This is a genomic window from Centipeda infelix ATCC 43532, from assembly GCF_000234095.1.
GTDB lineage: Bacteria > Bacillota > Negativicutes > Selenomonadales > Selenomonadaceae > Centipeda > Centipeda infelix.
The window spans coordinates 591,193-648,863 of record NZ_JH376797.1; the positions used below are offsets into that span (position 1 = coordinate 591,193).

At 56.1% G+C, this 57,671-nt stretch carries 58 protein-coding genes and 1 tRNA gene (2 of these 59 only partly in view); 1 reads left to right on the forward strand and 58 read right to left on the reverse strand.

What is annotated here, in order from left to right:
• The 44 genes from argB to ychF form a co-directional block, all read right to left on the reverse strand.
• Positions 1–852: the 5' portion of an acetylglutamate kinase gene (gene argB, locus HMPREF9334_RS02960; protein WP_006692015.1), read on the reverse strand. Its footprint begins 33 nt before the window's first position; the window shows 852 of its 885 coding nt (coding positions 1–852); it begins with the start codon at positions 850–852; the stop codon falls past the left edge of the window.
• A gap of 12 nt (positions 853–864) precedes the next feature.
• Positions 865–2,076: a bifunctional glutamate N-acetyltransferase/amino-acid acetyltransferase ArgJ gene (gene argJ / locus HMPREF9334_RS02965; RefSeq protein ID WP_006692016.1), complete on the reverse strand. Its 1,212-nt coding sequence runs from the start codon at positions 2,074–2,076 to the stop codon at positions 865–867.
• 31 nt (positions 2,077–2,107) lie between these two features.
• Positions 2,108–3,142, reverse strand: a complete 1,035-nt coding sequence (argC, locus tag HMPREF9334_RS02970; RefSeq protein ID WP_006692017.1) for an N-acetyl-gamma-glutamyl-phosphate reductase — start codon at positions 3,140–3,142, stop codon at positions 2,108–2,110.
• A 133-nt stretch (positions 3,143–3,275) separates the two neighbouring features.
• On the reverse strand, positions 3,276–4,226 hold the full coding sequence (gene thrB, locus HMPREF9334_RS02975) for a homoserine kinase (protein ID WP_006692018.1): 951 nt from the start codon (positions 4,224–4,226) through the stop codon (positions 3,276–3,278).
• Positions 4,223–5,524: a homoserine dehydrogenase gene (locus HMPREF9334_RS02980; RefSeq protein WP_006692019.1), complete on the reverse strand. Its 1,302-nt coding sequence runs from the start codon at positions 5,522–5,524 to the stop codon at positions 4,223–4,225. Before HMPREF9334_RS02980 ends, thrB begins: the two co-directional genes overlap by 4 nt.
• 18 nt (positions 5,525–5,542) lie before the next feature.
• On the reverse strand, positions 5,543–5,989 hold the full coding sequence (locus HMPREF9334_RS02985) for an ACT domain-containing protein (protein WP_006692020.1): 447 nt from the start codon (positions 5,987–5,989) through the stop codon (positions 5,543–5,545).
• 85 nt (positions 5,990–6,074) lie between these two features.
• On the reverse strand, positions 6,075–6,656 hold the full coding sequence (gene plsY, locus HMPREF9334_RS02990; protein ID WP_006692021.1) for a glycerol-3-phosphate 1-O-acyltransferase PlsY: 582 nt from the start codon (positions 6,654–6,656) through the stop codon (positions 6,075–6,077).
• A complete protein-coding gene (gene der / locus HMPREF9334_RS02995) occupies positions 6,656–7,981 on the reverse strand; it encodes a ribosome biogenesis GTPase Der (RefSeq protein WP_006692022.1) in 1,326 nt (441 codons plus the stop codon). Before der ends, plsY begins: the two co-directional genes overlap by 1 nt.
• Positions 7,982–8,007: 26 nt before the next feature.
• Positions 8,008–9,402 (reverse strand): DUF512 domain-containing protein, encoded by a 1,395-nt coding sequence (locus HMPREF9334_RS03000; protein ID WP_039957177.1) that lies wholly within the window; start codon positions 9,400–9,402, stop codon positions 8,008–8,010.
• 75 nt (positions 9,403–9,477) lie between these two features.
• Positions 9,478–10,632 carry a 30S ribosomal protein S1 gene (rpsA, locus tag HMPREF9334_RS03005; RefSeq protein WP_006692024.1) on the reverse strand — a complete coding sequence of 385 codons (1,155 nt, stop codon included), beginning with the start codon at positions 10,630–10,632 and terminating at the stop codon, positions 9,478–9,480.
• Positions 10,629–11,459: a 4-hydroxy-3-methylbut-2-enyl diphosphate reductase gene (ispH, locus tag HMPREF9334_RS03010; RefSeq protein WP_006692025.1), complete on the reverse strand. Its 831-nt coding sequence runs from the start codon at positions 11,457–11,459 to the stop codon at positions 10,629–10,631. Before ispH ends, rpsA begins: the two co-directional genes overlap by 4 nt.
• Before the next feature lie 130 nt (positions 11,460–11,589).
• Positions 11,590–11,955 carry a fluoride efflux transporter CrcB gene (gene crcB / locus HMPREF9334_RS03015; RefSeq protein WP_006692026.1) on the reverse strand — a complete coding sequence of 122 codons (366 nt, stop codon included), beginning with the start codon at positions 11,953–11,955 and terminating at the stop codon, positions 11,590–11,592.
• Entirely contained in the window at positions 11,952–12,572 is a 621-nt protein-coding gene (locus HMPREF9334_RS03020) for a histidine phosphatase family protein (protein ID WP_006692027.1), read from the reverse strand. The genes crcB and HMPREF9334_RS03020 overlap by 4 nt, the downstream gene beginning before the upstream one ends.
• 21 nt (positions 12,573–12,593) lie before the next feature.
• Positions 12,594–13,472: a GHMP family kinase ATP-binding protein gene (locus HMPREF9334_RS03025; RefSeq protein ID WP_006692028.1), complete on the reverse strand. Its 879-nt coding sequence runs from the start codon at positions 13,470–13,472 to the stop codon at positions 12,594–12,596.
• A complete protein-coding gene (gene cobS, locus HMPREF9334_RS03030) occupies positions 13,463–14,230 on the reverse strand; it encodes an adenosylcobinamide-GDP ribazoletransferase (protein ID WP_006692029.1) in 768 nt (255 codons plus the stop codon). The genes HMPREF9334_RS03025 and cobS overlap by 10 nt, the downstream gene beginning before the upstream one ends.
• Positions 14,227–15,195, reverse strand: coding sequence for an adenosylcobinamide-phosphate synthase CbiB (cbiB, locus tag HMPREF9334_RS03035; RefSeq protein ID WP_006692030.1), 969 nt, complete (start codon positions 15,193–15,195; stop codon positions 14,227–14,229). Before cbiB ends, cobS begins: the two co-directional genes overlap by 4 nt.
• Complete coding sequence (locus tag HMPREF9334_RS03040) at positions 15,192–16,715, reverse strand: cobyric acid synthase (RefSeq protein ID WP_006692031.1); 1,524 nt, start codon at positions 16,713–16,715, stop codon at positions 15,192–15,194. Before HMPREF9334_RS03040 ends, cbiB begins: the two co-directional genes overlap by 4 nt.
• Complete coding sequence (gene cobU / locus HMPREF9334_RS03045) at positions 16,715–17,287, reverse strand: bifunctional adenosylcobinamide kinase/adenosylcobinamide-phosphate guanylyltransferase (protein WP_006692032.1); 573 nt, start codon at positions 17,285–17,287, stop codon at positions 16,715–16,717. Before cobU ends, HMPREF9334_RS03040 begins: the two co-directional genes overlap by 1 nt.
• A complete protein-coding gene (locus HMPREF9334_RS03050; protein WP_006692033.1) occupies positions 17,275–18,642 on the reverse strand; it encodes a cobyrinic acid a,c-diamide synthase CobB in 1,368 nt (455 codons plus the stop codon). The genes cobU and HMPREF9334_RS03050 overlap by 13 nt, the downstream gene beginning before the upstream one ends.
• Positions 18,643–18,653: 11 nt before the next feature.
• A complete protein-coding gene (locus tag HMPREF9334_RS03055) occupies positions 18,654–19,289 on the reverse strand; it encodes a precorrin-8X methylmutase (RefSeq protein ID WP_006692034.1) in 636 nt (211 codons plus the stop codon).
• Between the two features lie 17 nt (positions 19,290–19,306).
• Complete coding sequence (gene cobK / locus HMPREF9334_RS03060) at positions 19,307–20,089, reverse strand: precorrin-6A reductase (protein ID WP_006692035.1); 783 nt, start codon at positions 20,087–20,089, stop codon at positions 19,307–19,309.
• Entirely contained in the window at positions 20,086–20,841 is a 756-nt protein-coding gene (cobJ, locus tag HMPREF9334_RS03065) for a precorrin-3B C(17)-methyltransferase (RefSeq protein WP_006692036.1), read from the reverse strand. Before cobJ ends, cobK begins: the two co-directional genes overlap by 4 nt.
• The gene (locus HMPREF9334_RS03070; RefSeq protein ID WP_006692037.1) at positions 20,829–21,917 is read right to left on the reverse strand and encodes a cobalt-precorrin 5A hydrolase; all 1,089 of its coding nucleotides are present in this window, start codon (positions 21,915–21,917) and stop codon (positions 20,829–20,831) included. The genes cobJ and HMPREF9334_RS03070 overlap by 13 nt, the downstream gene beginning before the upstream one ends.
• Positions 21,914–22,669: a precorrin-4 C(11)-methyltransferase gene (cobM, locus tag HMPREF9334_RS03075; RefSeq protein WP_006692038.1), complete on the reverse strand. Its 756-nt coding sequence runs from the start codon at positions 22,667–22,669 to the stop codon at positions 21,914–21,916. Before cobM ends, HMPREF9334_RS03070 begins: the two co-directional genes overlap by 4 nt.
• Before the next feature lie 9 nt (positions 22,670–22,678).
• Positions 22,679–23,254, reverse strand: coding sequence for a precorrin-6Y C5,15-methyltransferase (decarboxylating) subunit CbiT (gene cbiT, locus HMPREF9334_RS03080; RefSeq protein ID WP_006692039.1), 576 nt, complete (start codon positions 23,252–23,254; stop codon positions 22,679–22,681).
• Entirely contained in the window at positions 23,251–23,892 is a 642-nt protein-coding gene (cbiE, locus tag HMPREF9334_RS03085; RefSeq protein ID WP_156792900.1) for a precorrin-6y C5,15-methyltransferase (decarboxylating) subunit CbiE, read from the reverse strand. Before cbiE ends, cbiT begins: the two co-directional genes overlap by 4 nt.
• The gene (cbiD, locus tag HMPREF9334_RS03090; protein ID WP_006692041.1) at positions 23,889–24,995 is read right to left on the reverse strand and encodes a cobalt-precorrin-5B (C(1))-methyltransferase CbiD; all 1,107 of its coding nucleotides are present in this window, start codon (positions 24,993–24,995) and stop codon (positions 23,889–23,891) included. Before cbiD ends, cbiE begins: the two co-directional genes overlap by 4 nt.
• A 100-nt stretch (positions 24,996–25,095) precedes the next feature.
• Complete coding sequence (gene lexA / locus HMPREF9334_RS03095) at positions 25,096–25,710, reverse strand: transcriptional repressor LexA (RefSeq protein ID WP_006692042.1); 615 nt, start codon at positions 25,708–25,710, stop codon at positions 25,096–25,098.
• A gap of 94 nt (positions 25,711–25,804) precedes the next feature.
• Positions 25,805–26,695, reverse strand: a complete 891-nt coding sequence (locus HMPREF9334_RS03100) for a prephenate dehydrogenase (RefSeq protein WP_006692043.1) — start codon at positions 26,693–26,695, stop codon at positions 25,805–25,807.
• Entirely contained in the window at positions 26,692–27,705 is a 1,014-nt protein-coding gene (aroF, locus tag HMPREF9334_RS03105) for a 3-deoxy-7-phosphoheptulonate synthase (protein ID WP_006692044.1), read from the reverse strand. Before aroF ends, HMPREF9334_RS03100 begins: the two co-directional genes overlap by 4 nt.
• Before the next feature lie 12 nt (positions 27,706–27,717).
• On the reverse strand, positions 27,718–28,167 hold the full coding sequence (locus tag HMPREF9334_RS03110) for an N-acetyltransferase (RefSeq protein ID WP_006692045.1): 450 nt from the start codon (positions 28,165–28,167) through the stop codon (positions 27,718–27,720).
• Between the two features lie 26 nt (positions 28,168–28,193).
• Entirely contained in the window at positions 28,194–28,826 is a 633-nt protein-coding gene (gene nth / locus HMPREF9334_RS03115) for an endonuclease III (protein WP_006692046.1), read from the reverse strand.
• A gap of 1 nt (position 28,827) precedes the next feature.
• The gene (locus HMPREF9334_RS03120; RefSeq protein ID WP_006692047.1) at positions 28,828–30,189 is read right to left on the reverse strand and encodes a PFL family protein; all 1,362 of its coding nucleotides are present in this window, start codon (positions 30,187–30,189) and stop codon (positions 28,828–28,830) included.
• Between the two features lie 15 nt (positions 30,190–30,204).
• A complete protein-coding gene (locus tag HMPREF9334_RS03125; RefSeq protein ID WP_006692048.1) occupies positions 30,205–30,477 on the reverse strand; it encodes an ACT domain-containing protein in 273 nt (90 codons plus the stop codon).
• Between the two features lie 194 nt (positions 30,478–30,671).
• Entirely contained in the window at positions 30,672–31,295 is a 624-nt protein-coding gene (locus HMPREF9334_RS03130) for a 4Fe-4S binding protein (protein ID WP_006692049.1), read from the reverse strand.
• On the reverse strand, positions 31,292–31,495 hold the full coding sequence (locus tag HMPREF9334_RS11535; RefSeq protein ID WP_006692050.1) for a 4Fe-4S binding protein: 204 nt from the start codon (positions 31,493–31,495) through the stop codon (positions 31,292–31,294). Before HMPREF9334_RS11535 ends, HMPREF9334_RS03130 begins: the two co-directional genes overlap by 4 nt.
• Complete coding sequence (locus HMPREF9334_RS03135) at positions 31,461–31,799, reverse strand: ArsR/SmtB family transcription factor (RefSeq protein ID WP_006692051.1); 339 nt, start codon at positions 31,797–31,799, stop codon at positions 31,461–31,463. The genes HMPREF9334_RS11535 and HMPREF9334_RS03135 overlap by 35 nt, the downstream gene beginning before the upstream one ends.
• The gene (locus tag HMPREF9334_RS03140; protein WP_006692052.1) at positions 31,789–33,459 is read right to left on the reverse strand and encodes an FAD-dependent oxidoreductase; all 1,671 of its coding nucleotides are present in this window, start codon (positions 33,457–33,459) and stop codon (positions 31,789–31,791) included. The genes HMPREF9334_RS03135 and HMPREF9334_RS03140 overlap by 11 nt, the downstream gene beginning before the upstream one ends.
• A gap of 141 nt (positions 33,460–33,600) precedes the next feature.
• On the reverse strand, positions 33,601–34,227 hold the full coding sequence (locus HMPREF9334_RS03145; RefSeq protein WP_006692053.1) for a hypothetical protein: 627 nt from the start codon (positions 34,225–34,227) through the stop codon (positions 33,601–33,603).
• 89 nt (positions 34,228–34,316) lie between these two features.
• The gene (locus tag HMPREF9334_RS03150; RefSeq protein WP_006692054.1) at positions 34,317–34,799 is read right to left on the reverse strand and encodes a hypothetical protein; all 483 of its coding nucleotides are present in this window, start codon (positions 34,797–34,799) and stop codon (positions 34,317–34,319) included.
• A gap of 215 nt (positions 34,800–35,014) precedes the next feature.
• The gene (nifJ, locus tag HMPREF9334_RS03155) at positions 35,015–38,542 is read right to left on the reverse strand and encodes a pyruvate:ferredoxin (flavodoxin) oxidoreductase (protein WP_006692055.1); all 3,528 of its coding nucleotides are present in this window, start codon (positions 38,540–38,542) and stop codon (positions 35,015–35,017) included.
• A gap of 276 nt (positions 38,543–38,818) precedes the next feature.
• Positions 38,819–39,043: a hypothetical protein gene (locus HMPREF9334_RS03160; protein ID WP_006692056.1), complete on the reverse strand. Its 225-nt coding sequence runs from the start codon at positions 39,041–39,043 to the stop codon at positions 38,819–38,821.
• Complete coding sequence (locus HMPREF9334_RS03165; protein WP_006692057.1) at positions 39,040–39,993, reverse strand: magnesium transporter CorA family protein; 954 nt, start codon at positions 39,991–39,993, stop codon at positions 39,040–39,042. The genes HMPREF9334_RS03160 and HMPREF9334_RS03165 overlap by 4 nt, the downstream gene beginning before the upstream one ends.
• 361 nt (positions 39,994–40,354) lie before the next feature.
• The gene (ychF, locus tag HMPREF9334_RS03170; RefSeq protein ID WP_006692058.1) at positions 40,355–41,461 is read right to left on the reverse strand and encodes a redox-regulated ATPase YchF; all 1,107 of its coding nucleotides are present in this window, start codon (positions 41,459–41,461) and stop codon (positions 40,355–40,357) included.
• Positions 41,462–41,724: 263 nt separating this feature from the next.
• Between ychF and HMPREF9334_RS03175 the strand changes: the two genes are divergently transcribed.
• Positions 41,725–41,940, forward strand: coding sequence for a DUF1858 domain-containing protein (locus HMPREF9334_RS03175; RefSeq protein WP_006692059.1), 216 nt, complete (start codon positions 41,725–41,727; stop codon positions 41,938–41,940).
• Positions 41,941–42,001: 61 nt separating this feature from the next.
• Here the strand turns inward: HMPREF9334_RS03175 and amrA are convergent, their stop codons facing one another.
• From amrA to sufC, 14 genes are all read right to left on the reverse strand, one after another.
• Complete coding sequence (gene amrA, locus HMPREF9334_RS03180; protein WP_006692060.1) at positions 42,002–43,399, reverse strand: AmmeMemoRadiSam system protein A; 1,398 nt, start codon at positions 43,397–43,399, stop codon at positions 42,002–42,004.
• Positions 43,400–43,683: 284 nt separating this feature from the next.
• Positions 43,684–43,768: transfer RNA gene (locus HMPREF9334_RS03185), tRNA-Leu, on the reverse strand.
• 27 nt (positions 43,769–43,795) lie between these two features.
• A complete protein-coding gene (locus HMPREF9334_RS03190) occupies positions 43,796–46,051 on the reverse strand; it encodes a DEAD/DEAH box helicase (protein WP_006692061.1) in 2,256 nt (751 codons plus the stop codon).
• Positions 46,048–47,379: an ATP-binding protein gene (locus HMPREF9334_RS03195; protein ID WP_006692062.1), complete on the reverse strand. Its 1,332-nt coding sequence runs from the start codon at positions 47,377–47,379 to the stop codon at positions 46,048–46,050. Before HMPREF9334_RS03195 ends, HMPREF9334_RS03190 begins: the two co-directional genes overlap by 4 nt.
• Complete coding sequence (locus HMPREF9334_RS03200; RefSeq protein WP_006692063.1) at positions 47,366–48,883, reverse strand: TerB N-terminal domain-containing protein; 1,518 nt, start codon at positions 48,881–48,883, stop codon at positions 47,366–47,368. Before HMPREF9334_RS03200 ends, HMPREF9334_RS03195 begins: the two co-directional genes overlap by 14 nt.
• Positions 48,884–49,187: 304 nt before the next feature.
• Entirely contained in the window at positions 49,188–49,982 is a 795-nt protein-coding gene (locus tag HMPREF9334_RS03205; protein WP_006692064.1) for an ABC transporter ATP-binding protein, read from the reverse strand.
• A complete protein-coding gene (locus HMPREF9334_RS03210) occupies positions 49,982–50,863 on the reverse strand; it encodes an ABC transporter permease (protein ID WP_006692065.1) in 882 nt (293 codons plus the stop codon). The genes HMPREF9334_RS03205 and HMPREF9334_RS03210 overlap by 1 nt, the downstream gene beginning before the upstream one ends.
• Positions 50,864–50,932: 69 nt before the next feature.
• A complete protein-coding gene (locus tag HMPREF9334_RS03215) occupies positions 50,933–51,925 on the reverse strand; it encodes an ABC transporter substrate-binding protein (RefSeq protein ID WP_006692066.1) in 993 nt (330 codons plus the stop codon).
• A 27-nt stretch (positions 51,926–51,952) separates the two neighbouring features.
• Positions 51,953–52,948: an ABC transporter substrate-binding protein gene (locus tag HMPREF9334_RS03220; protein ID WP_006692067.1), complete on the reverse strand. Its 996-nt coding sequence runs from the start codon at positions 52,946–52,948 to the stop codon at positions 51,953–51,955.
• 143 nt (positions 52,949–53,091) lie between these two features.
• Positions 53,092–53,544 carry a Fe-S cluster assembly sulfur transfer protein SufU gene (gene sufU, locus HMPREF9334_RS03225; RefSeq protein ID WP_006692068.1) on the reverse strand — a complete coding sequence of 151 codons (453 nt, stop codon included), beginning with the start codon at positions 53,542–53,544 and terminating at the stop codon, positions 53,092–53,094.
• Positions 53,534–54,772: a cysteine desulfurase gene (locus tag HMPREF9334_RS03230; RefSeq protein WP_006692069.1), complete on the reverse strand. Its 1,239-nt coding sequence runs from the start codon at positions 54,770–54,772 to the stop codon at positions 53,534–53,536. Before HMPREF9334_RS03230 ends, sufU begins: the two co-directional genes overlap by 11 nt.
• Positions 54,756–55,601 (reverse strand): SufB/SufD family protein, encoded by an 846-nt coding sequence (locus tag HMPREF9334_RS03235; protein ID WP_039957181.1) that lies wholly within the window; start codon positions 55,599–55,601, stop codon positions 54,756–54,758. The genes HMPREF9334_RS03230 and HMPREF9334_RS03235 overlap by 17 nt, the downstream gene beginning before the upstream one ends.
• A complete protein-coding gene (gene sufB / locus HMPREF9334_RS03240; protein ID WP_006692071.1) occupies positions 55,601–57,019 on the reverse strand; it encodes a Fe-S cluster assembly protein SufB in 1,419 nt (472 codons plus the stop codon). Before sufB ends, HMPREF9334_RS03235 begins: the two co-directional genes overlap by 1 nt.
• A 5-nt stretch (positions 57,020–57,024) precedes the next feature.
• Positions 57,025–57,671 carry the 3' portion of a Fe-S cluster assembly ATPase SufC gene (gene sufC / locus HMPREF9334_RS03245; protein ID WP_006692072.1) on the reverse strand. 112 nt of this gene lie beyond the right edge of the window, so only the last 647 of its 759 coding nucleotides appear in the window; its start codon lies off the right edge, out of view; it ends in the stop codon at positions 57,025–57,027.

The following is a 57,671-nucleotide window of genomic DNA, read 5'->3' on the forward strand; positions in this document are numbered from 1 at the left end:
GGTGAAGATCTCCAAGATGATGGAGTGTGCCAAGCGGCCGTCAATGATATGCGCCTTATGTGCCCCCGCCTCAAGCGCACGGAGGCACGCCTCCACCTTCGGGATCATGCCGCCCTCAATGATACCGCTGCGGATGTATTCCCTTGCCTCATCCATACGAAGCTGCGAGAGAAAGCTGCTCTTATCCGCAAAGTTCTTGTAGACCCCCTCCACATCCGTAAGGAGCAGCAGTTTCTCCGCGTGCAGTGCACCCGCAATCTCTGCCGCAACATAGTCTGCATTGATGTTGTAGCTCTCGCCATGCGCGCCCATGCCGATGGGGGCAACGACGGGAACATAGCCTTGATCGAGAAGATCGGTGATGAGTCCCGTGTCAATCTCCGTGACTTCGCCGACATAGCCGATATCGACCTGATGTGCCGTATCGTTTTCATACACTGTGGCGAGCTTCTTCTGCGCCTTGATGAGCCCTGCGTCCTTGCCGCTCAGGCCAACCGCACGCACACCGCGCAGGTTGAGCAGCCCCACAATCTCCGAGTTCAGCTTGCCGTCGAGCACCATCTCGGCGATCTCCACTGTTTCCTCATCCGTTACGCGAAGCCCTGAGACGAACGTGGACTCCTTTCCAACCTTCTTGAGGAACCCTGTGATCTCAGGTCCTCCTCCATGCACGAGAATCGGACGGATGCCGACAAATTTCATCAGGGCCACGTCGCGCATGACATTTTCCTTGAGTGTGTCATTGATCATGGCGTTTCCGCCGTATTTGATAACGACGGTCGTCCCGTAAAATTCCTGGATGTACGGGAGCGCGTCTACGAGAATCTCCGCCTTGTCCTGATCGGAATACATCGAATCCCTCCCTCAGGTGTGATACTCACCGTTGATCTTCACATATTCATAGGAGAAGTCACAGGTCCAGACCTTCGCCTCCTCCGTGCCATCCTTGAGGTCAATCTCGACAACAATATCGTGCGCCGTCATCACCGTTCGTAGCGTATCCGCATCGTATGATACGCCCGTGCCATCCGCATAGACGGGGATCCCGCCAAACGTCACCGTTGTATGATTGGGATTCATCGGCACCCCCGCATAGCCGACCGCGCAGATCACGCGCCCCCAGTTCGGATCTTCGCCGAAAAACGCCGTCTTGACGAGAGGGCTGTTCGCGACACTCATACCGACCGTCTTTGCATCGGCAAACGATTTTGCCCCCTTCACATGAACCGTGATGAACTTGGTCGCTCCCTCACCGTCCGCCGCAATCTTTTCCGAGATGCCCTGGCAGAGTGCGAGCAGAGTCTCCTTGAACGTCTCGTAGTCCGCATTTTTCTCCGTAATCTTCGGATTCCCCGCCGCACCGTTGGCAAGGACGATTGCCATATCGTTTGTACTCATATCGCCATCGATCGAGATCATATTGAGACTGTGCTCAATGACCTCCGACAGAGCCTCCTGCAGGAGCACGCCGTCAATATCCGCATCTGTCGTGATGAAGCAGAGTACCGTCGCCATATCGGGGCGAATCATCCCCGAGCCCTTTGCAATAATGCCAAAACGAACTTCCTTGCCGCCGATCATGACGGAAGTTGCCCCTGCCTTGGAGTAGGTATCCGTCGTGATGATTGCATTGCCCGCATCCACGCTGCCATCCGCAGAGAGTGCCTTTACAGCCGCATGAATCCCCTGCTCCACCTTGTCCATCGGCAGAAGCTGGCCAATGATGCCCGTCGATCCGACAATGACATCCGCTAACGTGCAGCCGAGCGCATCTGCCGCAATCTTCTGCATGGCGGCAGCATCCGTTTCGCCCTGTGCGCCCGTACACGCATTCGCACATCCCGCATTTGCAACAATGGCATGCGCCGTATGCGTTGCGACAACCGCCTTCGAGACGTGCACGGGTGCGGCTGCAACCGCATTCTTCGTAAACGTGCCCGCGACGGCAGCTTTCTTCTCGGTATAAATTACAGCAACGTCAAGATTTCCGCTCTTCTTGATACCGGCTTTGACACCTGCCGCCTGAAATCCCTTCGGATAGGTAACGCCCATCTTTGCACTTGCTTCGCTAAACATATATATTCCTCCGTTCACTTACGAAACCACTCTACGGATACATAGGCACGAGATCGAGCCCCATGCGCTCGTCCAGACCAAATGCGATATTCATATTCTGAATCGCCTGTCCTGCCGCTCCTTTGACCAGGTTGTCGATGGCTGAGAAGACGATCACACGATGCGTGCGCGGGTCGATGTGCCACGCAATATCACAGTAGTTCGTACCACGCACATACTTTGTTGCGGGATATGCGCCGCGTCCAAGCAGTCGTATAAAATATTCATCCGCGTACATTTTTTCATAGGCTGCATCGACGTCCTCTGCCGTAACACCCTCGCACAGCATCGCGTAACAGGTTGCCAGAATGCCGCGCGAGATCGGCGCAAGGTGCGGCGTAAAGTTGATGGTGACGGGAGTACCGCCCACATCGGCAAGGGCCTGCTCGATTTCCGGTGTATGGCGATGCGATACGGCACCGTACGCCGTAAAGCTGTCATAGAACTCCGGATAATGCGTGCTCTCCTTCGGAGATCGTCCCGCCCCCGATACACCGGACACCGCATCGACAAGGATGGAATCGAGCTGCACCAGATGTGCCTTGACAAGCGGGGCAAGCGCGAGGATGCTTGCTGTCGTATAGCATCCGGCATTCCCGATGATCCGCGCCGTTCGCACATGCTCACGATAGAGCTCGGCAAGCCCGTAGGCGCGATCTGCGCTCGGATCTGTGTGTGCCACATGATACCACTGCTCATAGATGGCAGTATCCGCAAAACGATAGTCCGCTCCGAGATCAATGATGCGTACAGAACACGCAGAAACCTCCTGCACAATTTTCATTGCGTGTCCATGCGGGAGTGCAATGAAGAGCACATCACTGTCCTCAGCAATGCGCCTTACATCTTCCATTGATACGAGTTCATTCTCATAAATATTCTTCAAATGTGGATAAATTTTCGATACACGCTCTCCCGTATGTCGCTCCGATGTCAGATGTGCGACCTCGACAAACGGATGAGCATGCAGCAGACGAATCAACTCTTCACCTGCATATCCGGATGCTCCGACAATACTTGCCTTCATTTCATCCCCTCCGTTTCAGTCCCGAAAAGATTTTATAATTATACACTCTTTATGTATATTTTTTCAAGTATTATTTCAAAAAAATTTGCCGGTCTTACAGTCATTCAAAAAATGATCTGTAAGACCGGCAAAATCACCGTTTTGCGTTCATATCCCTGCGGCGCAGAACGCGTGCGCCCTTCGTATCAAGTCGCAGGTGCAGCGGACGCGCCTCAATTTCATAGGCACGGAAGGCTTCCTGCATGGCCGCTGCAACCTCCTCTGTACACTTGCGGTGTTCAGGAACAAAAGCGATCAGGCAGGGCCCCGCTCCGCTGAGCGCTGCTCCGTATGCACCGGCCCTCTTTGCTGCGGCAAAGACATCAAACATCCCCGGAATGAGCGGAGCTCGGTAGTTCTGGTGAAGCGCATCGGCAAAGGCGTTCTCCAGATGCTTCTCCGAGCCGCGTGCAAGAGCCGCAACCATCATTGCTGCATGGCTGATATTGAACACGGCATCCTTCATCGGGACTTCAGACGGCAGTACCTGCCGCGCGGATTTCGTCGAGAGATAGAAGTCCGGCACCATAACGACAAGGCGCAGGAAGATGCGTGGCAAAAAGGAAAAGCACTCCACATGACCATCTGTCACCGTGTTCACCGTAAAGCCGCCATAGATTGCGGGTGCGACATTATCGGGATGTCCCTCGATATCCGTTGCAAGCTGCAGGAGATCATCGCGGCTGAACGGGCTGTCCACAAGTGCATTTGCCGCCGTGAGTCCCGCGACAATCGCCGTCGCACTGCTCCCAAGCCCCCGTGAAAGGGGGATACGGTTACTCATGCGAATCCGTGCACCCTGAAACTCATCCACACGCCCCGCACGCTCCAGAAGGTACTGAATGGATTTCCACACGATATTGCGTTCGTCCCCCGGAATATATGCCGCACCCTCGCCACGCGCTGAAATATGAAGCCCGGGCTCATGCGTGAGTGTCAGTGTCATCTCATTGTAGAGCGTACAGGCTATACCCAGTGCATCAAAGCCCGGACCGAGGTTCGCGCTCGTCGCCGGAACACGAACCCGTACGGAGCGTTCGCTCATAACAAATCCTCCTGTCCGTCCGCAACGCGGATCAGGCTTCGCACCTCACGCACGACAGGAAGTGCCTGTAATTTCTCCACGGCATCGGAGGCAGCCGCATGTGTCACCACATGGGTCACGGCAACGATCTCCGCATCGCCCTCCTCCGTCCAGCGCGCCTGAATTACGGATTTTAGGCTGACGCCTGCACGTCCAAAGGTCGTTGCAATCTCGCCGAGAACGCCCGGCTCATCCGCAACAACGAGACGCAAATAGTAAGAGGACTTTGTCTTTTCCACAGGGCAGAGCTTCTTCTTCTCCCCGACCTTGTACTTCATCCGCCCGGTCGTACCGGAGACAATATCACGCGCAATCTCGATGATGTCCGCAACGACCGCCGATGCGGTCGGCAGAGAACCTGCGCCGCGCCCATAGAACATCGCGTCGCCAAGCACGTTGCCGCGCACAAAGATCGCGTTGAACACGCCGTTCACCGAGGCAAGCGGATGCGTCTTTGGCAGGAAGACGGGATGTACGCGCACATCAATCCCCTCCTCCGTATTGCGTCCGACGGCGAGAAGTTTGATGACATAGCCGAGATTGAGCCCGTATTCGATATCGTCCTCAGTGATATGCGAAATTCCTTCGACGGAGACATCCTCAAAACCGATGATCGTGTCAAAGGCGAGCGAGGCAAGGATTGCCGCCTTGCGCGCCGCATCGAGACCGTCCACGTCCGCCGACGGATTTGCCTCTGCATAGCCCTTTTCCTGTGCACGGCGCAGCACGGCATCATAGCTGATATGTTTTTCCGTCATCTTCGTCAGCATATAGTTCGTCGTTCCGTTGACAACGCCCATGATCTCCGTGATGCTGTTCGCCGTCAGGCATTCCTTCAGCGGCTTGATGATCGGGATACCACCTCCGACACTCGCCTCATAGAGAAAATCCACCGCATTCTCACCTGCCGTGGCATAGAGCTCGGAGAGATGCTCGGCAATGACATCCTTGTTCGCCGTAACGACGTGCTTTCCCGCCGCCATCGCACGCAGCATATAGTCTTTCGCCGGGACAAGACCGCCCATAACTTCGACAACAACGGAAATTTCCTCATCATTCAGAATTTCGTCGAAGTTATCGGTCAGTGGAATTCCCTCGGCTTCCGGACGATGTTTTTTTGCATCGCGCACGAGAATCTTCTTGATCTCAATGCGTGTACCACAGCGCTCCGTGATCGTAGCCGCATTGATCGAGAGTGTACGCACTACCCCCGAGCCAACCGTCCCCGCTCCGAGAAGTGCAATTTTGATTGTGTTCACCGAATTTTATCCCCCATGTCAAGCCTGTCCAATGACCTCGAGTTTTTCCACACCGTCGACCACATCCAACCTTTCCAGCAGCGACTGCAAGCCGTTATGCAGTTTTGCCGTTTCAAGGGAGATGTTCACCGTCGCAGCTCCGCGTGTGGGAAACCCCTGATCGATGGTCATGACATTGCCCCCCTCCTCTGCGATAACCTGCAGAACCGCCTGTAATGTACCACGCCGATGGCGGAGCAGCATAGAGAGCGTGACAATCTTATCGCGCGTCGCTTCAAAGAAGGAATACACATAGTCCTTATACTTGTAATAGGCACTGCGGCTGAGATTTGCCTTGACAACCGCCTCGTTGACCGTACGCACTTCTCCACTGTTGATGAGTTCCTTTGCGAGGATGGTCTTTTTGATTGCCTTCGGCAAAATCTCCTCACGAACGAGATAAACACCTGTCATATCAATTTTCATGAGTAACTCCTTCAATGGATAGAAAGGCTTTTATAACGATCTAAGTATATCATATGTGAAAGAAATCGCCAAATAGCAGTACGCACTAAATTTTATTTTCCGTCCCGTTCATCAGTCGCTTGATGTTCTCACGGTGGCGGACAATGACAAGCAGTGCCGCAATCACCGTGAACACGATATACTCCATCGGATATGCAAACAGGGCGGCAAGAATCGGTGTAATGACACCTGCGACAACTGAGCCAAGAGAAACATAACGTGTCATATAGACAATCGTAAACCAAAGGACAAAGACGATCAGGGTCACATTTCCCATCAACATGGTCAGAACGCCGAGTGAGGTAGCAACCCCTTTTCCCCCGTGAAACCGCAGGAACAACGAGAAACTGTGTCCGACTATGGCAAGAAGGCCGCCTATGACCGCGGCAAGCGGGGTTCCGACAAGGGAGAGTCCCAGTAAAACACCTGCCTGTCCTTTGAGGCTGTCCGCAAGGAAGACGATGATGCCGGGAACTTTCCCGAGCGTTCGCCACGCATTTGTCGCACCGATGTTATGACTGCCATACTTCCGTAGATCCGTATGCCAGAAGAGTTTCCCGAGAATCAGTCCACTCGGAATGGAGCCGACCAGATAGGCAATAACGCCCGTCAGAAGGTAGTCCATCATCACTCTTCCTCCTTGCGGGCACGCACAACAAGGCGGAGCGGTGTCCCCTCGAAACCGAAGCTCTCGCGCAGACGGTTCTCGATGAATCGCAGATAGGAAAAGTGCATGAGCTCGGGATCGTTCACAAATATGATGAACGTCGGCGGTGTGATTCCAACCTGCGTGACAAAGAGAATCTTGAGCTGCTTTCCTTTCTTCGTCGGCGGCGGATTGACCGAGACGGCATCACGAATCAGCTCGTTGAGTACGCTTGTCTTGATGCGCATGGACTGCTGCTCTGCAACGTATTTGACAAGCTCTGTCACGCGCTCGACGCGTTGCCCCGTGAGCGCTGATGTATAGAGAACCGGCGCATATTGGAGAAAGCCCAGTTTTTCACGCAGATCGTCCGTGAAGCGAAGCGTCGATTTATCATTTTTCTCGGGGAAGATATCCCATTTGTTCACAACGATAATAACGCCCTTGCCGGATTCGTGGACATAGCCCGCGATCTTTGTATCCTGCTCCAGAATTCCCTCGGCGGCGTTGATGACCATGAGAACGACGCCCGCGCGGTCAATGGCGCGCAGGGAGCGCATCACGCTGTACCGCTCCACGGGCAGGCTGATCTTCCCCTTGCGGCGCATCCCCGCGGTATCGATGAGAAGATACTTCGCCCCATCCCGCGTAAAGTGTGTGTCAATCGCGTCGCGGGTCGTCCCGGGCACATCGCTGACAATGACGCGCTCCTCGCCGAGCAGACGATTTACAAGTGAGGATTTGCCGACATTCGGACGACCAACCACTGCAATCGCAATTTCATCCGCGTCGATATTCTCCTCTGCCTCTTTGGGAAATGCTGCAACAACAGCATCCAGAAGGTCGCCGAGATTCATCGCATTGGATGCCGAAATGGGAATCGGATCACCCAGACCGAGCGAATAGAAGTCGTAGATCAACGCCTCACGCTCAAAGCTGTCAATCTTGTTGACCGCAAGAATCACGGGCTTTTGTGTGCGCCGCAGAAGCCGCCCGACCTCCTCGTCCGAGGAGGTCAGCCCCGCACGTCCGTCGACGAGGAAGAGAATGACATCCGCCTCCTCCATCGCGAGCTCTGCCTGACTGCGCATGGAGCGAAGGATATGGTCACTCTCGTCAAACTCGATGCCGCCCGTATCAATTATTGTAAACTCGTGGTTCAGCCACTCCGCATCCATATAGATGCGGTCGCGCGTCACCCCCGGCATGTCATCGACAATCGACACACGCTTCTTGCCGATTTGATTGAACAGCGTTGATTTACCGACATTCGGCCGTCCGACCACTGCCACAATGGGTTTGCTCATCGTTTTTCGCTCCTCTCACGAATTCTTTAGTGTGCAGCGGCGGGTTTTGTATATCCCGCATTGCTCTGCCATGTATATCCCCCACTCAGACGCTCACGATGGTAATGTCCCCAGTCCGTGAGTGCCTCATGATAGTCGCGTCCCGTCGCCACCGGCTCGATACGGATATGCGGAAACTCTTTCTGCATTGCATCAAGAGAAATATCGTCCAGGAACACATCCTCGCCCTCACGCAGAGAGGAAGCAGGAATCAGCACACCATCCACAGAATGCGGGAACTTACGAAGTGCTTCCGCTATATCATGCCCCGTAAGAAGTCCTGACACATTGACCGTCGCTCCGAAATGTTCATTGATAACAGGAAGGACATGAATGCGCCGCACATCGGGGTCGAGCTCGCGCGCCAAGCGCTCCATCACAGGTGCGACCGCCGTGCCGCTGATAACGACGAGTTTGGAATCCTCATCCATGGTATTTGTGCAGTCATCGGCAGCCGTCCACTCCTCGATAAAATTTCGCGTCAGTCCGATCCCGTTGTCGAGTTGAGGAAAGCCGTCGTACATTTCGGCGGGTGGGACCTCACGTCCCGCCAGAAAATAGAACTCATCGCCAAGATAGATAAAGGTGCGCCCCTCCTCTGCGCGCATCCTCTCCTGCCATGCCTCCACCTGATCAATTACGCGTGCGGCACCAGCGCGATCAAACTGGATGAGCGGAAACGGATCCGTACGGTGCTTTGTTAATCCCACAGGCACGATTGCAAGCGAGAGCGCATGGGGACGGCGTTCTGTGATATCGCGGATTGTGCGCTCAAGCTCCTCTCCATCGTTCAGTCCATAGCAGAGCACTACCTGTGTATGATAGTCTGCCCCCGCATTCTCCAGTTTCGTCAACTGCCCGAGAATATCCGCCGCCCCCTTATAGCGCAGGATCTCGGCACGCAGCGCAGGATTTGTGCACTGCACGGACACGTAGAGCGGCGAGAGATGATATCGTTCAATCCGCGCGAAATCCGCTGCTCCCATATTTGTGAGCGTCACGAAATTCCCGTAGAGAAAGGAAAGGCGATAGTCGTCATCCTTGACAGAGAGACTGTGGCGCATGTCCGGCGCAATCATATCGACAAAGCAAAAATAACAATGATTTGCACAGGGCCGGATTCCATCAAAAACCGCACGCTCGAACTCCACACCAAAGTCCTCATCGTAGTCCTTGTCGAAGGCAATGAGCTCCTGCTCCCCATCTGCGTGCTCCACAAGAAGTTCAATCTCCTCATCTGCCATCGCAAAGCTGAAGTCAATGATGTCACGCAGGGGCATATTGTTGACCGAAAGGATCTTATCCCCCGGTACGAGTTCCAACTCCTCGGCAATGCTGCCCTCAAGAACACGCAGAATAACCCCTGGATATCCTTTCGCCATATACCCCCCTTTCTCCATGAAAAAGGAGTGACATTTCATCACTCCTCTGCTATCGTATGAACTTATTTACAAATCTTACTTCAGCCAGTCGAGATGTGCCTCGACCTGACCTTCCGTATTCTCGCTCGCCTCAGCTTGCTCCGCCTGGTGCTCATCCACATACTTCTTGATATCAGCATTGTCCGCGTCACGCTTCGCCTTGGTGATCGAAAGTGAAATGCGCTTGCGCTTCGTGTCGATGCGAAGCACCTTGACCGTCACGATATCGCCCGTATGGACGGCCTCGTCTGCACGCTCGATGCGCTTCTCGGCAAGTTCCCCCATCGGAATAAGACCATCAAAGCCCGGCTCGATCTCCATGAACGCACCGAAGTCCGTCAACTTGATGATCTTGCCCTCGATGAAATCGCCCTCGGCGTACTTCTCTGCCTTCTCTACCCACGGATCCGGAAGGGTATCCTTAACCGAGAGAGAGATGCGCTTTGCGTCGCGGTCAACACTCTTAACAAAGACGTCGAGCTCCTGCCCAACTTCGAGCACCTCCGACGGATGTTTCACGCGATGCCATGCGAGATCAGAGATGTGAGCAAGACCGTCCACCCCGCCGATATCAATGAATGCACCGTAGTCGACAAGGCGCTTGACCGTACCGCGCACAGTCATCTCAGGCTCGATGGCCGAGAACACCGCCTCCTCCTTCTCCGCGCGATCACGCTCGAGAAGCTTGCGGCGCGAAAGGACGAGACGACGCTTCTGAACATCGATCTCGATGATCTCTGTCTCAACCGTCTGATCAACGTAGACTGCGAGATCCTTGACAAAGTGGAGCTCCATCTGAGAGGCAGGAATAAAGCCGCGCAAACCCATGACGTATGCAACGAGACCGCCCTTAACCTCTTTGGCGATCTTTGCCTCGACGGTCTCGCCCTTCGCCTGAATCTCCTCGATGTCCTTCCATGCAGCCATCTTATCGGCCTCGACCTTGGAAAGGCTGCCGCCATTATCGCCGCCAAGCGACTTGATGTAAACATCAATCTCATCGCCGACTTTCACAACATCGTGTGCGTCGTCCGGCGCAGGAACGGCAAGATCCCTCTTGGAGACAGGAATCTCCTGCTTGTAGCCGATATCGACATACGCCTCATCACGGGATACCTGAACAACGACCCCTTTGACAACCGTACGCTCTTGGATATCGGGCATATCTTCCTGTTCCAAAAGTTCCTTCATGCTCTGTTCTGACACTGTTTATAAACCTCCTTGATAATCCAGTCCGGCGTTGAAGCACCGGCTGTAATACCAATTTTATTAACATTTTTAAGCCAATCATCCTGCAGCTCCGCCACAGTCTCGATATGGTATGTTTTGCACTTCGTAGCACACAGCTGGGCAAGACGCGATGTGTTTGCGCTGTTCTTGCCGCCGACCACAATCATCACATCGACATTCTCGGCAAGCTCCAGAGCCGCAGTCTGGCGCAGATCCGTCGCTGTACATATCGTACGCAGGATCTTGATCTCACGCGACTTTTCCAAAAGATGCGATACAATACTCCGAAACTTCTCGCCCGAGAACGTGGTCTGCGAAACGACGCCGAGTTTTCCGATACTCGGCAGTGCATCCGCCTCTGCCTCAGTCTCAATAATATAAGCATCCTGTGCCGTCCATTCGAAGATACTCTTGACCTCCGGATGGTTCTTCTCTCCGATAATGACAACTGTATACCCTTCCTCGGATAACAGTTTTGCTGAGAGCTGTGCCTTCTTGACATGCGGACAGGTCGCATCCACGAGTTCCACCCCGCGAGACTCTGCCTTCTCATACACCTCCGGTCCCACACCATGTGAGCGGATGATGACGAGCCCATCCTCCATCTCATCGAGTGAGCCAACAGTGCCAACGCCTTCATTCTTCAGGCGCTCCACCATCTGTGGATTATGAATGATCGGACCTAACGTACTGGATGTACCATCTGTGGAGGCATTCTGTCGGGCAATCTCAATGGCGCGTTTTACACCATAGCAAAAGCCCAAATGCTCAGCTAAAATAACCTCCATAAACCTCACCGCACTGTGTAATGATTCTCAATGAATCTACACATACATAATCCTATCCACACAATCTGAGTAACAGTATAACACGCGAATCCCTCACACGCAAATAAAATTTTTCTCTCTGTCACATATATCAACCGCTGACAATATGTTTTGCTGCAAACAGGGCAAAAAGTCCGAGTGCTATACTAAAAACGATATAAAGAACCGCGACCGTGTACAACCCCTCCTCAAGAAGGGTGAGGGTCTCAAGAGAGAATGTGGAAAACGTCGTAAAACCGCCGCAGATCCCCGTCTGCAAAAAGAGCACAAGACGCGGGTCAAGGCCGCTATGTCTTCCGACAAAGCCAACAATCAGTCCAATGCCAAAACAGCCAATCAGATTGACCACAAACGTGCCGAGTGGAAAGCCGCAGTCCAATTTCGGAACAACCTGCCCGAGGAGATAGCGACAAACAGCACCGAGTGCGCCGCCAAGCCCAACGGCTAGGAGATTCATTGTCCAACTCCGCGCAGATGCGAGGTATCGTTCATCAATGTCACAATGGCGAAGCCATCGTCTTCGAAACGAATCTTGTTGACTGCTGTGTTGAGCTGGGATATATGCCATATCGAACGAATCGGCATGGCAAGAATATCGGCAAGCAGGATGCGGATGGATGCTCCATGTGAGACGATGACAATGCGTTTGCCGCGATGCAGTTCTGCAATCGCACGCACACGCCCCGCCACGCGTTTTTGAAAGTCCGGAAATGGCTCGCTGTCTGGAATATCCGCACACTCGGGATCGTTGTAGAACTGTTTCATCGCATTCGGATTTTCTGCATTCACATCGCTGAAGCTCCGCCCCTCCCAGGCGCCGAAATTTAGCTCGCGCAACAAAGGATCTGAAATAACTCCTAACCCGAACCGCGCAGCAAGTGGTGCCGCAGTCTCCATTGCGCGCGTGAGATCACTCGCATAGACGGCATCCACATGATCAAGAGCGAGATTCCGCCCAAGTGCCTCTGCCTGTGTACGCCCCGTCTCCGAGAGCGGCACATCCGAGTGTCCCTGAAAGCGTCCCGTTTGATTCCACTCTGTCTCCCCATGTCGGATGATGATGATTTCTGTCATCTTCCTCTCTCCCTTATATAATTATGGTCGAATCTCACAGACAACACCGCCGGAAATCAGGCGCACCGTCTGCATATAACGGTAACGTCCATCAAACTCCGCGGCAAGTTTCAGCGTCTTTTGCACAACATCCCGCTCCTGCAGATCCGACGCCCAGAGAACACCGACCACGGTTCCACTGTGTGCGACAAGGGTTCCGAGTGCCCCCCATCGCTGGGCAGAAACAATGAAGTCCTCCAAATGAGGCTTTTCCAAATGCTCCTGATTGAGCCGTGCACTTCCCGTCGCGACCTGACCCAGCAACATTTCCTTCCGATGTCCTTCCGCGCGAAACGCCTGATCCACCATATGAAGAAGCTGCCGATATGCCGCATCTTGATTTCCGCGATTTCCCTTACTTTTATAATATGTAATCGTGTCAACCGTTCCTCCCACATCGAAAATCGAAATGGAAAGGAGCGGGACATTGCCATACTGCCCGAAGAGTTCCCCTGTCGTATGGCTGACATGGGACAGCCCCCCAAACGCAATGCCATCGCTTGGCTCAATGGCAATAGCGATGGCCATGATCTCGCGCCCCGTAAGCTCCCGACCAAAGCTGCGTGCCGTCGCATAAGCGACTGCCGCGATATCCGCACTCGAGGATGCCATGCCCTTTCCCTGAGGAATTTCAGAGGCCAAACAGATGCCGAACGGAAGGGAATCCTGTCCGATGTACGCAAGCGTTCGCGCCACTGCCTCCTCTGCCTTTGCACCAAGCCCGTGCATCCCCGTAAACGCATCGGAAACCGTCGCCACGGCATACATACTGATTGGTGCAGTCACGAGGAAGGGTGTCCCATCGAGGACACCTTCCACAAGTTCGCCACAGGACGCCGGCGCTTTTGCAATTATCTCCATAAGAGCCCCCAAACATTTGAATAAGATGAAGCTAGTGAAAATACCGCGAGGACAATGGTCTCCGTGAGTACGGTTGCAGCACCATAGACATCTCCTGTCACGCCTCCGAGAATCGCGGTCATCCAGCGGCAAAAGAGGAGTGCGAAGACAATGCCGAGCACAAGTGCGAGCGTCGCGAGGAGTCCGATCGGGATAACGAGTACAGAGGTCGTAACGGCAGCAATCGCAACAGTCCCGCGATCCGCCATATCCGCGAACGTCTTCCCCATGCCGTCCGCGCGTGCATAGGGAAAGCACGAAACGGCAAGCACCATCGCCATCCTGCCGATGATCGGCATGACGAAGAACACGGGTACAAGAAGAGGCGGACTCATATCAAGAAGCAGTGCAAACTGAAGGAACATGAGCAGGACAAAGGCCACGACACCGAACGAGCCGACACGGCTGTCCTTCATGATCTCAAGCTTGCGCTCGCGTTCGCGCCCCGAGAACACGCCATCCGCCGTATCCATAAAGCCGTCCGCATGGAGACCGCCCGTCAAGAGAAGGGGCAGGATCAGCAACAGCGCAGCAGTGAGTGCCCGCATTCCAAGAACAGAGACGAGAATCCATGCGGCAAACGCGTAGCAGATCCCAAGCACAAGGCCGACAAGAGGAAAGAATCGCGTGCTGCGCCCGAAATCCTCCGCAGTCCATACGGTTTGCCGCACAATACGAATCCGTGTAAGAAATTGAAGACCGACCAGAAAAGAGTTCATGAAACGCCTCTATGGTAGAGAGAAAATAGATAGTAAAAGAGCAGGAAGAGTACACTTGCTGTATACATGAGACGAATCGCTCCAAGGATGTGTTTCGCCGAGATATCCATATGCGCATCGCCCATATAGGCACGGAAATGCCTCTCTCCAAAATAATAATTCACACCGCCAAGACGGATATGCAGTGCGCCCGCAACTGGGGCCTCCGCATGACCGCCGTTCGGGCTCGGATGCCCTGCCGCATCGCGCACGAGGATGTTCAGCGCGTTGCGTCCATCATAGCCGAGGAGGTACGCCGCCATCACAAAGAGCATCCCCGTGATGCGTGCCGGGACGAAGTTCAGTACATCGTCCACACGTGCCGCCATACGCCCAAAGTAAAGGTAGCGCTCATTCTTGTAGCCAAGCATGGAATCCATCGTATTCGCCGCACGATAGAGTACGGCAAGCGGCGCACCGCCGAACGCAAAGAAGAAGAGCGGTGCTATCACACCGTCCACCGTATTTTCCGCCACGGTCTCAATTGCCGCGCGCGCCGCATCCGCCTCATCGAGCTGTGCCGTGTCACGCCCAACAATGTAGCCGACGTGCTCCCGTGCCGCTGCAAGATCGCCCTTGACCAGCAGTGCGTGAATGTCCTGCCCCGCCTTTGCAAGCATACGCGGCGAAATGCAGAAGTAGAGCAGGATCATGCTGACCAGATCCGCGCCCCACGCAACGGGAAGCTCGCGAGCCGCAAGCAGCAGCCCCTCTGCACATGCGTAAGATATACAAAGTACGAGCAGAGTGAGAAATGCCCCCATCGCAAATTTACGCTGATCGCTTCCGTTTGTGGGATAGAGCAGTCGATCCAACCAACCGATCAGACGACCAAGTACCGCAACGGGATGCCAGCGCGACTGCGGGTCGCCAAGCACGGTATCGAGAAAGAATGCCGCCATGGCAATGAGCGAGGCAGGGATCATCGATCCCCCTCCAGAATCGCCTGCAGCTTCTCCATATCGAGGCTCGCACGCACCGTCTCCGCAAGGCGGTCATAGGCACGTTCCTTCTCCTCACGATAGCGGTACTGCACAGGTATTTCCGACCAACCGCGCTGTACGCGCAATCGGTTCAACAGACTGCGCCGAAAATCGTCGTCGTCGAAGATGCCGTGAATGTATGTACCTATGACAAGCCCGTCGGACGAAACAGCACCGTCGGACACAAAATGATCTTCCTGAGCAATATGGAATGGACGAATGGTCTTCTCCAAGAAGTCCGTCTGCCCCATATGAATCTCATAGCCAAGAAGATTTCTCCCGAAAATGTGCGCCCCAAGAAAACTAAAATCCGCGGATGCTGTCACCTGACGCAGACGTTTCTGCGCCGCAAACGTCGTCTCACTCGGAAGGTAAGCAAATCCTGCTGTCTCGTCGTGCTCTGACTCTGTATGCAGCGGGTCACGTACAACTTTGCCAAGCATCTGATAGCCACCACAGATACCAAAGAGCGGCGTACCCACCGTCACACGCTCCCGAATCGCGGTTTCAAGCCCCGTTTCGCGGATGTAGAGCAGATCCTCCGTCGTGTTCTTTGAGCCCGGCAGCAGGATGAGATCGGGTGAACCGAGTTCATCGGGAGTTGTCACATAGTAAAGCGCGACATCCGGCTCACCCGCAAGTGCATCAAAATCCGTAAAATTCGAGAGTTTTGGCGTACGGATGACTGCGATTTTCAACTGATCGTCACGCGCGGAAGTATCTCCATAACGTTTCTCATCCAGAGATACCGAATCCTCCTCGTCGATGCCGAGCTGTTCGATATGCGGAACGACACCGAGTACGGGCTTACCCGTTTTTTTCTCAAGGAAGTCGAGCGCAGGGGTCAGCAACGTCACATCCCCACGGAATTTATTGATGACAAGCCCCTTGATGAGGGCACGTTCCTCTGCGTCAAGCAGTTCAAGGGTCCCAACGAGAGAGGCAAGCGCACCGCCGCGGTCGATATCCGCGATGAGGAGGACGGGGGCTTGCAGATGCTTCGCCACACGCATATTGACGATATCATTCGCCTTGAGATTGATCTCGGCGGGACTGCCTGCTCCCTCAATCACGAGCAGATCGTATTCCGCACGGAGGCGATCAAGTGCCTCTTCGACAGCCCCCCACGCCTTGAGTGAGTAGCCCTTATGGTATTCGCGTGCACTCATGTTTCCGACCGGTTCGCCCATAATGACGACCTGCGACTGGGAGTTTCCCGTCGGTTTCAGAAGCACAGGGTTCATATCGACCATGGGGGCAAGTCCCGCCGCCTCCGCCTGTGCGACCTGCGCGCGCCCCATCTCGCGCCCGTCAAGGGTGACATAGGAGTTCAGCGCCATATTCTGTGCTTTGAACGGAACAGTGCGCCGCCCCTCCTGATGAAAGATGCGGCAAAGAGCCGTTGTCAGAATACTTTTACCAACATGGGAGCTCGTGCCCATCAGCATAATGCTCTTTGCCATCAGATCGCCTCCGCAAGTTTCTTAATATTTACGGGAATCCCGCAGGTGACGAGATAGACCTCTGTCGCACTCCGCGCAATCTGTTGATTTGCGAGTCCCGCCATATCCCGATAGAGCCGCCCGAGACGATGCTCCGGAACGATGCCCGCCCCCACCTCATTTGTCACAAAGATCGTGGTTGCATCGACCTCCTCAGCCGCCTGAATGAGTGCTTGGATCCGCTCCTCCACATGGAGGGAAAAGGCATCCCGTTCCTGTTCTTCCTCGGAATATTGGAGCATATCGTTGCTCAGAAACATGGTGATACAATCGAAGAGAATCACGCCATGCTCCGCTCCTGCGGCACGAATGGCATTCTCTGTATCAAAGGGGGCTTCATAGGTCGCCCAGTCTGCAGGCCGGCGGGACTGGTGAAGGTCAACACGCACCTGCATCTCTGCATCGTAGACCTGCGCGGTCGCAATGTAGGCAACCTGCGTCCCATGCGTTGCGGCACAATGCGCGGCATAACGCTCGGCAAATGCAGATTTTCCAGAGCGGACGCCGCCCGTGACAAGAATTATCTGCCCCATCTGCAACATGCCTCCACAAAACGCTCGGCAGCCGAACTGCATCCCGCGAAATGCAGATGCAGATAGCTGCCAAGCGCGTTCTTATAGATACATCCTGCCGCATACTGCGCTCCGTTGCGCAGCTTCGTGAAGCGAAATGGACGCACAATCTCAGCCGTCCCATCCGTCTCCTCAACGGAGAAGTGAAACTCATGCCCATGCAGAAGAAGCCCGGCAGAGCCAAGGACGGTATCCACGGTCTGCTCCGCCTCCACATAGCCGACCATCTGCAGTTTCTCCGTCATGCGTGCACGCAGGGGGAATACCCCTGCCATCTCATGCTCTGCACCCGCAAAATCGACAAGCGACCGCATCAGATACATATAGCCGCCGCATTCGGCGTAGACGGGCATTCCCGCCTCTGCCGCACGACGAATGGAGGCACGCATGGAGGTGTTTGCAGAAAGCCGCCCCGCAAACATCTCGGGGAAGCCCCCGCCGATGATGATGCCGTTCACGTCGGGCAGTGTTTCATCATGCAGGGGGCTGAACTCTACAATCTCCGCGCCGCGCACCTCAAGTTCTGCAAGACTTGCCGCATAGTAAAACGAAAACGCCTCGTCCCGCGCGACACCAATACGCACGGGAACGGTTTTCTTCTCGCTTCTGTCCTCTGCAATCGTCAGCGGTTCGGCACCGCGAGCAAGTTCCAGAATCCCGTCCAGATCCAGCCCCGCCTCTACACGCGCCCTCACGGCGCGAACCGTTTCCGCCGCCGCATGTTCCTCGACAGGGGTCAGTCCAAGATGTCGCTCGGGCAGTGCCAGTGCGGCATCTCGGCGCAGCGCACCGTAGACACGCAGATCAATGCCTGACATCGCCTCACGGATCATCTCCTCATGCGTCTCACTGCCAAGACGGTTGAGGAGGACTCCCGCAAGATTCAGTTCGCGATCATAGGTGCGGAAACCGAGTGCCGTCGCTGCCGCCGATGCACCAACCGACTTTGCATCAATGACGAGGAGGACGGGGGCGCCCAGAGCCTTTGCAATTGCAGCAGTCGAGCTGATGCCGCGCCGTCCGCCGTCATAGAGCCCCATGACACCCTCGATGACGGCGATATCCGCACCCGCACATTCGCGTGCGAAAATCTCCGTCAGCCGATCCTTGGGAACAAGCCATGTGTCGAGATTATGTCCCGTACGGCCGCTCGCGAGTTGGTGATAGCCAAGATCGATATAGTCCGGCCCCACCTTGAACGACTGCACACAAAGACCACGCGCGCGCAGAGCCGCGAGAAGCCCCGTCACAAGTGTCGTCTTGCCGCCGCCCGACTGTGTCGCCGCAATGACAATGCGCGGAATATTCCACTGCATGAGTTTTCTCCTTAGGGACGTGTATTGTCAATGGTATACATGAGCGCGTTGATCGCCGCTGCTGCGATTGGACTTCCGCCCTTCGTTCCCTCAACTGTGATGTACGGGACAATCCCGTTCTCTGCAAGCTCCGCCTTGGATTCCGCAGCACCCACGAATCCGACAGGGATTCCCACGATACACGCAGGACGAATCCCCTCCTCACGCACAAGGCGCAGCACCTCAAAGAGTGCCGTAGGAGCATTGCCGATAGCGACGATACTGCCGTCAAGATCCTTGCCAAATCGACGCATGGCGACCATGGAACGCGTAATTCCAAGCTCCTTTGCCTCAGCGGCAATCTCTGGATCAGCGACCAGACAGTGTACCTCACCGCCGAAGGATGCGAGCTTCTTCTTGTTGATGCCTGTACGCACCATCTCAACATCCGTGTAGATGTGTGCGCCTGCCTTCAGTGCCTCGATGGCGCGGTCAATCGCCTCGGGATGCACACGCGTGATCGGCGCATAGCCGACATCACCCGAGGCGTGAATCAGGCGCGAATAGAGCTTCGTCGCGCGCTCATCCAGATGCAGTTCCGCCAGATGGGGGGCAATCAGCTCCATGCTACGGTTTTCAATTGCCATTGGTGCCTTGATAAAGTCCATGAAAAAAACTCCGATTTCTACGATTCCATCACCGAATCGACAAATTGCTTTACTTCCTCAAAGGTATGTGCCAAATGCGGATAATCGAGCACGGGGCGATCAATCACAATGACAGGCAGGCCCAAATCTTCCGCTGCTTGGAATTTTGCATCCGTACCGCCAATCGTCCCGCTGTTCTTCGTCACAATGACATCCGCTTTGTACTTTTCATACATTGCACGATTCAGCTCGCGCGAAAACGGTCCCTGCATTGCGATGATCTGTGCCGGTGTCAGGCCAAGCCCCTCACAGAGGGCAATCACATCTGCCGTCGGCAGGACACGCGCAATCAGCGTACAGTCTGCCAGCGGCTCTGCCCGCACAAAGCGTTCCAGATTGCGGCTGCCCGTCGTCAGAAATACGTTTCTCCCAAGCCGTGCAGCCGTCTCTGCCGCCTCCTCGTAGGAGTGTACGAGATGCACATTTTCATATGAAATATTCGTCAGATCGCGCTCAAAGCGGATGTAGGGAATCCCCTCCGCCGTGCATGCTGTCATGGCATTGCGTGAGACATTGACGGCGTAGGGATGGGTTGCATCTACAAAGGCGCGGATACCGTGCTCCTTGAAAAAAACGCGGAGCCCATCCTCATCGAGCGGTGTATCGTTGATGAGCAGATGACCGATGGCCTTTTCCCTCTGCTCTGCAAGGAGCTGCTGCCCATAGGAGCTAACCACCGACGCAGCCACATCATAGCCTGCCGCACAGAGGCAGCGCACGATCTCACGCCCGTCCTGCGTTCCCGCTGCTGTGAATATCAAAGCCCCGGCTCCCGCTTCTGATAGCCGCGCGGCGTAATCATCCAGTCACCCACCTGCCGCGTCTTCGAGTTGCCAATGATGACAAGCGAGAACATATTGATGTCCTCCTTCGTAAATTCACCGAGCGTCGAGATCAACACGGCCTCATTCGTACGGCTTGCCCCCGTTACAATGCCGACGGGAGTTTCGGGTGCGCGATGGCGCAGAAAAATTTCCTGCACCGCATTGATCTGCCCCACGCGCTTATTGCTGCGCGGATTATAGAGTGCCGTGACAAAGTCGCCCTGTGCCGCCAGCTCCGCACGCTCCTGAATGATCTCCCACGGTGTGAGCAGATCGGAGAGGCTGATAACGACAAAATCATGCATAATGGGCGCACCGAGAAGTCCTGCCGCCGCGCTCATCGCAGAGACACCGGGAATGACCCCGCCAAACTCGGGACGCTCCGCTTCATCCATCTTCACGAGCAGTTCGAGAACCAGTCCCGCCATGCCATAGATACCGGCATCGCCGCTCGATATAACGACGACCGTCTCTCCCTCCGATGCAGCCTTGAGTGCCGCGCGACAGCGGTCAATCTCCTGCGTCATCCCCGTATCGAGCACCGTTTTCCCCTCGACCAGCTCCGCAATCAGATCCACATATCGCTTGTACCCGACCACCGTCGTCGCCTCTTCGATTGTGCGACGCGCACGATAGGTCATATCATCCAGACTGCCGGGGCCGATGCCCACAACACTTATTTTTCCCATAGGAGTGCCACCGTCACTTTCCCAAATGATGTTTTTCCGAGCGCCATGCGCCCGCCTTCTTGTCCTGCCGCACAAAGTGCCGCCGCCTCGGATACGTTGCCGACACCGATCGTCTGTCGGACAAAATCGGACTCCGCGAGCCCATATCGTTCAATCATCGCCGCAAGTTCCTCGTTCGGGTAGAAATGAATTTCCCGCCCGAGGGTCGCCGCAGCTGCCAGCAAACCGTCCTCATCCCTCTTGACTATGGTGCTTGCAAAAAGGTCGATCATGGACGGCTCGCGTCCAATCATACTGCACGCCTCCGTCAGTGCACGCAGGATTTTCGCCTCAGGTACTCCCGCACGGCAGCCGACACCTGCAATCAGACGACGCGGCACGAGGTAGAGCGTACGCGGCTCATACTCCTTCGGCATATCCTCCGCACACGAGATAACGACGCGGTATTCATCCGCCCCCACGGGCGGTATTTCCCCCCGAAAAAGGCGCGTCTGTATTTCCTCCGCGCGCAGCTGTGCCTCATAGAACGCAGCGTGAGGAAGGTCACTCGCAATGTAATACGAGAGTTCCTTCCCCTCAAGCAGTGCCGTATTGAGCACCTGGATCGCCGACTTTGGCACGGGACGCAGTGCCAACCGCGCCGCCATCGCATCCGGTGCAAGAACCCCCGTCACATCCGTCGCCGTCGTGATGACGGGATCAGCCCCCACCGCCGCACAGAGCCTGCGTGTGAGTTCATTCGCACCACCAATATGTCCCGAGAGGAGACTGATGCCGTGCCGCCCAGCCTCATCGAAGACAAGCACAGCGGGGTCATACAGCTTGCTCTCCACATACGGCGCAAGCATACGCACAACAATCCCCGTCGCCATCACGCATATCAGCGCGTCATAGCGCGCAAACGCCGTCTTTATGGCATCTGCGAGACGCGTGAAATACACCGTCTCATGCGCCGTCGCGATGCTGTCACGCAAACGCTCGGGCAGATAAATGATTCCGCCGCCCTCCACTGCGCCGGAAAGGCGCAAAGCAAGGTGTGCGCCGCCCGCGGTCAGTGCAAAAAGAGCCGTTCTCACGACTTCGCGTCCCGAAACATATGCGAAAATCCGGGCGCATAGAGCTGCGAAAGATCATATTCCGTATCAAGGCAGTCCCCGACGACGATCATCGCCGTGCGGTCGATCTCCTCCGCCTTGACCTGCGCCGCAATCGTCGCAAGTGTACCGCGCAGGATTTTCTGCTCCGGCCACGTCGCACGCTGCACAATGGCAATCGGCGTAGTTTCCTCATATCCGCCCGCGATGAGTTCCGCCACAACATCCTCGATCATTGCAATCGAGAGAAAGATGCACATGGTCGCATGATGCGCGGCGAGACTGCGCAGTTTCTCACGCTCGGGTACGGGTGTCCGTCCCTCGTTGCGCGTAATGATGACCGTCTGTGAGATGCCGGGCAGTGTGTACTCCTGCCGCAGTGCCGCCGCCGTTCCGAGGAAGGAACTGACCCCCGGTACAACGTCGTAGTCAAATCCGCGTTCCTTCCACGCGTCCATCTGCTCCTGAATCGCTCCGTAGATCGCGGGATCTCCCGTATGCAGACGCACGGTCATCTTGTCCTCGGACTCCGCCTTGGCAATGGTCTCTACGACTTCATCCAAGGTCATATGCGCCGAGTTGTGAATCTCCGCGCCCTCCTTGCACATATCGAGGAGTGCAGGATTGACGAGCGAGCCAGCGTAGATAACGACATCCGCCTCCGCGAGATAACGTGCGCCCTTCACCGTGATGAGTTCGGGATCACCGGGGCCCGCACCAACAATATGAATCATATATATGCCTCACTTTCTTTGAGCGGTTATGATATAAATAGGATTGAGCGCTTTTGCCATATCGTACGGACCGACGCGCTCCAACCGACTGATCTGCACCTGTATCGCCTCATAGGTATAGCGATCTGCATGTGCATGAAAATAATCCAGACAGGCGGCAACCGTCTGCATCGTAATCGCATTCGTCACAATGCGCCCTGCAGGACACAGACGCGCCCCGATGATGTCCAGGATGTCCGCGAGTTTGCGCCCACTGCCGCCAATCAGAGCCACATCGAGTGCGGGCAGTCCCTCCAGTGCAGCAGGGGCTGCTCCATCGACGACGGTTATATTCTCCACACCGAAGTGCTTTGCATTCTCCGTAATCAGACCGATACCCTCGGGATTTTTCTCAATTGCATACACATGTCCCGCAGGTGCAAGCCGCGCCGCCTCGATCGAAAGCGATCCGGTCCCCGCGCCGACATCGTAGACGATGGCATCCGGCGCGATCTGTGCCTTGACGAGAGTGAGGATGCGAATCTCCTCCTTTGTCATGGGCACCTTGCCGCGTACAAATACCTCATCCTTGATTCCAAGATTCATAGCTCCTCCTCCTGTGCGCAGACAACGATCACACCGTGTCCGATGCCTTCATCGTTCTGTGCCGCCCCCAAAGTTGTTTCTATCACGCGCTCGTCCGCATACGAAAGCCGTGTGCAGACATACATGATGTCTCCCTCCCGCCATCCACGGGAAAGCAGTCGTGCGGCAATCGTTTGCGAATTGCTGCGCCCGTCCGTCAGCATCCCGAGCACAGCACCGTCCGTACGGACAAGTTCCGTTTCGAGAGGTTCACGCCCATGAAAGCTGAGAAGCCGCGCATCATGCCATGGCAGCGCGAGCCGTGCAAAGGCAAGCTGCAGCGAGCTGATTCCGGGAACGACCTCGATCTGTCCAACGGAAAATGTGCGCCGCAGGGCATCGAGCAAAGAGTAGTAGCCGGGGTCGCCCGAGACCATGACCACCACATCATCCTCTGCAAGAGCATCCCGAATAAAAGCAAGCACGCCCGGAATATCCGCACCAATGACGCATTCACGCGCCCCACTGTGCGAATAATCCGCAAGTGCTCGTCGTCCCCCGACAAGGATACGCGCCTTTTCGATCATTTTCTGTGCTTTCGGCAACAGATAGGCGGGATCTCCGGGGCCTATCCCAACGACAATAATTTTATGCATCACTGCTCAAGTCTCCATCCATAAGAGCGTGCAAAGGAACGTGCCCGCTCGTCCGCACCGAGAATGTCTCCCGCAAAGTTTACCATCAGCGCACCGACCTGAACCTTGCCAAAGAGATAGCGCTCCGCACGTATATGGACGCGCTCCGCGATTACGGAACAAACGCGATCCATCAGCCCTGCGCCAGAGATGACCTCCATCGCATCCTCCGTCGTATTTGCCGCGAGGACGGCGCGCACATCATCCTGTGGCAGCCCCTCAGCCGCAGCATAGGCAGCAAGCGTCTCAAGGCGTGCATCCGCAATGCGGTTGTGCGTGTGAAATACCCCCGCCGCCACCTTCACCAACTTGCCTGTATGGCCAAGGATGAGGATGCGCTCTGCTCCGCGCTCTGCCGCGCGATCCAACATGAACCCGATGAAATTGCTCGTCTCGATGAGCGCCGTCTGCGGTACGCCGAGCGAGAGCGCGATTTTCTCCCCGATCTTGCCGGGTACGAATACGAGCACGGGCTCATTCGCCGCAAGTGCCACATCGATCTGCGGCACAAGGGAATCCTTGAACGCTTCCTCCGACATTGGACGGAGAACCCCCGTTGTTCCGATCACGGAGATTCCGCCCTCGATACCAAGTACAGGGTTCAAGGTTTTCTTCGCTAGCTCCACACCTGCGGGAATGGCGATCGTCACGCGTGCACCTGTATCGGTACGCCCCGTCATCTCCTCGATGACGTTGCGAATCAGCTTTCGTGGACCTTCATTGATCGACGGCTCGCCGACGGGGAGACTCATGCCGCGCTTCGTCACCGTGCCGACACCCTCGCCCGCACAGAATTCGATCCCTGTCTCATCACGCAGTGCGACCGTTGTGAACACAGAGGCACCATTTGTGATGTCGGGGTCATCGCCCGAAAACTTCACCACTTCGGCCCGAATCCCCTCCGCCGTCTCCGTGACAGACTTCACCGGAATCGTCAGAGGCGTTCCGTCGAGCGCAGTCAGGTCAACCGTATTCCAATCCGCCCCCGCCATAAAGAGAAACGCAGCCTTGACCCCCGCCGCCGCACATGCACCCGTCGTATAGCCGCTGCGTAAATTCTTTGCCATAGTCACCTCTCAAATGACAGAAAAACAGAATTATTATATCATTGTTCCATGCAAATGAAAAGAGAGCACCATGCTTTTCGCACAGCGCCCCCCCAAAAACTCAGATATGCCGATAGAGCCCAATGACCTTGCCGAGAATCTGCACATCCGTCTCGTAGAACGGCTCCATCGAGTCGTTCTCCGGCTGGAGGCGAATGCAGTTCTTCTCGCGGAAAAAACGTTTCACCGTTGCCGATTCGCCGTCCACAAGTGCCACCACGATATCACCGTCGTTCGCGGTCGGCTGCTGTTTTACAAGGACGAAATCCCGATCGAAAATACCGACGTTAATCATGCTGTCGCCTTGGATGCGCAGCATAAATACATCCTCTGCCGTACCGATCAGTCCACGCGGGAAGGAAAACACATCCTCGACATTCTGCTCCGCGAGAATTGGCTCGCCCGCCGTCACAACACCGACAAGCGGAACGGGGATCGTACGCCCCCACGGATTCTCACCCATGATGTCAATCGCGCGGGGCTTTGTCGCATCACGGCGGATTGCCCCGTTCTCCTCAAGCATGGAGAGATATCGGTGCACCGTCGAACTGGACTTCAGTCCGACCGCCGACCCGATCTCACGCACCGAGGGCGGATATCCCTTCTCCACCAAGAAATCTTTGATATATTGCAAGATTTCGGATTGACGCCGTGTGGATATTCTGGTCTTCTTCACACTAATACCCCCTGACAGGTTTTTCGTACACACATAGCCGCTTTTATCATAGCATATATACGTTCTAAAAAAAAGAGGGTTTTGAAAAAAACCCTCAGTTTGTATCAAATTTTTGTTCTGCATCGTACAGAATACTGTCACGGCGTTCCTTCGAAGCGATGAAATAATCATGCACCGCCTGCCGATCCTCGGCTTCCACTGCGGTGATAACTTCACCGAGAATTGTCTGCAGCTGGCGCAGAGAATCCGCAATCGGTTTCCCATTCGTCATGCAGATGTCCGCCCACATATCCGCATTCGATGATGCGATGCGTGTCGTATCCTTGAAGCCTCCGCCAATGAGCTTGAGGCATGAATCCAGATCATCGCCGCTGCGGTTGAGCAATGTGACAAGCGCTGCCGCCGCCAGATGCGGAACGTGGCTGATGACTGCCGCACAGCGGTCATGCTGTGCAAGGTCGAGCGTGGTAAATTTCGCACCTGTAAGCCTTAGAATCGTCATCAGACGATCCTTCACCGCCTGCGGTACCTGCGGATCATCAATGATGACATACGCCTTATTGGCGAAGAGATTCTTCGTCGCCGCCTCGACGCCGCTCTTCTCGCGCCCCGTCATCGGATGCCCCGGCACATAGTACACGGTGTGTGGCAGGATCTCATGCAGAGCCTCGTAGACATAGCCCTTCGTACTGCCCGCATCCGTCAGAATCACACCGTCTTTCAGATAGGGAAGAATTTTCTTCACCATCGGCACGATCTGCAAAACAGGTGGACTGAGATAGACAATATCCGCATCCCCGACCACTGCCGCGAGATCGGATGAGGCTTCGTCCACTGCGCCGCATTCCACTGCCGCACGCATGGACTTCTCCGAACGGCAGAGCCCGGTGATGTAGATATCGTCCCCAAGAGCCTCCTTGAGGCAGAGCCCAAGAGAACCGCCGATCAGCCCGACACCGATGATGGCAAGCTTTGTCCCACTCATGCGCGTCGACCAACTGCGGGCGCGATCTGACGTACCTCATCCATCAACTGCTCGAAGTTGCGCGGAACAAGGCTCTGATCGCCGTCCGAGAGTGCGCATTCGGGATGGCAGTGCACCTCGATGATGAGACCGTCCGCCCCGACGGCAACCGAAGCACGCGCCAACGGGCGCACCATCTGCCACCGTCCCGTTCCGTGACTGGGGTCGGCGATGACGGGGAAATGCGTAAGCTCCTTGAGTGCCGCAACCGCATTGAGATCCATCGTATTGCGTGTATAGGTCTCATACGTGCGAATTCCACGCTCACAGAAGATGATGTTCTCGTTTCCACCCGAGGCAATGTACTCGGCTGCATTCAGCCACTCGCTGATCGTTGCGGAGAGACCGCGCTTAAACAGAATGGGCATCTTCGTTTTTCCGAGTGCTTTGAGCATTTGGAAGTTCTGCATATTGCGCGCACCGACCTGAACCAGATCGGCGTATTCCGACACGATCTCGATATCATCCTTATCGACAATCTCAGTGACGACGCGCAGCCCTGTCTTATCTCCGACATCACGGAGAATTTTCAGCCCTTCAAGCCCGAGCCCCTGGAAATCATACGGACTCGTACGCGGCTTGAACGCACCGCCGCGCAGGAATTGTGCACCGGCTTCCTTGACCTTTACCGCAACATCGTAGAGCTGCTCATAGCTCTCCACCGAGCATGGGCCCGCCATGATCGCCAGCTGTTCCCCTCCGACGGGGAAGCCCGCCACATCCACAATGCTGTTCGCCGGATGAAAGTCACGGCTAACCAGCTTATACTTCTCTGTAATACGAACTGTTTTCTCAACGCCATCCATCATGTTCATCTCGAGCCCCGCAATGAGCTTCTTATCTCCAATCACGCCGATAATAAATCGATCCTCGCCTTGAGAGAGATGTGTGCGAAGCCCTGCCTGTTCAATTTTCGCCGTGACCTGATCAATATTCGCCTGTGTGGCTCTCGGATTCATAACAACAATCATAATGCGCCTCCATCATACCTTAATCATAGCGATCTCATCACAGTTCGGATACTTTGGGCAGTCAATGCACTCTTTCCAAACCTTCTGTGGAAGTTCCTCGCGGCTGATACGGATAAAGCCGAGTTTGCGAAAAAATTCTGGCTTGTAGGTAAGCGTAAATACCTTCTCGATGCCGAGAGCCTCGCCCTCCGTGAGCAAATAGCCGACAATCTCAGCCCCGATCCCCTGCCGCGTACGATCGGGGGCAATCGCCATCATACGCACCTCGGCAAGCCGATCCCACATGATGTGCAGGGCACCGACCCCGACGACCGTCCCCGCATTCTCCGCAACAATCATGTCGCGCAGATTCTCATAGAGGGTATTGCGCGAACGCGGGAGCATCTCTCCCTGTGCCGCGTAGATATGCACGAGTTCGTAGATGGACTCGATGTCATCAAACCGCGCCTTTCGGTAAATCATGCTCTCACGCCCCTTTCATCGGGATTTTATGCGGCACTGCTCGGACAGACCTGAGCGAGCGGACACTCCCCGCAGAGGGGCTTGCGCGCCTTGCAGAGCTGCCGTCCGTGCAGAATCAGCCAGTGATGGGCATCGCTCCAATCCTCTCGCGGAATCGCCTTCTGCAGCCCCTTCTCCACCTCAAGCGGTGTCTTGCCGACCGCAAGGCGCAGACGGTTCGCCACGCGGAACACATGGGTATCAACGGCAATCGCGGGCACGTGAAAAGCAACGCTCATCACGACGTTTGCCGTCTTGCGCCCAACCCCGGGGAGTTTTTGCAGTGCTTCGAAATCAGCGGGAACCTCCCCGCCGTATTCCTGCAAAAGGATATGGCAGGTTTCGAGGATATGCTTTGCCTTCATACGGAAGAACCCGCAATCATGAATCGCCGTTTCGAGCTTCACCTGCCCAAGGGCGGCAATCGTCTCCGGCGTATTCGCATATTGAAACAGCCGTCCCGTTACCACATTCACACGCACATCCGTACACTGTGCCGACAGAATCACCGCGATGAGGAGCTCGAACGGTGTCTTGAACGTGAGGGCGGGCTTTGCGTTCGGATAGAGTTCCCTCAGAATACGCAGCTGCTCCGCCTTAATGGCTTTCGTTACTCTCATATCAGTTCGTCAGCGACCTCGTCGGCGCGGGAATCCGCCCACCACGTGCGATGAACGCCGCCGAGCTGAAGCCGCTGCGTACGGGCACAATCGGTGAGTAGCCAAGGAGACCGCCGAAGGATACGCCCTCACCGACCTTCTTGCCCGGTACAGGAATCACGCGCACCGCCGTTGTCTTATTGTTCACCATGCCGATTGCTGCCTCGTCCGCAATGATCGCAGAGATCGTCGCAGCAGACGTATCGCCCTCGATCGCAATCATATCCAGACCAACCGAGCAGACACAGGTCATCGCCTCGAGTTTCTCAATCGAAAGGCTGCCGCGCTCCACCGCATCAATCATCCCCTCATCCTCGCTCACGGGAATGAATGCCCCCGAGAGCCCGCCGACATGGGAGCTCGCCATAAGCCCGCCCTTTTTCACGGCGTCATTGAGGAGTGCAAGTGCCGCTGTCGTGCCCGGTGCACCGCACGCCTCAAGCCCCATCTCCTCAAGAATGCGCGCAACGCTGTCACCGACCTCCGAAGTCGGCGCAAGCGAGAGGTCGATGATGCCGAACGGTACGCCCAGACGGCGGGACGCCTCGCGTGCGACGAGCTGTCCCACACGCGTAATCTTGAACGCCGTACGCTTGATCGTCTCGGCAATCTCCGTAAAGTCCGCGCCCTTGAGATCCTCAAGCGCGTGCTTGACAACACCGGGACCACTGACCCCCACGTTGATAACACGGTCGCCCTCGGCAACGCCGTGGAAGGCCCCCGCCATAAAGGGGTTGTCCCCCGGCGCATTGCAGAATACGACGATCTTCGCGCAGCCGATTGCCTCCTGCTCGCGCGTCAGCTCCGCCGTGCGCTTGATGACCTCCCCCATCTCGCGCACCGCATCCATATTGATGCCCGCCTTCGTCGATCCGATGTTCACCGACGAGCAGACAATATCCGTCGCCGCCATCGCCTGCGGAATCGAATCGATAAGTACGCGGTCGCCGTGCGTCATCCCCTTTTCGACGAGCGCAGAAAACCCGCCGATGAAGTTGACCCCGACCGCCTTTGCCGCACGGTCAAGTGCTTCCGCCACGGGCACAAACGAATCCGTCTGACACGCGTCCGCCGCAATCGCAATCGGCGTGACGGAGATGCGCTTGTTAATGATGGGGATACCATACTCCATCTCGAGATCCTCGCCCGTGCGCACGAGATACTCCGCCGAGCGCGTAATCTTCTCGTACACATTTTGACAGAACTTGTCAATGTTCGGATGCGCACAGTCGCGCAGGGAAATCCCCATCGTGATCGTACGCACATCCAGACGGTTTTCCGTAATCATCCGATTTGTTTCACGGATGTCGTCAAATGTAATCACTCTGCCGCTCCTTGCTCAAATGCTGTGCATGACCTGAAAGATCTCCTGATGTTGGAGCTTGATCTCCAGACCGAGCTCCTCGCCCTTCTTCCGCAGGAGTTCCTGCAAATCCTTCAGGCGGATCTCCGCATCATCCGGCATCTCAGCAATCATGACCATGTTGAAGAACCCGTCCATGATATTCTGATTCACATTCATGATATTCACGCGCTGCTCCGCGAGAATCCCGCTCACCATCGCCACAATACCGACTTGATCCCGTCCGACAATCGTCACAACCAGCTTCATCGTCGTCACTCCTCATCGAAAAAATAAGCATTCGCACCATTCGGAGCGAATGCGGCATACATCTAGTTATAGCAGAAAATACCGAAAGCGTCAATCATCATGCCGCTTCCGGCTCATATTACAAACATATATACGCGTAAAAATCCCCATGCGTCGATAAAAGATCCGTCGCATGGGGATAAATGGAGATGGTATTAGTCATTCGGACAGATGCTTCGCTCGCCAATGGCTGCCGTGCCCATTTCCTTCGGCACTTTTGCACGGCAGATCGCCTGTGTCATCGTTCCCATCGGACAGATGACGCACCATGCACGCGGGCGATAGCGCAGCATCATCAAAATGCCGATGATTACCGAGGTCAGCATGAGGCTGTAGAAGCCGAAGGCAAACTGTGCAGCCCACGGTGCGCCATCTCCGCTGTACGCCCAGCTCCACGGCACATCAAACAGCCAGAACAGTGTCACCGTCTCCCGCAGAGGAGCACCTGCCGCCGCATGATAGCTTACGACCATCACATTGGCAAACATGGTCAGAAAGAACGCCAGGAATCCATAGCGGAACCGCCGACTGCGCAGCCACGTTGGCAGTTCATTTCGTGCGGAAAGATGCAGACGGCTGCCGAGCAGCTGAAAGAGCTGTCCACGATCACAGTAGTGATTGCAGTAATCCTTGTTTCCCGCCACCAGAGCAAAGGCGAGCGGTGTGAGAAAGCAGATCATACCGAGCCATGCGAACAGAATATTGACAAAGCCCAGTGAGAAATACACGATGGAGAAGATCCAAAAATATTGATACCATCGCTTGCCCCTCGTCCTCATGGGCACACCTCCATTCGTATGATCTCCGCCGGACACTCACGACTGCACATACCGCAGCCGACACAGCGTGCAGGATCGACCACCGCATAGAGCCCGCGCCTAACGGAGATTGCTCCACGCGGGCACACACTCTGACACGTTCCGCAGGCAACGCAGCTTCCGCGTTCAACAACAGGGAGTGGCCGTTTCCTCGTCCCCATGAGCCGCCCCCTCCTCGTCTGCCCCACAGAGCAGGGCACGCAAGATCTTTGCAACACGCTCATCCTTCAACTGATAAGCAACCTCGAGCCCGCTGCGTTCTCCACGGATCAGCCCCGCCTGGCGCAGCTTGCTCAGATGCTGCGACACGGTGGATTGCGGTGCATCCAGACAATCCTGCATATAGGAGACATTACAGCTCCCCTCGCGCAAAAGGCGGCGTACAATGCAGAGCCGTACGGGATGTGCCAATGCCCGCAAAAAATCTGCGGCCTCCTCGAGACGTTCCTGATCCTCAAGCACCATATGACTTCTCTCCTTCGCACTGCATCTTCATGTAGGTATAGCCGCCGACCAGATTCTTTACAGTGAGACCATGTGCCCGCAAAATCTGCTCCGCAAGATAGCCGCGCAGCCCCATCTTGCAGCAGACGATGATCGGTACCTGCGGATCAAATTCATGCAGACGCTCGCGCAGCCGAGGCAACGGAATGCGCTGCGCTCCTGCAATCTCGCCCGCATGATATTCCTCCGGCGGCCGCACGTCAATGAGCATCGCGCCTGCCGCAAGTTCTGCCGAAAGCTCGTGCGGGAGAAGCGGAGTGCTCCTGCCCCGCAGAATATTTTCTGCTGCATAGCCGGCCATATTCACGGGATCTTTCGCTGCGGAATACGGCGGTGCATAGGACAGCTCAAACTCTTCCAAATCTGCAACCGTGAGCGACCGCCCGATGGCAGAGGCAAGAACATCGATGCGCTTGTCCACGCCCTCCGCACCGATTGCCTGCGCCCCCAGTACAACACCGTCCGAAAGACGGAAAATCAGCTTGAGTGCAACCTCCTCTGCCCCCGGATAATAGGTCACATGATGGCGCGGGAAAATCACCGTAAAGCGATAATCCTTTCCGTACACCATGCCCGCTGACTGGAGGGCTCGCTCGTTCTGCCCCGTTGCCGCTGCCGTAAGACCAAATACCTTGAGCGCAGCGGTTCCGATGACACCACGATAGGCACGTGCCTCCCCTGCCATATGATCTGCCGCCAGACGCGCCTGCCGATTCGCAGGACCTGCGAGCGGGAGTGCCGTCGCTTTTCCCGTCTGTACGGAGCGGGTCAGCACCGCATCCCCAACAGCATAGACATGAGGGATATTGGTCTGCATATATTCATTGACAAGAATGTGCCCGCGCTCCCCGAGCGCAATACCGCTCCCGTCGAGGAACGCGGTATCGGGACGCACGCCGATCGCAAGCGCGACGAAATCCCCATGTACCGTACGCCCACTGGAAAGACGTACGCAGATCCCACCATCCTCCTGCTCCTCAAATCCGGCAACGCCATCCCCAAGCGCAAGCTCTACGCCGTGCCTACGCAGCTCATCCTCAAGCAAAGAAATCATATCTGTGTCAAAGATCGGAAGGATATGCGGCATTGCCTCGACCAGAGTAACAGACAGCCCTCGCTCACGCAGATTTTCCGCAAGCTCCACGCCGATGAAGCCGCCGCCGACCACAACAACGCTGCCGCCCGTACCAACGAGGGAACGAATGCGATCCGCATCCTGCACACTGCGCAGCGTCGCAATACGCGGATGATCGATGCCGGGGATTGGCGGACGCAGCGGCTTTGCCCCCGGCGAGAGCAGCAGCGCATCATAACTTTCCGTATATACGCCGTCCGCAGAGCGCACCTCTACGGTACGATTTTCCGTATTCACACGCGTGACTTCACTGCATACACGCACATCGACGTTATACATCCCACGGAACTTCTCAGGAGTTTGGAGGAGCAAGTCCCCCCGTTCAGCGATGACATCGCCCACATAGTACGGAAGCCCACAGTTTGCAAAGGATATATCCTCCCCACGCTCAAAGAGAACGATCTCCGCATGCTCATCCAATCGGCGCAGACGTGCCGCAGCCGTCGCTCCGCCTGCTACCCCACCGACAATAATATACTTGCTCACATGAACTCCTCCTTTTATCTAATCGATATATCCATATATTACGATATAAAGATATTTATGTCAATAAAAAACTGAGAGCACATATGCACCCTCAGATAAAATCCTCTTTCCTTGGAAAGCGTATATTTTTTTGCTATGAGGCTAAAGCCCCAAATCCCCCATCTTTATTTCCTCCACACGGCCATGCTTAATTTCAAAGGCAAAGCCGATGGTCGGGTCTTCCTCAGAGAAGTAGATGTAGTCTTCGCCATACACCATACTTGGTTCACCATAGACGCGGCGAAGCTCCTCCACGGGTGTTCCGATGCACACGCCCTTGCCTGATGCGAGGGTGCTGCGCTCCGAGACTTTGACGAGGCGCACAAAACCGTCAACGAAGTCAAGCGACAGATGATCTCCGTATTCGTATTCGACAACCGCTTTCCCTGCATAACGCATAGATCGTTCCGACTCCGTCTCAAGTGGTGCTCCATAGAGAGCACGCACATCTGCCTCTGCTGCGCCATACGCAATATCACCAAGCAGCAGTGCCTCGCGGGAAATCCGCGCCGCCGTCCTCTGCTCCTCCGCACGGTGCTGTCGCAGCACCTCAGCCTCACGCTTTGCCGCATCGTCTGCAGAGAGTGTTTTCTCCACGGAGTCACGGGCAATGGTGATCCTCCTGCCACCATCACTCTGCGGGGCTGTCACCGCAGAGCGAAACTGATCCACGACAACACTCGCTGCAACACCTGCAATGACCGCAATTCCAACAAAGACGGCACACATCCGTATGTTCAAAGATTCTCTCTCCCCTGGAACGTGTTTCCCTTCATACGCTCAAATAGTCCCGCACACTTCCCCATAGCAAGACACCATTAGCGAATCACACCCATTTTGATCTCATCGACACGGTTGGCCTCAATCTCAAAGACAAATCCGATCGAGTTGTCGCCATTCACAAAGTAGATATACTGGTCGCCGCGCATGACATCCGGCTGCCCGTACGCTGCAATCAACGTATTGACATCCGTGCCAACCGCAATATTTGCAGCCGTTTGTACCCCATTTCGAGCGCCGATCTCGACCTGGCGAACAGCACCGTCCACAAAGACGATATCAAAGTCATTGCCATACTCCCATTCGGTTGCCTGTCCGCCGGCATAGATGGGGTTATACTTCGTCTCAACCTCACGCGGTGCACCGTAGACGCTGCGCACATAGGACTCGGACGCACCGTACGCAATGCCGCCGATGACCAGTGCATCCTGCGGAACAGCCGCTTCCACCGTTGCTCCGCTGATGAGCACAGCTCCCAATGCGATTCCTGCAATCCGTTTGCCATAGTTCATGATCCACATCTCCTTTAGCGAAAAACATTCGTTATAAACTTTCGATGTTATGGACGATTATAGGAGAAGACGCTGAAAAGCCCCTGAATACTTTCATTCAGAGGCTTTTCATAGATTGTCTGTGTCAATATAGACGTTATTATCCAATACTTTCAGATGGCTCTTGACGAGATAAGAAAAACTGCCGTGAAGAACATTCACGGCAGCCCTGATCTCACAACGGCTTACGCCTTACCTGCGAGTTTCTTGTAATTATTGTAGCGTGTCTCAGCATCCTTCTGGGTCTTCTCAAAGAGTGCTTCCGCCGCCTCGGGGAAGTTGCTCTTGAGGCTGATGTAGCGGTTCTCGCCGAGCAGGAATTCCTGGAACTTCGAGAAGTCCGGCTCCTTGGAGTCGAGCGTGAACGGATTCTTGCCCGCCTCGATGAGCTGCGGGTTGTAGCGATAGTTCGCCCAATAGCCGCACTCGACGGCAAGTTTGCCCTCAAGCTGTGCACAGCCCATGCCCTTACGGATTCCGTGGTTGATACACGGCGAGTAGGCAATGATGAGGGACGGTCCCGGATATGCCTCCGCCTCGCTGATCGCTTTGAGTACCTGATTCTGATCGGAACCCATATCGATCTGCGCCACGTAGACATAGCCGTAGGACATAGCCATCATGCCGAGATCCTTCTTCTTCGTCTTCTTGCCCGTTGCCGCGAACTCTGCAATCGCCGCCGCAGGGGTCGACTTCGATGCCTGTCCGCCTGTGTTCGAGTAGACTTCGGTATCAAAGACCATGACGTTGACATCCTCTCCGGAGGCAAGCACGTGATCCACACCGCCGAAGCCGATGTCGTATGCCCAGCCATCGCCGCCGAACACCCACTGCGAACGCTTGACGAAGTAGTCATTGTCCTTGTAGATGCGGCAGAGGAGCTCGTCCGTGCCCTTCTCCTTCTCAAGGAGCTCGCGCAGGAGGTCGGCACGGTCACGCGTACCCTCGCCGCTGTCGCGCTTTTCGAGCCAGAGCTGCATCGCTGCCTGAAGCTCGGCAGACCCCTTCTTTTCCTCAAGTGCCTGTGTCACAGCAGATGCGATCGACTCTCGCACTGCCTTTGTGCCGAGCAGCATGCCGAGTCCGTACTCCGCATTGTCCTCGAACAGCGAGTTTGCCCATGCAGGACCGTAGCCCTTCGGGTTCTTCGTATACGGGATTGCAGGTGCGCTCGCGCCCCAGATGGAGGAGCAGCCCGTCGCGTTCGCAATCATCATGCGGTCGCCGAAGAGCTGTGTCACAAGCTTTGCATACGGTGTCTCACCGCAGCCTGCGCACGCACCCGAGAACTCGAAGAGCGGCTGCTCGAACTGCGAGCCGATGACCGTCGTCTTCTTCATCGGGACGTTCTTGACCGAAACCTTCTCCGTGTCTACACCATAGTCAAAGTATTTCTGCGCATCGCGGAGGTTGTCGTCGAGCAGGGTCATATCGAGAGCCTTGCCCGGGCAGACCTGCGCACAGTTGCCGCAGCCGAGGCAGTCGAGCGTCGAAACGGCGATGGTGAGGTTCATCCCCTTCGCCGGACGCGACTTCACGGACTGCATCCCCTCAGGTGCTGCAGCAAGCTCCTCGTCCGTTGTCAACACAGGACGAATCGTTGCGTGCGGGCAGACAAATGCACACTGGTTGCACTGGATGCACTTCTCCGGACGCCATACGGGAACGGAGATCGCCGTGCCGCGCTTCTCGAATGCCGTACCGCCGACGGGGAACGTGCCGTCCTCCATGCTGAGCAGCTCGGAGATCTTGAGCTTGTCGCCCTCCTGACGGTTCATGACATTCTGGATCTTGGTGATGAATTCCGGCGTCTTTGTATTGACCGGCACTTCCTCATCCACCGCATCCTTCCATTCCGCAGGAACATTCACGCGATGGAGCGACTCGATGCCGTGATCGATCGCACCGTTGTTCATGTTGACAACCTTTTCGCCCTTGCTGCCGTAGGATGTAACAACTGCGTCCTTGAGATACTTGACCGCGTCGTCGATGGGAATGATGTTCGCAAGCTTGAAGAACGCCGACTGCATGACCATGTTGAAGCGGCCACCAAGGCCGAGTTCGCGGGCGATGTGAACCGCATCCACCGTGTAGAACTGAATGTCGTTGGAGGCGATGTAGCGGCGCATCGACGCGGGCAGGTGCGTGTTCAGCTCCTCATCCGACCAGAACGTATTGAGGAGGAACGTGCCGCCCTTCTTGAGACCTGCAAGGAGGTCGTACTGACGGACATAGGACTGCTGCGAGCAGGAGATGAAGTCCGCCTTGTTGATGAGATACGGACTGATGATGGGCGACTTGCCAAAGCGCAGATGGCTCATCGTAATGCCACCCGATTTCTTCGAGTCATAAGCAAAGTATGCCTGCGCATACATATCCGTCTTGTCGCCGATGATCTTGATCGCGCTCTTGTTCGCGCCGACCGTGCCGTCCGAGCCGAGACCCCAGAACTTACACGCCGTCGTCCCCGGCTTCGTGAGGTTGACATCGCCGTGGATCGGAGTGAGGCTGCGGTGCGTAACATCATCGACAATGCCGAGCGTAAAGCCGTGCATCGGCTCGTCCTTCTTCAGCTCCTCATAGACCGCGAAGACCTGATCCGGTGTCGTATCCTTGCCGCCGAGACCATAGCGACCGCCGACGATGACGGGGTTCATCCCCGAACTGTAGTACGCCGCCTTGACATCGAGGTAAAGCGGCTCGCCGAGCGATCCCGGCTCCTTCGTGCGGTCGAGAACGGCGACCTTCTGCACCGTCTTCGGGAGATACTTGAAGAAGTGCTCGACCGAGAACGGACGATAGAGGTGAACGGAGAGCAGACCGACCTTCTCACCCTGTGCGTTGAGATATTCGGCAACCTCCTCCGCCGTCTGGCAGACCGAGCCCATTGCAATGATGACGCGCTCGGCATCGGGTGCGCCGTAGTAGTCAAAGAGATGGTGCTCACGGCCTGTGATCTTTGCCATCTGCGCCATTGCCTCTTCAACGAGTTCGGGAATGGCATCGTAGTAACGGTTGACCGCCTCGCGTCCCTGGAAGTAGATATCGGGGTTCTGTGCCGTACCGCGTACCGCCGGATGATCCGGATTGAGTGCGCGGCGGCGGAACTCATTGACCGCATCCCAGTCAAGAATCTTCGCGAGATCGGCATAGTCCACGACCTCGATCTTCTGAATCTCATGCGAGGTACGGAATCCGTCAAAGAAGTTGATGAACGGAATGCGTCCCTTGATGGCAACGAGATGCGCGACCGCAGCGAGATCCATGACCTCCTGCACGCTCGACTCTGCGAGCATGGCAACGCCCGTCTGGCGTGCCGCCATGACATCCTGATGGTCGCCGAAGATATTCAGCGAGGACGCCGCAATGGCGCGTGCGCTGACATGGAACACACCCGGCAGGAGTTCGCCCGCAATCTTATACATATTCGGAATCATGAGCAGAAGCCCCTGCGATGCCGTATAGGTCGTCGTCAGTGCGCCGGCTTGGAGTGAGCCATGCACTGCACCGGCAGCGCCAGCCTCCGACTGCATTTCGATAAGACGTACCTTCTGTCCGAAGATATTCTTCATCCCCTTTGCAGAAAGACTGTCAACGTGCTCCGCCATCGGCGAGGACGGCGTGATCGGATAGATCGCCGCTACATCCGTAAATGCGTAAGAGATGTAGCCGGCAGCCGTGTTGCCGTCCATCGTCTTCATTTTCTTGGCCATGTTACTGCTCCCCTCTCAATGGAAATACGTCTGCATTCCAAAAATATTAAAATATAACCACATGAGCAAAGAATTTGTCCCCTCTCACACTTTTGATAGAAAGAATCAAAAAGAATATCTATGGAGGAATACCGATTCTATACTTTCTGTTTATTATACAACGTAAAAACAGGCTTGTAAACAAGATACACTTTCTCAAGAGTTGAAATCATTGCCTTTTCTCATTGTTTTTTGTGATAGAAATATCTAGTCTTCCTATCAAAAAACGAGCCGCACTCAGCAGCTCGTTCGTCCAAGAAGTGGATGTATGGTTGGTCTGAGATCACGCACGCGTATAAGATGAAGTGCCTCGGCGAGGTCGATGTCACGGCGGCTGCCGCCCTCCTCATATACATAGAGCGGGTTCTCTATGCCGATCTCACTCGCGGGCATATAGACATACTCATCGGTATTCCGATCACCGAAGATAATGCCGCGCAGCAGCTGCGCCTCGCGTATCAAAACATATCCCTCCGCCAAAGCATATAGACAACGGTCGTAGACACACAGACCGCGATCACGACCACACGCATAAAACCGAGTGGATCACCTTCGTACGGCACAGGCACATTCATGCCGAAGAAACTTGAAATCACCGTCGGAATCGCGAGGATAATCGTGATCGCCGTTAAGAACTTCATCACGAGGTTCAGATTGTTCGAGACAATCGAGGAGAACGTATCCGCAAGCCGTGCGAGAATCGTACTGTACATCTCGACCATCTCACGTGCCTGTTTGTTCTCGATGATAACATCCTCAAGGAGGTCCTCGTCCTCCTCATACATCTTGAAAATATGATGCACCGAAGTATTCGTACGCAAACGCATGAGGCGGTCAAGCACCGCGCCGTTCGAGCGCAGTGCGGCATTGAAATAGGTCAGGCCCTTTTGCAGCTGCAAAAGGCGCAGAACCTCACTGTTCTTCATATCGTGGCGGAGACGGTCCTCGATCTCTTCGGAGAGTTTGCTGATCTGGCGCAGATAACGCAGATAGAACACATCGGACTTGTAGAGGATCTGAAAGAGGAAGCGCGTGCGTTTATAGGTACGGAAAAGCTTCGCCGTACGCTCGTTGAACTCCGCCATCACGGGCGTTTCCTCAAGACAGACCGTGATGATGTGCTCGTCCGTGAGGATGATTGCGAGCGGCAGTGTGTCGTAGCTGTCCTCGCCACGATAGACGGGTACATTCGTCAGGATCATGACCGAGTCATCTTCAACATCCGTATGCGACCGCTCCTCATCGTCGAGCGCGGAGCGCAGGAAGTCCGGGTCAACCTCCGTGAGTGTACTGATGACCTTCAGCTCGTACGGGGTCGGGTTAACAATGTTGATCCATGCCCCCTTGGTGAGTGTCTTGAGTGACAACTCCTGCAGAGGACCAGATTCCATGGATTTATAGATTTGCAGCAATGGTGGACGCTCCTTTCCGACCGCCCTCTCCCGTCACCGCAAAGTACGGAGGCGAAGAGAGGACGGTATACATATGTGAGGGTTGGGCTGCAAAGGTGTATCGTCCATGCTCTTCACTTCCTTTCATAAGGAATCGCTGATAAAATGAAGTCCGTCAGATTGGCGTAGATTTTTTCGTCCGAACAAGGAGGCAAACCGGACGCATAGCCAAAGCTATGTGGAGGATTTGCCGACACAGTGCGGGCAAAAAAGATGCGTCAAGATGATGTGGCTGAATTTATCAGTGCTTCCATAACGTTCAAAATGACCGAATGAATTGTAACGCAAAATGCGCCGCTTGTCCAGAGCGGCGCAGAAAATGTTATACGTTGAAACGGAAGTTCACCACATCGCCGTCGCGCATGACGTACTCCTTGCCTTCCAGACGGACAAGCCCCTTGTCACGCGCCGCAGCCACGCTGCCAAGCGATACGAGATCATCATAGTTCACGATCTCGGCACGGATGAAGCCGCGCTCGAAGTCCGTATGGATCTTCCCTGCCGCCTTCGGTGCCGTCGTCCCGCGCGTAATCGTCCATGCACGACATTCATCCTCACCCGCCGTGAGGAAGGTTTGAAGCCCTAGGAGGGCAAATGCTCCGTGAATGAGACGATCGAGCCCGCTCTCGGAGAGACCCAGATCCTCAAGGAATACCGCAGCCTCCTCCGCGTCGAGCTCGGCAATCTCCTCTTCGAGCCGTGCCGACACCGTCACCACCTGTGCCCCTGTGCGTGCCGCATACTCCTTGACCGTCTGCACATGCGGGTTCTCCGCGTCTGCCGTAGCAGCCTCATCCTCACCGACATTTGCGATGTAGAGAATCGGCTTGCGTGTGAGGAGGTTCAGGTCGCGCAGCATCGCCTGCTCCTCGTCCGTGAGCTCTACTTCGCGTGCGGGCTTCCCTTCATCGAGTGCAGACTTCAGACACTCAAGTGCCGTATGTTCCGCCTTTGCGTCCTTGCTGCCCGATTTCAACAGCTTTGTCACCTTCGCCATACGCTTCTCCACCGCCTCGAGATCGGCAAGGCAGAGCTCCGTCTCGATGATGTCGATGTCGCGCAGCGGATCGACCGCCCCCTCCACATGCGTGATGTCCGAGCTCTCAAAGCAGCGGACGACATGTGCCACGGCATCCACCTGACGGATGTGCTCAAGGAACTTATTGCCAAGTCCCTCGCCCTTTGACGCACCCTTGACAAGGCCAGCAATATCCACAAAGCGAACGCTTGCAGGTGTCGTCTTCTTGGAATGGTAGAGCTCTGTCAGCACCTTGAGACGCGCATCCGGCACCGCCACCACGCCCACATTCGGCTCAATCGTGCAGAACGGATAGTTCGCTGCCTCTGCACCCGCCTTCGTAATTGCATTGAATAGAGTACTCTTGCCCACATTCGGCAGACCAACGATTCCAACCTCAAGATTGCTCACGATGATTACCTCTTTCACAGACCGAAGTCATGTTATATTCTTTCAATAAAATAAATATACTCGTTATGTTATAGCAAAAAAAAGTGAGAAGGTCAATCATCACACACCGCTTGCAGCAAGAGAAGTATACATATTTTCTTATGAGCATTCCTGCAAATGTCACAAATGATACTTCCATTTTTGAAATCTTGTGTTATAATTTGAAGCAATCAGGGGCATTCCCCCTTCACTGTCAATTATCTTCATCATATAGGAGGTCTATCATGGCAATTACAAAAGATATGAGCATCGTCGAAATCGTTCAGACGTACCCTGACACTGTCGAGGTTCTGATGAACGCGGGCATGGGCTGCCTCGGCTGCGCGGCTTCGCATTTCGAGAACATCGAGCAGGGTGCAATGGCACACGGCATCGACATCGACGCTCTGATCGAGGAACTGAACGCGGCGATCGGCGAGAAATCTGCTGCAGTGCAGTAAAAAATATATCGGAAAAAGAACCCCATTCGTGGATAATCTCCATGAGTGGGGTTCTTTTGCGTCATGTATGTCGCACCACGGTAAATCGCGCGAGTGCAATCGGCTCCTTCGGCTGAATGCGTGCCTTCTCACGCGCAATGGCGATCTGCTGCTCTGCCGTATCAATGCCCGCGAGGTCGGGCAGGAGAAGCCCACGTCGATTGTCCGTCAGGCTCTTGACAATCACACCATAGGTCTTCGGATCGAGGTGTGCCGCCGACTCAATCGGTTCGGGTGTACTTAGCACGTCCACCGAATAAACCAGACGGCTCAACTCATGCTCCTCGATTGGTTCAAAACGCCCATCGTGCGCGGCGGCAGACACAGCATTGTAGAGAATCTCCTCGGCAAGGCTCTGCTGCGCAGGCACAAACGTCCCGATGCAGCCGCGCAGCTTGCCATATTTCTTGAGTGAAACAAATGCACCCGCACGGCTCTCCGTCAGTTCCTGCGGCAGTTCTGCGGGAAGCGGCAGATAGGAATGTGTCCGCACAAAATGCTCGATGCTCATGCGTGCAAGCCGCACATAATCATCCTCCGCCGCACGCAGTCCGGCAATCGCCCGATCCTCCGCACGCACGAGCTGCGCCGCGAAATCATTCGCCTCATTCCGACCTGTCACAGTAAAAGAGGCAACGGCATACCCCACACCAAATGGAGCTTCGTAGCTGTGCAGATCTGCATCCATCGCCGTACGGTCGAGCACACCCGCGAGCACCCACAGACCGTTCAGCCCGCAGTGCCCCGCCGTCTCGGCAAAGCTGCCCGGAATCTGCAAGAGCGAAAGGAAATCCCCTGTTTTCATGAATGCCGTGCAGAGTGCGTCAAACTCCGCGCCCTCGGGTGCAAAGCCGTTTGCACCGCCCTCCATCAGACGGTGAGAGAGATCGCCGCTCGCGATGCAGACAGTACGTCGCCCAAGCCGCTCTGCCGTCGCCGCAATCAACTGCCCGAGCAGGGCATGTGTATGCGCGGGCAGCCCCGCAATACCGATGCGGACAAATTTGGTCGGTGCATCTCCCAGATAATCACTCAAAAAGAAGAGTGGTATCATCGTCCCATGGTCAAGCGACGGATGTTTCTCCCCGAGCGTTCCCGCAGGAACCTCCTTCTGCCCCGCAAAAGCAGTGAGGACGCGCACAAAATCCTCGTCATACGGAATGCCAACGGAGATCTCGGGATGCCCGAACGCGGCAAAGTTTCCCTCCGTTCCCGTGCCCGGTGAGATGTGAAAGAAATCATCGTATGCCGTCGCGTGCGGACTGATGATGACAACGGTATCGGGACGCAGTTCCGCCGCCGCGCGCATCGTCTCGTGATACGCCCGAACAGTCGCAGAGATCTCCTGCTCCCGTCCCGCGCCAATCGCAGGGATAATGAGAGGTGGATGCGGTACGGCATAGGCAGCAAGAATGGACATTACGATCACTCCCCATAGGAAAAAGGTTCTATGATAAATGCTACGGAAGGATGCGAACAGCGTGCTCCTAAGCAAACCCTAGTGGAGCAAGTGAGTAAAGGGGGCGTTCTGCCCCCTGCGGATTTCTTTCGTTCAAGCGTAGCGCGTTTAAGAAGTCCGCAGGTATTTAGGCAGATAAGCACACGATCACTTGCGTAACTAAGTGTTTGCGTGGAGTACGCTTGTCCGTACCCTTTGACGTAGACCAAAAAAGCCGACTGAAAACAGTCGGCGATGTGCCAAGATGGTGCGGATGAAGGGGGTCGAACCCATACGCCTTGCGGCACTGGATCCTAAGTCCAGCGCGTCTGCCAGTTCCGCCACATCCGCATGTGATTACTCAGCAAGGGTATTCTATCACGACCGCGCGGGGCTGTCAATCCGTGCCTTCGACCACGCACACACCGCCGCTCGCATCCCCTTCACATCCAGAATCCCGTATGCGAATCCGCGCTGCACAAGCTCCGTCGGCAGGAACTCATCGTATTTGTCGAAAATCGGGATCTCATCGGGATAGAGGAGTTCCATCGGCTCGATGTTTCCCGCCGCCTCCTCCGCAAGAATATGAAAGAACTCCGTCGGGGTCACCTTCATCGTGAACTGCATGAAGTACGGGCGCATGGACTCAAATCCACGCAGACCGAGCCGCGCACCGCAGCGGATGCGCAGGAATCGCTCAAGTGCAAGGAAGGCATAGCTGCCGAGCCACGGCAGAAGTGCGTACATCTCTCCGCCGAGCGGGATGAGCACATCCTCCGCCGCACGCGAATGTCGTGCCGTCTCACGCGCCTGCGTGAGACGGGCGACCGCATTTTTTAGCAAATAGGGCGGGATCAACTCCTCGCGCAAGACCTGCCGCATCCGCTCAAGGATGCGCGTATGGATATCGCCGGGGCATTCGCCGAAGTAGGCAGGCACATTCCCCTTCACCATCTCGCAGTACACGAGGTGACGCTTGCGGTCAACCTCAAGCACGCGCCAGACGTGCCCTGCGATCGCAATCTTCTCCCCAACGGGCGGCGGCGTGACAATCGTGCCGATCTCCTGCGACTCGCAGCGGACGGTGTACTCCTCATTCTCTTGAAAGACGCCGTAGAAGCGAAAGGACTGCACAACGCGCTCCCCCGCAAGCCCGACGATGAGCCCGCCGCGCTCCGTCTGCTGCAGATGTTCCTGCGCGATCAGATGGCGCAGGAGCGTACGGTAGTCCTCCTGCGTAATGCGATGAAAGACGTGCAGGGAGAGCACACGATCTGCGAGTGCACGCGGCGAGAGCTCCCCACAGGATGCCGCGATGCTCATCGTCTGATGATAGAGCAGGCTGAACGGCAGACGGTCAAGGCGCGGCGGCTCGACCCAGCGCTCCTCAAGATAGAGCTGGATAAGGGCAATCCCCTGCAGCAGTTTCCATGGAATCGTTGCGGGCAGCAGAGCACGCGCCTCAGGTGCGTCCTCGCGCACGACAAAGTGCATCTCCTGCGGCTGACCGCGCCGCCCCGTTCGTCCCATGCGCTGGAGGAAGGACGAGACCGTCCACGGTGCGTCGATCTGAAAGGCACACTCGAGCCGTCCGATATCGATGCCAAGTTCGAGCGTCGCCGTCGTACACGTTGTAAAGAGACTGTTCTCATCCTTCATTCGCGCCTCCGCCGTCTCACGGAATGCGGCGGAGAGATTCCCGTGATGAATGAGGAAACGATCCGGCTCATGCTGTTTCTCACAGTAGGCGCGCAGCGTCGTTGTCACCGCCTCGCACTCCTCACGCGAGTTGACAAAGACGAGGCATTTCTTCCCGCGTGTATGTGCAAAGATATAGCCAAGCCCTGGATCGGCGGCCTCGGGCGGGGTGTCGGTCGGTGCACCGAGAACATCCGACACGACAATGTCGTCGCGTCCCTCCCCCGCCTGCGTGTCGCGCACATAGAAATGCTCAAGGGAGAGCCGCCACTTGCTCCCCTTTGTCTCGATCTGTGGCACAAGGGTCTCCCGTCCCGTCCCTGCCGCGAGAAAATCCCCTGCACGCTTGACATCGCCAATGGTCGCCGACAGCCCGATGCGGCGCGGCTGCACGCCCGCAATGCGGGAAAGACGCTCGATGAGACAGAGTGTCTGCCCGCCGCGATCGCCGCGCAGGAGGGAGTGCAGCTCGTCGATCACGACAAAGCGCAGATCGCCGAACAGTTTTGGAATCGCCATGTGCCGATGCAGGAGCAGTGCCTCAAGCGACTCCGGCGTGATTTGCAGGATGCCCGACGGGCGTTTCATCAGGCGTGCCTTATGCGTCTGCCCCACATCCCCGTGCCAGTGCCAGACGGGGATGTCCGCCCTGTGGCACAGCTCCGTCAGACGCTCGAACTGGTCGTTAATCAGCGCCTTGAGCGGACCGATGTAGATACATCCAACCGATGTGGGAGGATTCTCGTGAAAGAGCGTAATAATCGGGAAAAACGCCGCCTCCGTCTTGCCCGCCGCTGTGGACGCTGTCAGGAGCACATGATCGTCCGTCCCAAAGATTGCCTCCGCTGCCGCAATCTGGATGCCGCGCAGGCTCTGCCATTCCTGCGCGTAGATATAATCACGCACGAAGGGCGCATAGCGGTCGAACACGCTCATAGCTCGAACTCCGCGAACTGTGCGCTGATCTCTGCGCCCTCCACCTCATTCTGTGCGTAGGAAAACTCCTCCGAACCGAGCAAATCGGCGAGTTTCAATGTCGGATTTTGATAGATAATGTCGAGCACCTGAATGAAGTCACGGATGACCTCACGCGGTGTGATATGTGTGTCCGCACCGATCCGTCCGAACTCGATGCGGATGAAGTCCGCGAGATCGTCCTGCGTGACAATCTGTGCATATCCATAGAGCTCCGCATGGATGGCGGCAAGCTTTTCGATAAGCACGAGCATCTCCTCATGCGTAAGCGGCGCGAGCCGTATCACGGGCGAGAGCAGGTCACGATGCTCCCCTGCAAATCGCCCCTCGGCGAGCCGTGAGCGCAGAGCCTCATAGCTGTAGACCCCGCGTCGCGTGTCCTCCATGCAGGCGGGCGTGCCGCAGAGAATCATACCGAGATGCTGTGCGCGTCCCTGCATCGCATCGTTATACATCGTTAGGATCTTCTCGTAGTTGTACTGGCGCGTGACCGCGTGCGGGATCTTGTAGATGTTCACGAGCTCGTCGATGAGGATGAGCATCCCTGCATAGCCCGCTTGGCGCAGGAATGCGGCAAAGAGTTTCAGATACTCGTACCAGTCGTCGTCCGTGATGATGATATTCACACCGAGATCGTTCCGCGCCTCCGTCTTTGTCGTATACTCCCCACGAAACCAGCGCGCAACCTGTGCGCGCTTCTCATCATCGCCGTCCCGATAGGCATGATAGTAGAGCGTCAGAAGCCGCGTAAAGTCAAATCCATGAACGAGATCGTTCAGCCCATAGATGATGGAGGCAATCCGTCGGTCAACAGCAGCGGAAAAACCGGGGTACTCGGGGGCGATACCGTCCTCCGTCACGATTTCCTGCTGCACGCGGCTGATCCAACGGTCAAGGATGAGCGTGAGTGCCCCGCCCTCGGGCGTTGTCTTCGTCGCCATATTGCGGATGAGCTCACGGTACGTCGCGAGCCCCTGTCCGCGCGTCCCCTGCAGGCGTCGCTCGGGCGAGAGGTCGGCATCCACCACGACGAAATTCTTTGCCATGACATAGCTGCGGATCGTCTGCAAAAGGAAACTCTTTCCACTGCCGTAGCGCCCAACGATAAAGCGGAACGAAGCCCCGCCACCCTCGATCATCTCCACATCGGAGAGCAGGGCCTCAATCTCGCTGCGCCGTCCGACGGTGATGTACGGGAGACCGATGCGCGGCACAACACCGCCCTTGAGCGCATTCACGAGTGTCTGGGCAATGCGGCGCGGGATTTTCTTCGGTTCATTCGCAGCCATGCAGATACCTTTCTATCAGTTCGTCCTGATAATCGGGAACAACGGCGGGCGGATCGCCCTCGATCACCGTGTCCGCAAAATCATCGTACAGTTTTTCGTTGATGCCATCGACGAGGACGGAGAGCATCCGCCCCTCCGTACGCACCCATGCGAGGTCACCGTCAGCGAGGAGTGTGCGGAGCAGCCGAAGCTCCGCCGCATCCAGACCATTGATATCCCCTGCCCCCTCTGTCATGACGGGAGCGGCGGGCAGCGTATCCTCAGAGGATGGCGGAGGAACGACAGGCGAAGGCTCAAAAGAGGGCATCATCGGCGGCTCTTCCTCCTCCACGATCAGCCGCTCCTGCGTCACATCGGCATCCGCACGAATGCGCGCAAGCTGCGAAAAGTCGAGTCGGACACGCCGCGTCTCTGCCGCCCTCTGCTCCGCAAGAAACGTGGTAATCTCCTCATCAATTATTTTTGCCTGCCATTTTTTCAGCTTTGGCGGCTGGATCGCTGTGATTCCAAAATGTGCACGCAGTCCGGCATCCACACCGCGCAAAAACACGCCCAGACGCTGTGCCGCACGTTCGGGACGCTCATACGAGTGCAGCGTCCAGTACCCGCTCACGCACTCATAGCGGCGCAGAGGATCCACCTCATAGACGCGATCCGGCTCCTCCTTAGGCGGCTGAAATACCGCTGAAGAAAAGAGGCGGACGGGCGCAGTCTGCTCCACGGCAATCAAATCGTCAAAGAAACTGATCTGACGATGCTTCTCATAGTACTCCGCAGCGCGATCCAGCACGCGGAGCGCGACTGCATTCACCTCCGCCGTATGAGCACGGTAGAGCTTCGAGCGCTCCAGGCGATAGGAGGAGAGAGCGCAGACCGCCGCCATTGTTTCCTCTGTCGTATGCTCCGTGCGATGAAGCACCGTACAGATGGCATCATCCTGTTCCCGATATGAGAGGGCATTCCCACGCCATGTAATCAGTTTGGAATCAAGCCCATAGTAGATAACGAACTCATCTTCCCAATGCACAATATAGTGACCGATCTGCGGGTCAAGCGCGCGATATGCCTCACAGAAGGAATGCAGCTTCTCATAGCCGTCCTGTGCATCCCTGCACCCGATGAGATGCAGAAGTTCATAGACGTAGAGAGACGCATAGGACATCCCCCGCTTCTCGACCCGTCCCTGCCGCACCGCCGTCCGCCATGTGAAATAGCCACGCAGCTGCGCATCCGAGAGCGAGTCATACGTTGGAAAATACTGGTTGACCGTGCCGTTGTAAACGTAGTTGTCCTCGTAGGCCGCCATCAGCCGCGCCTGCTTCAGAAAGAGCTCCGCGCGTGACTGCCAAGCGTCGCGTGTGGTCGTGACCAGCGAACGCATCGCACGCAGCAGCTTCGGTGTTGGAGGTTTTGGCGTAGGGGCGGGCGCGTTCGGAATCGCCTCGTCACGATAAATGTACGCCGCTAGACGCTCCAAAACGCTCTCCGGCCATCCCTTCCCCATCGCGCACCTCCGTCCATCTGTTCGATTCCTTCTTCTATTTTACTACGAATCCCCAAAATAGCAAGGACGCAATCCCGTATTTGCACAAGAAAATACGCCTCCCGCCGGGCAGCAGGAGGCGTATTTTCGATAGAGAGAAAGAAATGTAGGGAATGTATGTGAATTCTGCGGAAGGGAAGACCGCAGAATACGCATCGAAAGTCAGAGAAGGCGAACGCATATCTGTGTTCTTAGTATCTCTTGCTTTCATGGATAATATAACGGAATCGACTTAGAACGCGTTGTGAAGGGCGTTAATGTTCGATTAGCTTAGCAGTAAACTGTCATTAGCGAGTTCGCTGCCCGCCGCCTGCTCGAACATCGATAGGAGGTCGCGCGTCGTGAGCCCCTGCTTTTTCTCCTGCGGCACATCGAAGAGGATGCGTCCCTCGTGCAGCATGATGAGACGGTTGCCGTAGCGCAGTGCGTCCTTCATGTTGTGGGTAATCATGAGGGTCGTGAGCTGATCCTCCGTCACAATCTGCTCGGTCAGCTCGAGCACCTTCGCCGCCGTCTTGGGGTCGAGTGCCGCCGTGTGCTCATCGAGGAGCAGGAGATTCGGCTTCACAAGCGTCGCCATAAGAAGGGTCAGTGCCTGTCGCTGTCCACCCGAGAGCAGCCCCACACGCGAGGAGAGACGCTCCTCAAGCCCAAGTTTCAGACGCGCAAGCTTCTCGCGGAACACGTCGCGCATCTCGCTCGTCGAGCCCCAACGCAGCGTTGGTGTCTGCCCACGCCGCGCAGCAATCGCAAGGTTCTCCTCGATCATCATGCGCGCCGCCGTCCCCATCATCGGATCTTGGAAGACGCGCCCGATGAACTTCGCGCGGCGATGTTCCGGCCACTTCGTTATGTCCTCGCCCGCAATCAAAATCTTGCCCGTATCCACGGAGATCGCGCCAGCAATTGCATTCATCAGTGTGGACTTGCCCGCACCATTGCCGCCGATCACCGTGACAAAATCGCCCGGTTTCAGGTGAAGCGTAATGCCCGAAAGAGCCTTCTTCTCCGTGATCGTTCCCGGATTGAACGTCTTTTTGATGTCCTCTATGCGCAGCATTACTCTGCCCCCTTCTTCATTGCATGGTATTTCGACTGAATGAGAGGCAGAGAGAGCGCGATTGCCACGAGAATCGCCGTAAAGAGCTTGAGATCATTCGGCGGCATACCGAGCTGGAGCACAACGGCAATGACTGCACGGTAGACGACAGAGCCGAGCACAACGGAGATCAGCCAGTTCTTAAAGCTGCGCGTGCCGAAGAGCACCTCGCCGATGATCACAGACGCAAGACCGATGACGATCGTGCCTGTGCCCATGCCGACATCGGCAAAACCGTTGCTCTGTGCGACCAGTGCGCCGCAGATCGCGACCATGCCGTTCGAGAGAAGCAGTCCGAGGACGATCATCACGTCCGTATTGACACCGTTCGCACGAATCATATGCGGATTCGCCCCCGTCGCACGGATGGCAGTCCCCAGCTCCGTACCGAAGAACCAGTACGTGAGCAGGATTGCAAGCACAACGACGACCGTGCCGATGAGGAGGATATTCGTCGCCGCATCCAGCCCCCAGATATTCCACTCGGTAAAAAGCGTTTCCTGCTGGAGGAGCGGCAGATTTGCCTTGCCCATGACACGCAGATTGATGGAGTACAGCCCGATCATCGTCAAAATGCCCGCAAGCAGGGCGGGGATCTTGAGCTTCGTACAGAAAAAGCCTGTGACAATGCCAGAGACACATCCTGCCGCACAGGCAGCGAGAATTGCCGTCAGCGGCGTATAGCCCGCAACAAGCATGGAGGCGGCAACAGCAGCTCCCAGCGGAAAGCTCCCCTCGACCGTCAGATCGGCAATATCCAAAACGCGATAAGTCAGATAGACACCGAGCGCATAGAGTCCCCACAGGACACCCTGCGCCGCCGTCGCAATGACGAGATCCATAACGTCACTCCTCAATTTCAGTAAAAAAGCGGACACGCTGCGTGCCCGCTCCGCTGTGTTCAACCATTCTCACGGCACAATCGTCGCGCCGTTCAGTACATCGGCAGGAATCGTCAGACCAATTTTCTCCGCATTTTTCTTGTTGATGACAACTACGAGATCATGTGCCGTCTCAATCTTCATATCCGATGGCTTCGCCTTACCCGCAAGAATATCCGCCGCCATTTCACCCGTCTGGACACCGAGTTTGTAGTAGTCAACGCCCTTGGTCGCAAGAGCACCTGCGGTGACACCGCCCTCAAAGGCACAGATCACACCTTTTCCCGCCGCATCTGTGATGCTCGTGAGCGTCGGCATCGCCGATGCGATCACATTGTCCGTCGGCTCGTAGAACACGTCCACTTCGCCGACCATGCTCTGCGCCGCCTGCTGGATATCGTTGACCGTCGAGATGGTCGCCGTGCGCACCGTGAGCCCCTTCGACGCGGCATATTCCGTCATTGCCTTGACCTGAATCTCCGAGTTGATCTCACTGGACGTGTAGATCGTGCCGATCGTCTTCGCATTCGGATAGAGCTTCATGAGCAGGTCAATCTGATCGGTGATCGGGCTCATGTCACTCGTTCCTGTGACGTTGCCGCCCGGTGCATCGTTCGACTTTACAACCTTCGCGCTCACATAGTCCGTCACCGCCGTGCCGACGATGGGGATATCCTTTGTCGCGTTTGCCGCCGACTGCACCGCCGGGGTTGCAATCGCACAGATGAGATCTACCTTGTCGCTGATAAAACGCTGCACGATATTCTGGAGATTGGACTGATCCGCCTGTGCATTCTGGCGGTCGATCGTGAGGTTCTTGCCTTCCTCGTAACCGCGCGCCTTGAGTCCGTCCACAAAGCCGCGATTTGCATCGTCGAGCGCACTGTGCTCCACGAGCTGAACAATCCCGACCTTGTATGTTTTCTCACCTTTCTCTGCCTGCTGCCCGCATCCTGCCGATGCCAGAATCCCGAGGGCGGCGATGCCAAGCGCAGCACATTTTGCGAGTTTTGTTATCTGCATCGAATCCCCACCTTTTCTATGTCTGTATTAGTCCACCAGGGTTGCATCCTTGAGCACATCCTCCGGGATCGTCAGTCCCAACTTTGCCGCGTTGCCCTTGCTGATAACAAGCGTCAGGTCGCGTGCTGTCTCGATCGACATATCCGCAGGTTTCTTCTTGCCCTCAAGAATGTCCGCCGCCATGTCGCCCGTCTGAACGCCAAGCTTGTAGTAGTCGATGCCATAGGTCGCGAGACAGCCGCCCGTCACCATGAACGGCTCGGCGCAGATCACTGCCTTGCCCGCCGCATCCGTCACACCTACGAGCGTCGGGATCGAGGAGGAGATGACATTGTCCGTCGGCTCGTAGAACACATCCACATCATTGACAAGACTCTGTGCCGCCTGTGGGATGTCGTTGACGGTCGAGACCGTCGCCGCACGCACTTTGAGTCCCTTCGATGTGGCGTACTCCGTCATCGCCTTGATCTGGATCTCAGAGTTGACCTCACTCGAGGAGTAGATCGTACCGATTGTCTTCGCATTTGGATAGAGCTTGATGAGCAGATCGATCTGCTCCTTGATCGGGTTGAGATCGCTCGTCCCCGTGATGTTTGCCCCCGGCTTCTCATTCGTCTGCGCGAGTTTTGCACTCACATAGTCGGTGATCGCCGTACCGACGATGGGAATGTCCTTCGTTGCGTTCGCCACGGACTGCGCCGCCGGTGTTGCAATCGCACAGATGAGATCTACCTTGTCACTGACGAAACGCTGCGCGATGTTCTGGAGGTTCGACTGATCCGCCTGTGCATTCTGGCGATCAATCGTGAGATTCTTGCCCTCTTCATAGCCGCGCGCCTTGAGTCCATCCACGAACCCACGATTCGCTGCATCGAGAGCATTGTGCTCAACCAGCTGGACAATGCCGATCTTATACGACTTCTCACCGCTTGCCTTCTGATCGCCGCCGCAGCCCGCCATCATGCCGAGCCCAAGCACTGCGATGCCAAGAGCGATGCCTTTCATTGCCGTTGTCATCCGCATCGAAATCCCACCTTTTCTGTTATTCTAATTATGCAATACTTTTTTATTATACATGCGCATCCACAAAAAAGCTAGTAGCCGCGCGATGAAAAATGACAAAGGACTGCTCCGAGAAGCAAAAACTTCCCAAAGCAGCCCTTGTCTTATGACGTTTGTCCTTCTTTTAAGAGGTCCTCAAGCGTATGCCATGCAAGCACCGCACATTTCACACGCGCGGGCATATTCGAGATATTCTTGAGCGCAATGGCTTCATCCAGCTCCTCAAGAGCACTGTCATCTGTCACCTCGCGTTTGATCATCGCGGTGAAGAGCTGGGCAAGCCTGTGCGCCTCCTCGACCGTCTTGCCGCGCATCAGGTCGATCATGATGTCTGTGCTCGCCTGCGAGATTGCACAGCCAACACCAGTAAAGCCGGCGTCCTTTATAACACCGTCCGCAATCTCGAGCTCAAGCGTGATCTCATCGCCGCAGCTTGGGTTATGTCCGCGCTCGCGCACCGTCGCGGTGGCAAGTGCTCCCTTGTTCTCGGGCGAGCGACTGTGCTCGCCGATAACCTCCGTATAGAGATCGCTGAGTGCCGATCCCTCAGTCGCCATAGCCGAGCACCCCCCGTACCTTTTTCAGGGCCTCGATGAACTGATCGATGTCCTCGTGTGTGTTGTAGAGGTAAAAACTTGCACGGCAGGTCGCATTCTGCCCGAGATAGCGCATCAGCGGCTGTGCGCAGTGATGCCCCGCGCGGATGGCAACACCGTAGCTGTCGAGAATCGACGCAACGTCATGCGGGTGTACGTCCATCACGTTGAACGTGATGATGCCCGTCTTGTTGTCGCGCATACTGTCACAGCCATAGAGCTCCACAAAGGGCAATTCGCGCAGCTTCGGCAGCGCGTAGGAAATGAGATCGCGCTCGATCGTTTCGATGCGATCAAATCCAACCTTTTCGAGATAGTCGATCGCCGCGATCAGCCCCGATGCACCGCTGACGTTCTGCGTGCCCGCCTCGAACTTCGCGGGCAGCTCCGCAAAGGTTGTCTCCTGCTCGCCTACATAGTCGATCATATCGCCGCCAAAGAGGAACGGCGGCATGGCATCGAGAATATGATATTTCCCGTAGAGCACGCCGATCCCCATCGGGGAGAGCATCTTGTGCCCCGAGAATGCGAAGAAATCCGCATCCATCGCCTGCACATCCACCGCAATGTGCGGAACGCTCTGTGAGCCGTCCACGACGATCACTGCCCCGACCGCATGAGCGCGGTCGGCAATCGTACGCACATCGTTGACAAGACCGAGCACATTCGACACATGTGTCACAGCGACAATTTTCGTCTTTTCCGTGATCTGTGCCGCAATATCCTCTGCCGATAGGTTGCCGTCCTCCGCAAGATAGATGTACTTGAGCGTCGCCCCGCGTGCCTTTGCAACGAACTGCCACGGAACAATATTGCTGTGATGCTCCGAGATGGTGATAACAATCTCATCGCCCTCGCGGATATTTGCGCGTCCGTAGCTGTATGCGACGAGATTCAGCGCCTCCGTCGCATTCTTCGTAAAGATGATCTCCTCAGAGCGTGCCGCACCAATGAACTGCTGCGTCCGCACACGCGCGGTCTCATAGATATCCGTCGCCTTGACCGACAGCTCGTATGCCCCCCGATGCGGATTTGCGTTGCAGTAGGTGCAGTAGTCGGCGACCGCCTTGATGACCGCCTCCGGCTTCTGCGTCGTCGCTCCGTTGTCGAGGTAGACAATGGGGCGACCGTTCATCTTCGTCTGCAGGATCGGAAAATCCTGCAAATACTCGTTATTCCTGCGTTCCACCCAAAAGTCTCCTCTCAAGGTAGCTGCCGATCTCCGTGCGCAGTTCGTCACTCTCAATGCGGGCCAGCACCGGCTCAAAGGATGCCTCGACAATCAGCTGCTGCGCCGCACGCTCGTCGAGCCCTCGGCTCATCAGATAAAAGAGCTTGTCCTCGTCCATCCGCCCAATGCTGACTGCGTGATGCCCGTCCACATCGCCCTCGTGTGAAAGCATGAGCGGAACACTCCGATTGCGTGCATGGGGCGAGAGAATCGTGACCTCCTCGTCCTCCTTGCCGACCGAGCCGCGCGCCCCCTGAATGAAGTCCAGTGTCCCGCGGAACGTCTTGACACTATGGTCCAACAGCGCACCGCGCACCTGCATATTCGCGTCCGTACGGCGGCCTTCCTGACGGATGATATAGTTGAGGTCGATCTTGCGCTTCTCATCGCCAAAGTACAGCCCCCAGACATCCGCGCGCGCCTCATCGCCCGCGAGCGTCACGCGCAGTTCCGATGCCGTATGTGCCGCCCCCGCCTCGACGAGCGTACAGGAGAACAGCCCCCCACGCGCCACATTTACGTGAATGCGGCTCGCGGCAGGCGCATCCGTCGGCGCAAACTGGATGTAGGTCAGCGCAAGGTCTGCGCCCTCGGCAACATCCACATAGATCTCCTGCGCCCCGTTTTCGCGCAGCTCCACAATATGTTTTGAACGCTCCCCCGCAGCGACGGAGAGCCTGATCTCATCGTTGGTATCCGCAAGCCCCGCAGGCACGGGGAGATCATTGACCCCCAGCCAGTGCCATGTCGGCATGGGGATACGGCTGAACACGTCCTGCATTGCCATCACCCCATCGTTCCTTCCAGCTCAATATTGACCAAGTTGTTCATCTCAACTGCATACTCAAGCGGCAGTTCCTTCGCAATCGGCTCGACAAAGCCGCGCACAATCATCGCACGCGCCTCCTCCTCGTCGATCCCGCGGCTCATCAGATAGAAAATCGCCTCGTCGCTGATCCGCCCGATCTTCGCCTCGTGTCCGATGTCCACCGCATCGCACGCAACATCCATCACGGGGAGTGTATCGCTGCGCGACTCCGCATCCAACATCAGCGACTCGCAGTTGACCGAGCACTTTGCCCCGACCGCACGCGGCGTCACCTTGACCCCACTGCGGTAGATCGCGACACCGCCCGACTTCGAGATCGAGCGCGTGCTGATATTCGCCGACGTATTCGGCGCGTCAAAGATCACCGTCGCGCCCGTGTCCAGCTCCTGCCCCTTCGAGGCGAACGTGACACCTGTGAACTCACAGGTCGCATTCTCCCCGTGCAGAATGCTCGTCGGGTAGAGCATCGAGACGTGCGAGCCAAACGAGCCGGATACCCACTCGACCGCGCCATCCTTCTCCACCTTCACGCGCTTCGTGTTGAGGTTCATCATATTGCGCGACCAGTTCTCGATCGTCGAGTAGCGCAGCCGCGCCCCCTCCTTGACGAACAGCTCGACACAGCCCGCATGGAGATTCGTCACATTGTATTTCGGCGCAGAGCACCCCTCGATGAAATGTAGGCTCGCGCCCTTCTCCACAATGATGAGCGTGTGCTCGAACTGCCCTGCCCCCGCCGCATTCAGTCGGAAATAGGACTGCAGCGGGATATCCACCTTGATCCCCTCGGGTACATAGACGAACGAGCCACCCGACCAGACCGCACCATGCAGCGCGGCGAACTTATGCGCCTTCGGCGGCACAAGCGTCATGAAATACTGCTGAACGATGTCACCGTACTCCTGCAGCGCCGTCTCCATGTCCGTATACACAACGCCCTGCTCCACGAGCGACTCTTGAATCGAGTGGTAGACCACCTCAGAGTCGTACTGTGCGCCAACCCCTGCGAGCGACGTTTTCTCTGCCTCGGGAATCCCCAGACGGTCGAATGTATCCTTGATGTCCTCGGGCACCTCGTTCCAGTCCCCGACCATCTTCGCATCGGGGCGCACATAGGTCACGATCTCATCCATATTCAGCTCGGAGAGATCAGGCCCCCATGCGGGCATTGGCATCGCATGGTAAACATCCAATGATTTCAGACGAAAATCAAGCATCCACTGCGGATCATTCTTCTTCTCCGAAATGTCGCGGATAATCTCCTCCGTCAGCCCCGACTGCGACTTATACGCCGAGCGATCTTCATTGGTAATATCGTAAATCGTCCGCTCAATGTCGGCGACCTGCGTCTTTTTCTTCGGTACAAAATCCCCCATTCGGCTCACCCCACTTGATCCTGCGCCGCAAGGATATTGGCAAAACCTTCCTTGTTGATCTGCTGAATAAGCTCTGCACCACCCTCGCGCACAATCTTCCCCTGCGCGACCACGTGCACACGATCCACCTTCAGCTTATCAAGAATACGCGCGTTATGTGTAATGATGAGACAGGAATTCTCCGCTGTATGGAATTTTGACACACCCTCGGACACAATCTGTACGGCATCCACATCAAGCCCCGAATCGGTCTCGTCAAGCAGTGCCAACTTCGGCTGGAGCATGAGCAGCTGCAGCACCTCACTGCGCTTCTTCTCGCCACCCGAGAATCCCACATTGAGATAACGCTGTGCATAGCTCGGGTCAATCTTCAGCTCTGCCATCATCGCATTCAGCTCCTTGCGGAACGGCATGAGCTTCACCTTTTCGCCCGTCATCATCTGACGCGCCGTGCGGATCATATTCTCCACCGTGATGCCGGGGATCTCCTCCGGCGTCTGGAATGCGAGGAACAGTCCGCGCCGCGCACGCTCAAACGCACGCAGCTCGCCAATGTCCTCCCCCTCGAGTACAAGGCTGCCGCCCGTCATCTCATACTTCGGATGCCCCATGATGACATTCATCAGCGTCGACTTGCCCGAGCCGTTCGGCC

Coding starts and splice junctions, on each gene's coding strand:
- sufU (WP_006692068.1), bottom strand. CDS start 53,544: ATGGCGACTGAGGGATCGGCACTCAGCGATCTCTATACGGAGGTTATC.
- ispH (WP_006692025.1), bottom strand. CDS start 11,459: ATGGAGGTTATTTTAGCTGAGCATTTGGGCTTTTGCTATGGTGTAAAA.
- HMPREF9334_RS03235 (WP_039957181.1), bottom strand. CDS start 55,601: ATGGCAATGCAGGACGTGTTCAGCCGTATCCCCATGCCGACATGGCAC.
- HMPREF9334_RS03200 (WP_006692063.1), bottom strand. CDS start 48,883: ATGGGGAAGGGATGGCCGGAGAGCGTTTTGGAGCGTCTAGCGGCGTAC.
- nifJ (WP_006692055.1), bottom strand. CDS start 38,542: ATGGCCAAGAAAATGAAGACGATGGACGGCAACACGGCTGCCGGCTAC.
- HMPREF9334_RS02985 (WP_006692020.1), bottom strand. CDS start 5,989: ATGAAAATTGATATGACAGGTGTTTATCTCGTTCGTGAGGAGATTTTG.
- HMPREF9334_RS03195 (WP_006692062.1), bottom strand. CDS start 47,379: ATGGCTGCGAATGAACCGAAGAAAATCCCGCGCCGCATTGCCCAGACA.
- nth (WP_006692046.1), bottom strand. CDS start 28,826: ATGAGAGTAACGAAAGCCATTAAGGCGGAGCAGCTGCGTATTCTGAGG.
- HMPREF9334_RS03210 (WP_006692065.1), bottom strand. CDS start 50,863: ATGGATCTCGTCATTGCGACGGCGGCGCAGGGTGTCCTGTGGGGACTC.
- cbiB (WP_006692030.1), bottom strand. CDS start 15,195: ATGATCCCTGCCTCGCTCATTGCCATGGCGGCATTCTTTCTCGATACC.
- HMPREF9334_RS03135 (WP_006692051.1), bottom strand. CDS start 31,799: ATGGTGCTTGAGGATCAGGAACGTCTCGAGGAGGCCGCAGATTTTTTG.
- HMPREF9334_RS03145 (WP_006692053.1), bottom strand. CDS start 34,227: ATGTGTGCCGTCTTTGTTGGAATTGCGGTCATTGCAGGTGTTGCAGCG.
- cbiT (WP_006692039.1), bottom strand. CDS start 23,254: ATGAATCTTGGAATCAAGGATGAGGTATTTGTACGCGGCAAGGTGCCC.
- HMPREF9334_RS03100 (WP_006692043.1), bottom strand. CDS start 26,695: ATGAGTGGGACAAAGCTTGCCATCATCGGTGTCGGGCTGATCGGCGGT.
- cobJ (WP_006692036.1), bottom strand. CDS start 20,841: ATGGGAAAAATAAGTGTTGTGGGCATCGGCCCCGGCAGTCTGGATGAT.
- HMPREF9334_RS03190 (WP_006692061.1), bottom strand. CDS start 46,051: ATGAGCGTGTTCGACCGCTATGCGCCCTTCGTGCGTGATTATATCTAC.
- HMPREF9334_RS11535 (WP_006692050.1), bottom strand. CDS start 31,495: ATGGGGACGAGGAAACGGCCACTCCCTGTTGTTGAACGCGGAAGCTGC.
- HMPREF9334_RS03205 (WP_006692064.1), bottom strand. CDS start 49,982: ATGCTGCGCATAGAGGACATCAAAAAGACGTTCAATCCGGGAACGATC.
- HMPREF9334_RS03175 (WP_006692059.1), top strand. CDS start 41,725: ATGGCAATTACAAAAGATATGAGCATCGTCGAAATCGTTCAGACGTAC.
- argJ (WP_006692016.1), bottom strand. CDS start 2,076: ATGTTTAGCGAAGCAAGTGCAAAGATGGGCGTTACCTATCCGAAGGGA.
- HMPREF9334_RS03125 (WP_006692048.1), bottom strand. CDS start 30,477: ATGAAGCTGGTTGTGACGATTGTCGGACGGGATCAAGTCGGTATTGTG.
- HMPREF9334_RS03150 (WP_006692054.1), bottom strand. CDS start 34,799: ATGTGGATCATGAACTATGGCAAACGGATTGCAGGAATCGCATTGGGA.
- HMPREF9334_RS03050 (WP_006692033.1), bottom strand. CDS start 18,642: ATGCAGTGGAATATTCCGCGCATTGTCATTGCGGCGACACAGTCGGGC.
- HMPREF9334_RS03040 (WP_006692031.1), bottom strand. CDS start 16,715: ATGGCAAAGAGCATTATGCTGATGGGCACGAGCTCCCATGTTGGTAAA.
- cobU (WP_006692032.1), bottom strand. CDS start 17,287: ATGGGGCAGATAATTCTTGTCACGGGCGGCGTCCGCTCTGGAAAATCT.
- crcB (WP_006692026.1), bottom strand. CDS start 11,955: ATGAATCTCCTAGCCGTTGGGCTTGGCGGCGCACTCGGTGCTGTTTGT.
- HMPREF9334_RS03000 (WP_039957177.1), bottom strand. CDS start 9,402: ATGGCGAAAGGATATCCAGGGGTTATTCTGCGTGTTCTTGAGGGCAGC.
- cbiD (WP_006692041.1), bottom strand. CDS start 24,995: ATGGCAAAGAATTTACGCAGCGGCTATACGACGGGTGCATGTGCGGCG.
- HMPREF9334_RS03055 (WP_006692034.1), bottom strand. CDS start 19,289: ATGGACTTTATCAAGGCACCAATGGCAATTGAAAACCGTAGCATGGAG.
- argC (WP_006692017.1), bottom strand. CDS start 3,142: ATGAAGGCAAGTATTGTCGGAGCATCCGGATATGCAGGTGAAGAGTTG.
- amrA (WP_006692060.1), bottom strand. CDS start 43,399: ATGTCCATTCTTGCTGCCTATGCCGTACCGCATCCACCTCTCATTATC.
- rpsA (WP_006692024.1), bottom strand. CDS start 10,632: ATGAAGGAACTTTTGGAACAGGAAGATATGCCCGATATCCAAGAGCGT.
- thrB (WP_006692018.1), bottom strand. CDS start 4,226: ATGAGCGAACGCTCCGTACGGGTTCGTGTTCCGGCGACGAGCGCGAAC.
- aroF (WP_006692044.1), bottom strand. CDS start 27,705: ATGATTGTTGTTATGAATCCGAGAGCCACACAGGCGAATATTGATCAG.
- cobS (WP_006692029.1), bottom strand. CDS start 14,230: ATGAACTCTTTTCTGGTCGGTCTTCAATTTCTTACACGGATTCGTATT.
- HMPREF9334_RS03110 (WP_006692045.1), bottom strand. CDS start 28,167: ATGATTTACCGAAAGGCGCGGTTTGATGACATCGAGTCCATCTACGAA.
- HMPREF9334_RS03220 (WP_006692067.1), bottom strand. CDS start 52,948: ATGCGGATGACAACGGCAATGAAAGGCATCGCTCTTGGCATCGCAGTG.
- HMPREF9334_RS03215 (WP_006692066.1), bottom strand. CDS start 51,925: ATGCAGATAACAAAACTCGCAAAATGTGCTGCGCTTGGCATCGCCGCC.
- cobM (WP_006692038.1), bottom strand. CDS start 22,669: ATGATTCATATTGTTGGTGCGGGCCCCGGTGATCCCGAACTCATCACG.
- HMPREF9334_RS03020 (WP_006692027.1), bottom strand. CDS start 12,572: ATGACAGAAATCATCATCATCCGACATGGGGAGACAGAGTGGAATCAA.
- HMPREF9334_RS03025 (WP_006692028.1), bottom strand. CDS start 13,472: ATGGAGATAATTGCAAAAGCGCCGGCGTCCTGTGGCGAACTTGTGGAA.
- plsY (WP_006692021.1), bottom strand. CDS start 6,656: ATGATGGACTACCTTCTGACGGGCGTTATTGCCTATCTGGTCGGCTCC.
- der (WP_006692022.1), bottom strand. CDS start 7,981: ATGAGCAAACCCATTGTGGCAGTGGTCGGACGGCCGAATGTCGGTAAA.
- sufB (WP_006692071.1), bottom strand. CDS start 57,019: ATGGGGGATTTTGTACCGAAGAAAAAGACGCAGGTCGCCGACATTGAG.
- HMPREF9334_RS03130 (WP_006692049.1), bottom strand. CDS start 31,295: ATGAGGACGAGGGGCAAGCGATGGTATCAATATTTTTGGATCTTCTCC.